Annotated in this window: 50 protein-coding genes (2 of these 50 cut by a window edge); 30 read left to right on the top strand and 20 right to left on the bottom strand. The window is 67.3% G+C overall.

Translation table 11 applies throughout. The features are described from left to right. The 4 genes from AC5Y4F_RS01840 to AC5Y4F_RS01825 form a co-directional block, all read left to right on the top strand. Nucleotides 1-772: the 3' portion of an aldehyde dehydrogenase family protein gene (locus AC5Y4F_RS01840; RefSeq protein ID WP_499994842.1), read on the top strand. Its footprint begins 689 nt before the window's first position; 772 of the gene's 1,461 nt are visible here — the last part of the coding sequence; its start codon lies beyond the left edge, outside the window; the stop codon is at nucleotides 770-772. Nucleotides 773-932: 160 nt separating this feature from the next. Then, the gene (locus tag AC5Y4F_RS01835) at nucleotides 933-1,841 is read left to right on the top strand and encodes an alpha/beta fold hydrolase (protein WP_499994841.1); all 909 of its coding nucleotides are present in this window, start codon (nucleotides 933-935) and stop codon (nucleotides 1,839-1,841) included. A gap of 29 nt (nucleotides 1,842-1,870) precedes the next feature. Further along, nucleotides 1,871-3,286 carry an acyl-CoA synthetase gene (locus AC5Y4F_RS01830; protein ID WP_067935307.1) on the top strand — a complete coding sequence of 472 codons (1,416 nt, stop codon included), beginning with the start codon at nucleotides 1,871-1,873 and terminating at the stop codon, nucleotides 3,284-3,286. Nucleotides 3,287-3,481: 195 nt separating this feature from the next. Next, on the top strand, nucleotides 3,482-4,777 hold the full coding sequence (locus AC5Y4F_RS01825) for an MFS transporter (RefSeq protein WP_067935310.1): 1,296 nt from the start codon (nucleotides 3,482-3,484) through the stop codon (nucleotides 4,775-4,777). An 8-nt stretch (nucleotides 4,778-4,785) separates the two neighbouring features. Here the strand turns inward: AC5Y4F_RS01825 and dapD are convergent, their stop codons facing one another. Further along, on the bottom strand, nucleotides 4,786-5,739 hold the full coding sequence (gene dapD / locus AC5Y4F_RS01820) for a 2,3,4,5-tetrahydropyridine-2,6-dicarboxylate N-succinyltransferase (RefSeq protein WP_499995746.1): 954 nt from the start codon (nucleotides 5,737-5,739) through the stop codon (nucleotides 4,786-4,788). 280 nt (nucleotides 5,740-6,019) lie between these two features. Between dapD and AC5Y4F_RS01815 the strand changes: the two genes are divergently transcribed. The 3 genes from AC5Y4F_RS01815 to dapE all read left to right on the top strand — a co-directional run bounded on the left by AC5Y4F_RS01815 (nucleotide 6,020) and on the right by dapE (nucleotide 9,179). Beyond that, nucleotides 6,020-6,835 (top strand): PPE family protein, SVP subgroup, encoded by an 816-nt coding sequence (locus AC5Y4F_RS01815; protein ID WP_067935315.1) that lies wholly within the window; start codon nucleotides 6,020-6,022, stop codon nucleotides 6,833-6,835. Nucleotides 6,836-6,870: 35 nt separating this feature from the next. Beyond that, nucleotides 6,871-8,016, top strand: a complete 1,146-nt coding sequence (locus tag AC5Y4F_RS01810; protein WP_499994839.1) for a PPE family protein — start codon at nucleotides 6,871-6,873, stop codon at nucleotides 8,014-8,016. Nucleotides 8,017-8,114: 98 nt separating this feature from the next. After that, a complete protein-coding gene (gene dapE / locus AC5Y4F_RS01805; protein WP_067935419.1) occupies nucleotides 8,115-9,179 on the top strand; it encodes a succinyl-diaminopimelate desuccinylase in 1,065 nt (354 codons plus the stop codon). Here the strand turns inward: dapE and AC5Y4F_RS01800 are convergent. Then, a complete protein-coding gene (locus AC5Y4F_RS01800) occupies nucleotides 9,176-11,302 on the bottom strand; it encodes an AAA family ATPase (protein ID WP_499994837.1) in 2,127 nt (708 codons plus the stop codon). The genes dapE and AC5Y4F_RS01800 overlap by 4 nt on opposite strands. An 86-nt stretch (nucleotides 11,303-11,388) precedes the next feature. Here AC5Y4F_RS01800 and log point away from each other — a divergent pair, with 86 nt between their 5' ends. The 7 genes from log to AC5Y4F_RS01765 all read left to right on the top strand — a co-directional run bounded on the left by log (nucleotide 11,389) and on the right by AC5Y4F_RS01765 (nucleotide 17,152). Then, a complete protein-coding gene (log, locus tag AC5Y4F_RS01795; protein WP_067935323.1) occupies nucleotides 11,389-11,952 on the top strand; it encodes a cytokinin riboside 5'-monophosphate phosphoribohydrolase in 564 nt (187 codons plus the stop codon). A gap of 73 nt (nucleotides 11,953-12,025) precedes the next feature. Then, nucleotides 12,026-13,810 (top strand): long-chain-acyl-CoA synthetase FadD6, encoded by a 1,785-nt coding sequence (gene fadD6 / locus AC5Y4F_RS01790; protein ID WP_067935326.1) that lies wholly within the window; start codon nucleotides 12,026-12,028, stop codon nucleotides 13,808-13,810. Between the two features lie 170 nt (nucleotides 13,811-13,980). Then, the gene (folP, locus tag AC5Y4F_RS01785; protein ID WP_067935421.1) at nucleotides 13,981-14,805 is read left to right on the top strand and encodes a dihydropteroate synthase; all 825 of its coding nucleotides are present in this window, start codon (nucleotides 13,981-13,983) and stop codon (nucleotides 14,803-14,805) included. After that, a complete protein-coding gene (locus tag AC5Y4F_RS01780; RefSeq protein ID WP_499994836.1) occupies nucleotides 14,802-15,818 on the top strand; it encodes a glucosyl-3-phosphoglycerate synthase in 1,017 nt (338 codons plus the stop codon). The genes folP and AC5Y4F_RS01780 overlap by 4 nt, the downstream gene beginning before the upstream one ends. A gap of 59 nt (nucleotides 15,819-15,877) precedes the next feature. Then, nucleotides 15,878-16,234 (top strand): DivIVA domain-containing protein, encoded by a 357-nt coding sequence (locus AC5Y4F_RS01775; protein WP_067935330.1) that lies wholly within the window; start codon nucleotides 15,878-15,880, stop codon nucleotides 16,232-16,234. Continuing rightward, on the top strand, nucleotides 16,231-16,812 hold the full coding sequence (locus tag AC5Y4F_RS01770; RefSeq protein ID WP_499994833.1) for a DNA-3-methyladenine glycosylase I: 582 nt from the start codon (nucleotides 16,231-16,233) through the stop codon (nucleotides 16,810-16,812). The genes AC5Y4F_RS01775 and AC5Y4F_RS01770 overlap by 4 nt, the downstream gene beginning before the upstream one ends. 166 nt (nucleotides 16,813-16,978) lie before the next feature. Further along, a complete protein-coding gene (locus AC5Y4F_RS01765; protein WP_066995255.1) occupies nucleotides 16,979-17,152 on the top strand; it encodes a DUF3117 domain-containing protein in 174 nt (57 codons plus the stop codon). 29 nt (nucleotides 17,153-17,181) lie between these two features. Here the strand turns inward: AC5Y4F_RS01765 and glgA are convergent, their stop codons facing one another. Then, nucleotides 17,182-18,354, bottom strand: coding sequence for a glycogen synthase (gene glgA / locus AC5Y4F_RS01760; RefSeq protein ID WP_067935336.1), 1,173 nt, complete (start codon nucleotides 18,352-18,354; stop codon nucleotides 17,182-17,184). A 169-nt stretch (nucleotides 18,355-18,523) separates the two neighbouring features. On the opposite strand from glgA, the gene glgC reads away from it, so the two are divergent. Next, complete coding sequence (gene glgC, locus AC5Y4F_RS01755; protein ID WP_499994829.1) at nucleotides 18,524-19,738, top strand: glucose-1-phosphate adenylyltransferase; 1,215 nt, start codon at nucleotides 18,524-18,526, stop codon at nucleotides 19,736-19,738. Between the two features lie 44 nt (nucleotides 19,739-19,782). Here glgC and AC5Y4F_RS01750 read toward each other — a convergent pair whose 3' ends face one another. The 6 genes from AC5Y4F_RS01750 to AC5Y4F_RS01725 all read right to left on the bottom strand — a co-directional run bounded on the left by AC5Y4F_RS01750 (nucleotide 19,783) and on the right by AC5Y4F_RS01725 (nucleotide 26,216). Next, nucleotides 19,783-21,474: a CocE/NonD family hydrolase gene (locus AC5Y4F_RS01750; protein ID WP_067935343.1), complete on the bottom strand. Its 1,692-nt coding sequence runs from the start codon at nucleotides 21,472-21,474 to the stop codon at nucleotides 19,783-19,785. 29 nt (nucleotides 21,475-21,503) lie between these two features. Then, the gene (locus tag AC5Y4F_RS01745; protein ID WP_067935346.1) at nucleotides 21,504-22,178 is read right to left on the bottom strand and encodes a methyltransferase family protein; all 675 of its coding nucleotides are present in this window, start codon (nucleotides 22,176-22,178) and stop codon (nucleotides 21,504-21,506) included. A gap of 8 nt (nucleotides 22,179-22,186) precedes the next feature. Further along, on the bottom strand, nucleotides 22,187-23,830 hold the full coding sequence (locus tag AC5Y4F_RS01740) for an ABC transporter permease (protein WP_197520580.1): 1,644 nt from the start codon (nucleotides 23,828-23,830) through the stop codon (nucleotides 22,187-22,189). Continuing rightward, the gene (locus AC5Y4F_RS01735) at nucleotides 23,830-24,780 is read right to left on the bottom strand and encodes an ABC transporter ATP-binding protein (RefSeq protein WP_067935348.1); all 951 of its coding nucleotides are present in this window, start codon (nucleotides 24,778-24,780) and stop codon (nucleotides 23,830-23,832) included. Before AC5Y4F_RS01735 ends, AC5Y4F_RS01740 begins: the two co-directional genes overlap by 1 nt. Next, on the bottom strand, nucleotides 24,770-25,408 hold the full coding sequence (locus tag AC5Y4F_RS01730) for a TetR/AcrR family transcriptional regulator (RefSeq protein WP_067935351.1): 639 nt from the start codon (nucleotides 25,406-25,408) through the stop codon (nucleotides 24,770-24,772). Before AC5Y4F_RS01730 ends, AC5Y4F_RS01735 begins: the two co-directional genes overlap by 11 nt. Nucleotides 25,409-25,547: 139 nt before the next feature. Next, nucleotides 25,548-26,216, bottom strand: a complete 669-nt coding sequence (locus AC5Y4F_RS01725; protein ID WP_067935353.1) for an O-methyltransferase — start codon at nucleotides 26,214-26,216, stop codon at nucleotides 25,548-25,550. 201 nt (nucleotides 26,217-26,417) lie between these two features. On the opposite strand from AC5Y4F_RS01725, the gene sigE reads away from it, so the two are divergent. The 4 genes from sigE (at nucleotide 26,418) to tatB (ending at nucleotide 29,807) form a co-directional block, all read left to right on the top strand. After that, nucleotides 26,418-27,173, top strand: a complete 756-nt coding sequence (gene sigE / locus AC5Y4F_RS01720) for an RNA polymerase sigma factor SigE (protein WP_067935355.1) — start codon at nucleotides 26,418-26,420, stop codon at nucleotides 27,171-27,173. A 131-nt stretch (nucleotides 27,174-27,304) separates the two neighbouring features. Further along, the gene (gene rseA, locus AC5Y4F_RS01715; protein ID WP_499994824.1) at nucleotides 27,305-27,700 is read left to right on the top strand and encodes an anti-sigma E factor RseA; all 396 of its coding nucleotides are present in this window, start codon (nucleotides 27,305-27,307) and stop codon (nucleotides 27,698-27,700) included. A gap of 188 nt (nucleotides 27,701-27,888) precedes the next feature. Further along, entirely contained in the window at nucleotides 27,889-29,391 is a 1,503-nt protein-coding gene (htrA, locus tag AC5Y4F_RS01710; RefSeq protein WP_499994822.1) for a serine protease HtrA, read from the top strand. Continuing rightward, nucleotides 29,391-29,807, top strand: a complete 417-nt coding sequence (gene tatB / locus AC5Y4F_RS01705) for a Sec-independent protein translocase protein TatB (protein WP_067935361.1) — start codon at nucleotides 29,391-29,393, stop codon at nucleotides 29,805-29,807. Before htrA ends, tatB begins: the two co-directional genes overlap by 1 nt. 37 nt (nucleotides 29,808-29,844) lie before the next feature. Here tatB and AC5Y4F_RS01700 read toward each other — a convergent pair whose 3' ends face one another. The 5 genes from AC5Y4F_RS01700 to AC5Y4F_RS01680 form a co-directional block, all read right to left on the bottom strand. Further along, nucleotides 29,845-31,002 carry an Mrp/NBP35 family ATP-binding protein gene (locus AC5Y4F_RS01700; RefSeq protein ID WP_499994817.1) on the bottom strand — a complete coding sequence of 386 codons (1,158 nt, stop codon included), beginning with the start codon at nucleotides 31,000-31,002 and terminating at the stop codon, nucleotides 29,845-29,847. A gap of 58 nt (nucleotides 31,003-31,060) precedes the next feature. Next, on the bottom strand, nucleotides 31,061-32,428 hold the full coding sequence (locus tag AC5Y4F_RS01695; protein WP_499994815.1) for a lytic transglycosylase domain-containing protein: 1,368 nt from the start codon (nucleotides 32,426-32,428) through the stop codon (nucleotides 31,061-31,063). Between the two features lie 107 nt (nucleotides 32,429-32,535). Beyond that, entirely contained in the window at nucleotides 32,536-33,078 is a 543-nt protein-coding gene (locus AC5Y4F_RS01690) for a DUF1003 domain-containing protein (protein WP_499994812.1), read from the bottom strand. Beyond that, a complete protein-coding gene (locus tag AC5Y4F_RS01685; RefSeq protein ID WP_499994809.1) occupies nucleotides 33,075-34,382 on the bottom strand; it encodes a magnesium transporter MgtE N-terminal domain-containing protein in 1,308 nt (435 codons plus the stop codon). Before AC5Y4F_RS01685 ends, AC5Y4F_RS01690 begins: the two co-directional genes overlap by 4 nt. Nucleotides 34,383-34,508: 126 nt before the next feature. Continuing rightward, nucleotides 34,509-35,120, bottom strand: a complete 612-nt coding sequence (locus AC5Y4F_RS01680; RefSeq protein WP_499994806.1) for a DUF4190 domain-containing protein — start codon at nucleotides 35,118-35,120, stop codon at nucleotides 34,509-34,511. A 236-nt stretch (nucleotides 35,121-35,356) separates the two neighbouring features. Here AC5Y4F_RS01680 and AC5Y4F_RS01675 point away from each other — a divergent pair, with 236 nt between their 5' ends. Genes AC5Y4F_RS01675 through AC5Y4F_RS01650 form a run of 6 tightly spaced genes read left to right on the top strand, consistent with a single transcriptional unit; the run spans nucleotide 35,357 to nucleotide 40,893 of the window. Continuing rightward, the gene (locus AC5Y4F_RS01675; RefSeq protein WP_067939071.1) at nucleotides 35,357-35,881 is read left to right on the top strand and encodes a YflT domain-containing protein; all 525 of its coding nucleotides are present in this window, start codon (nucleotides 35,357-35,359) and stop codon (nucleotides 35,879-35,881) included. Between the two features lie 24 nt (nucleotides 35,882-35,905). Further along, on the top strand, nucleotides 35,906-37,318 hold the full coding sequence (locus tag AC5Y4F_RS01670) for an extracellular solute-binding protein (RefSeq protein WP_067939073.1): 1,413 nt from the start codon (nucleotides 35,906-35,908) through the stop codon (nucleotides 37,316-37,318). A 46-nt stretch (nucleotides 37,319-37,364) separates the two neighbouring features. Next, nucleotides 37,365-38,297: a carbohydrate ABC transporter permease gene (locus AC5Y4F_RS01665; RefSeq protein ID WP_499994804.1), complete on the top strand. Its 933-nt coding sequence runs from the start codon at nucleotides 37,365-37,367 to the stop codon at nucleotides 38,295-38,297. Next, on the top strand, nucleotides 38,287-39,126 hold the full coding sequence (locus AC5Y4F_RS01660; protein WP_499994803.1) for a carbohydrate ABC transporter permease: 840 nt from the start codon (nucleotides 38,287-38,289) through the stop codon (nucleotides 39,124-39,126). Before AC5Y4F_RS01665 ends, AC5Y4F_RS01660 begins: the two co-directional genes overlap by 11 nt. 4 nt (nucleotides 39,127-39,130) lie before the next feature. Beyond that, complete coding sequence (locus AC5Y4F_RS01655) at nucleotides 39,131-40,309, top strand: ABC transporter ATP-binding protein (protein ID WP_499994800.1); 1,179 nt, start codon at nucleotides 39,131-39,133, stop codon at nucleotides 40,307-40,309. A gap of 2 nt (nucleotides 40,310-40,311) precedes the next feature. Next, on the top strand, nucleotides 40,312-40,893 hold the full coding sequence (locus tag AC5Y4F_RS01650; RefSeq protein WP_067939558.1) for a suppressor of fused domain protein: 582 nt from the start codon (nucleotides 40,312-40,314) through the stop codon (nucleotides 40,891-40,893). A gap of 19 nt (nucleotides 40,894-40,912) precedes the next feature. Here the strand turns inward: AC5Y4F_RS01650 and corA are convergent, their stop codons facing one another. Continuing rightward, on the bottom strand, nucleotides 40,913-42,013 hold the full coding sequence (gene corA / locus AC5Y4F_RS01645; RefSeq protein ID WP_499995744.1) for a magnesium/cobalt transporter CorA: 1,101 nt from the start codon (nucleotides 42,011-42,013) through the stop codon (nucleotides 40,913-40,915). Nucleotides 42,014-42,202: 189 nt separating this feature from the next. Between corA and AC5Y4F_RS01640 the strand changes: the two genes are divergently transcribed. The 3 genes from AC5Y4F_RS01640 to AC5Y4F_RS01630 all read left to right on the top strand — a co-directional run bounded on the left by AC5Y4F_RS01640 (nucleotide 42,203) and on the right by AC5Y4F_RS01630 (nucleotide 45,346). Continuing rightward, on the top strand, nucleotides 42,203-43,192 hold the full coding sequence (locus AC5Y4F_RS01640; protein WP_499994799.1) for a malate dehydrogenase: 990 nt from the start codon (nucleotides 42,203-42,205) through the stop codon (nucleotides 43,190-43,192). A gap of 73 nt (nucleotides 43,193-43,265) precedes the next feature. Further along, nucleotides 43,266-44,474, top strand: coding sequence for an NAD(P)-dependent malic enzyme (locus tag AC5Y4F_RS01635; RefSeq protein WP_067939097.1), 1,209 nt, complete (start codon nucleotides 43,266-43,268; stop codon nucleotides 44,472-44,474). Continuing rightward, nucleotides 44,471-45,346: a glycine betaine ABC transporter substrate-binding protein gene (locus AC5Y4F_RS01630; RefSeq protein WP_499994797.1), complete on the top strand. Its 876-nt coding sequence runs from the start codon at nucleotides 44,471-44,473 to the stop codon at nucleotides 45,344-45,346. The genes AC5Y4F_RS01635 and AC5Y4F_RS01630 overlap by 4 nt, the downstream gene beginning before the upstream one ends. A gap of 3 nt (nucleotides 45,347-45,349) precedes the next feature. Here AC5Y4F_RS01630 and AC5Y4F_RS01625 read toward each other — a convergent pair whose 3' ends face one another. The 3 genes from AC5Y4F_RS01625 to AC5Y4F_RS01615 all read right to left on the bottom strand — a co-directional run bounded on the left by AC5Y4F_RS01625 (nucleotide 45,350) and on the right by AC5Y4F_RS01615 (nucleotide 50,940). Next, nucleotides 45,350-46,177, bottom strand: a complete 828-nt coding sequence (locus AC5Y4F_RS01625) for an SDR family NAD(P)-dependent oxidoreductase (RefSeq protein WP_067939103.1) — start codon at nucleotides 46,175-46,177, stop codon at nucleotides 45,350-45,352. A 93-nt stretch (nucleotides 46,178-46,270) separates the two neighbouring features. Beyond that, entirely contained in the window at nucleotides 46,271-49,978 is a 3,708-nt protein-coding gene (locus tag AC5Y4F_RS01620; RefSeq protein WP_067939106.1) for a multifunctional oxoglutarate decarboxylase/oxoglutarate dehydrogenase thiamine pyrophosphate-binding subunit/dihydrolipoyllysine-residue succinyltransferase subunit, read from the bottom strand. 182 nt (nucleotides 49,979-50,160) lie between these two features. Continuing rightward, a complete protein-coding gene (locus AC5Y4F_RS01615; RefSeq protein WP_499994793.1) occupies nucleotides 50,161-50,940 on the bottom strand; it encodes a hypothetical protein in 780 nt (259 codons plus the stop codon). Nucleotides 50,941-51,218: 278 nt separating this feature from the next. On the opposite strand from AC5Y4F_RS01615, the gene AC5Y4F_RS01610 reads away from it, so the two are divergent. Continuing rightward, a complete protein-coding gene (locus AC5Y4F_RS01610; RefSeq protein WP_499994791.1) occupies nucleotides 51,219-53,237 on the top strand; it encodes an MFS transporter in 2,019 nt (672 codons plus the stop codon). Nucleotides 53,238-53,241: 4 nt separating this feature from the next. Here the strand turns inward: AC5Y4F_RS01610 and AC5Y4F_RS01605 are convergent, their stop codons facing one another. After that, nucleotides 53,242-56,658 carry a TM0106 family RecB-like putative nuclease gene (locus AC5Y4F_RS01605; RefSeq protein ID WP_499994790.1) on the bottom strand — a complete coding sequence of 1,139 codons (3,417 nt, stop codon included), beginning with the start codon at nucleotides 56,656-56,658 and terminating at the stop codon, nucleotides 53,242-53,244. Between the two features lie 60 nt (nucleotides 56,659-56,718). Further along, complete coding sequence (locus AC5Y4F_RS01600) at nucleotides 56,719-57,309, bottom strand: LppP/LprE family lipoprotein (RefSeq protein ID WP_499994788.1); 591 nt, start codon at nucleotides 57,307-57,309, stop codon at nucleotides 56,719-56,721. A gap of 277 nt (nucleotides 57,310-57,586) precedes the next feature. Between AC5Y4F_RS01600 and AC5Y4F_RS01595 the strand changes: the two genes are divergently transcribed. Beyond that, a protein-coding gene (locus AC5Y4F_RS01595; RefSeq protein ID WP_067939116.1) for a DEAD/DEAH box helicase crosses the window boundary here: on the top strand, nucleotides 57,587-57,671 show its start. Its footprint extends 1,619 nt past the window's final position; the window shows 85 of its 1,704 coding nt (coding positions 1-85); its start codon is at nucleotides 57,587-57,589; its stop codon lies off the right edge, out of view.

The raw sequence follows: 57,671 nt of genomic DNA, 5'->3' as shown, positions 1-57,671 counted from the left end.
GAGCTTCACCGGCAGCTCGGTCGTCGGCCGCCAAGTCATGTCCGCCGCCGGCGACACGATGAAACGAATCCTGCTGGAGCTCGGCGGCAAGTCGGCCAGCATTGTCCTCGACGACGCGCAGATCACCGACGAAATGCTGCGGCAGATGCTGTTCGAATCCTGTTCGCTGCACGCCGGACAGGCCTGCATCCTGCACAGCCGGCTGCTGTTGCCTGATTCGCTGCACGACGACGTCGTCGATCGGCTCGCCGCATTGGCCGGCGAGGTCAAGGTGGGCGATCCCACCGACCCGGACGTGCAGATGGGGCCGCTGATCAGTGCGGCGCAACGCGACAGGGTCGAGGCGCACATCGCCGGCGCACGTCGCGATGGGGCGAAGCTGGTGACCGGCGGCGGGCGGCCGGCGGGTTTGGACGTCGGCTACTACGTCGAACCCACGATTCTGTCCGGCGTGGAGCCGAATTCGACCATCGCGCAGGAGGAGGTGTTCGGTCCGGTGTTGAGCGTGCTGCGCTACCGAGACGACGAGGAGGCCGTGGCGATCGCGAACAACTCGCAATACGGGCTCTCCGGTGCGGTGTGGGGTGAGGATATGGACCGCGCCGTCGGCGTGGCGCGCCGCATCCGCACCGGCCAGGTCGCGGTCAACGGCGTCAGTCCCGGTGGCGCGCCGTTCGGGGGCTTCAGGCTCAGCGGCCTGGGCCGCGAAGGCGGCGGCATCGGTGGACTCCATCAGTACATGGAACAGATGGCGATCGGGGTTCCCGCCTAAGGCAACCCGCGGCGAGCCCGATGTGCCCGCAAATCCCACTGCTGTTTGACGGATCTCCGACGTAGATAGGTCCGCGCGGCGCCCGCGGTCCATCGCTGAGCAGCCCGCGACACCTGACCGCCCTTTGGTGAACCGAACACGACATGCCAAGCTGCTCGACATGGTCATCGAGATCGCCCGCCCCAAGCTAGAAGGAAACGTCGCTGTCGGCGAGGACCGCCAAATCGGGTTCGCCGAATTCGGTGACCCGCAAGGCCGGGCGTTCTTCTGGCTGCATGGCACCCCCGGCGCCCGCCGTCAGATTCCCACCGAAGCCCGCCTGTACGCCGAAAAGCACAAGATCCGGCTGATCGGCCTGGACCGGCCCGGGATCGGCTCGTCGACGCCGCATCGTTACGAGAACATCCGGGCGTTCGGGGACGATCTGCAGACCATTGCGGACATCCTGGGCATCGACGATATGGCCGTTATCGGCCTGTCCGGCGGCGGCCCCTACGCACTCGCGTCCGCCGCGGTGCTGCCCGATCGGGTGGTAGCGGTCGGTGTGCTGGGCGGCGTCGCGCCGTTTCTCGGCGAGGAGGGGATCACCAGCGGCCTGATGAATTTGGGCAAGCGGGTGGCACCCCTGCTGCGGCTGGGCGGTGACCCGCTGCGCATCGGCGCGAGCCTGGTAGTGCGGGCGATTCGTCCCGTCGCGAATCCGGCGCTGTTCTTGTATGCCGCGATATCGCCGGAGGGCGACCGGCGCCTGCTGACCCGGCCGGAGTTCGGGGCCATGTTCCTCGACGACCTGCTCAACGGCAGCCGCAAGCAATTGGCGGCCCCGTTCAACGACATCATCCTGTTCACCCGGGACTGGGGATTCCGACTCGACGAGGTCAAGGTCCCGGTGCGCTGGTGGCACGGCGACAGCGACCACATCGTGCCATTCGCCCACGGCAAGCACGTCGTGTCCTTATTGCCCGACTGCGAGCTGATCGTGCTCCCCGGCGAAAGCCACCTCGGCGGGCTGGGCCGCGGCGAGGAGATCCTGTCCACCCTGACGAAGATCTGGGACGAGCGAGGCTGACCGCCTCCGCGGCCGGGTAGCCTGCTCACGTGCTGCTGGCCTCCCTGAATCCCGTGGCGCTGAGCGCCACCGATATCGCCGATGCGGTGCGCATCGACGGCACCGTGTTCAGCCGCAGCGACCTCGTCGGTGCCGGCACCTCGGTGGCCGAGCGGGTGGGCGGCGCAGGCCGGGTTGCCATCCTGGCCGCACCGACTGCCCCGACGGTGCTGGCAGTCGCCGGGTGCCTGATCGCCGGGGTGCCGTTTGTCCCAGTGCCCGCCGATGTCGGCGCAGCCGAACGGCGTCACATGCTCACCGACTCCGGTGTGCGGGCTTGGCTCGGAACGGCGCCCGACGAGCCGGAAGGCCTGCCGCACATCCCGGTGCGGCTGCACGCCCGCTCCTGGCACCGCTATGCCGAACCGTCGCCGGACGCCACCGCGATGATCATCTACACCTCGGGTACCACGGGGCCGCCCAAAGGCGTGGTGTTGAGCCGACGAGCGATCGCGGCCGACCTCGACGCCCTGGCGGAAGCCTGGCAATGGACGGCCGACGACGTCTTGGTGCACGGCTTGCCGCTCTTTCACGTGCACGGTCTGGTGCTGGGCCTGCTCGGCTCGCTGCGGATCGGAAATCGCTTCATTCACACCGGCAAGCCGACACCGGCGGGCTACGCGCAGGCCGCGGCCGAGCACGGCGGCACGCTGTTTTTCGGGGTGCCCACGGTGTGGTCGCGGGTGGGGGCCGACGAACAAGCCGCCCGAGCGCTGCGCCCCGCGCGGTTACTGGTCTCCGGCAGCGCGCCGCTGCCGGTTCCGGTGTTCGAGCGGCTGGCCGGACTCACCGGACATCAGCCCATCGAACGCTACGGCGCCTCGGAATCGCTGATCACGTTGTCCACGCGCGCCGACGGCGAGCGACGCCCCGGGTGGGTGGGCCTGCCGCTCACCGGTGTGCGGACGCGGGTGGTGGACGACGACGGCGCGGTGGTGCCACACGACGGCGAGACCGTCGGGAAGCTGCACGTGCGCGGCCCGATGATGTTCGACGGCTACCTGAACCGGCCGGAAGCGACCGCCGAGGCATTCGACACCGACGGCTGGTACCGCACCGGCGACGTAGCGGTGATCGACGCCGACGGGATGCACCGCATCGTCGGACGCGAGTCGGTCGACCTGATCAAATCCGGCGGCTACCGCATCGGGGCCGGTGAGATCGAAACGGTGCTGCTCGGGCATCCCGGCGTCCAAGAGGCGGCGGTCATCGGGCTGCCCGATGCGGACCTGGGTCAGCGCATCGTCGCGTACGTCGTCGGATCGGCCGACGGCGATGAGCTGATCGACTATGTCGCCCAAGAGCTTTCGGTGCACAAGCGGCCACGCGAGGTGCGTATCGTCGACGCGCTGCCGCGCAACGCCTTGGGCAAGGTCCTCAAGAAGCAACTGCTGACCGACGGCTGAGCGGACGCTCAACGGGTGACGCCCGTTCGGCCGGGCGCCCAGACACGCAGCAATTTGTCAGGCTTGGGGCCGAGCGTGCCCGCGGCGCTTCACCTACCGTCGGAACCGTGCATCGATCTCACTGGACGGCGAGCGGCCAGAATGGGTGACCCGACTCGATTCGTGGGCACCGCCGCCCCTGCCCGGCGTAGCCCTATGCGACGGATCGCGGCAGCCTGCCTCGTGGGCTCGGCCATCGAGTTCTACGACTTCCTGATCTATGGAACCGCGGCCGCACTGGTGTTTCCCACGGTGTTCTTCCCCCACCTGGGCCCGACGGTGGCCACTATCGCCTCGATGGCAACGTTCGCGACGGCGTTCCTGTCGCGCCCGTTGGGCGCCGCCGTCTTCGGATACTTCGGCGACCGGCTGGGTCGCAAGAAGACGTTGGTCGCCACGCTGCTGATCATGGGCGCATCGACCGTCAGCGTGGGCCTCGTCCCCAACACGGCGTCGATCGGGGTCGCCGCACCGTTGATCCTTGTGGTCCTGCGGTTGCTGCAAGGCTTCGCCGTCGGCGGCGAATGGGCCGGGTCGGTGTTGCTGAGCGCCGAATACGCGCCTCCGGGCAAACGCGGCTGGTACGGCATGTTCACCTCGCTGGGCGGCGGTACGGCGGGGGTACTGGCCAGCCTGACGTTCCTCGCGGTCAGTCTCACCATGGGGGAAAGCAGCCCCGCGTTCATGGAATGGGGCTGGCGGGTGCCCTTCCTCATCAGCAGCGGGCTGATCGCCATCGCTCTCTACGTGCGGCTCAACATCGACGAGACGCCGCTGTTCGTGGAGGAGAAGGCCCGCAACCTAGTGCCCAAAGCGCCCCTGGCGGAGCTGGTGCGGCTGCAGCGTCGCGAAATCGTGCTCGTCGCGGGCTGCTTTTTGGGCGGCATGGGCTTTGTCTACCTGGGCAACACCTTCCTCGTCATGTACGCCCACTCCCACCTGGGCTATTCGCGCAGCTTCGTCTGGGGCGTCGGTGCGCTGGCTGGGCTGACGAGCATCGTGTTCGTCTCGTTCGGGGCCTGGCTGTCGGATCGAGTCGGGCGTCGCCGGGTGATGCTGAGCGGGCTGGCGGCGTGTCTGCCATGGTCGTTTGTGGTCATCCCGCTGATGGATACCGGCAGCCCCGCCATGTACGCGGTAGCCGTCCTGGGCATGTTCGCCTGCGCGGCGACAGCCAACGGCCCCACGGGGGCTTTCGTTCCCGAGCTGTTCGCCACCCGTTACCGCTACAGCGGCGCAGCGGTGGCGATGAACCTGGCCGGCATCCTCGGCGCCGCCGTGCCGCCGCTGTTGGCGGGCACCTTGTTGGCGACCTACGGCAGCTGGGCCATCGGGCTCATGATGGCGACCCTGGTGACCGCCAGCTTGGTGTGCGTCTCGCGGCTGCCGGAAACCAAGGGAACCGCGCTGGGCGGCGCGCCGGCCGCCGAGCGGGTGCCTGCCGACTTATAGGTGCGTCCTTAGTTGGCGTGCAGATCTTCGTTGAGGGCAATGCCCTGACCGCCGCGGGCCGCCACTTCCACCGCGCCGCTCACCGAGTTGCGGCGGAACAACAGGTTGTTGCCTCCGGACAGCTCGAGCGCCTTGATCGTTTTGCCTTCGGGCGTAATGACTTTGGTGCCCGCGGTGAGGTACAGGCCGGCTTCGACGACGCAGTCGTCGCCCAATGAGATACCCAGGCCGGCGTTGGCGCCGAGCAGGCAGCGCTTGCCGATCGAAATCACCTCGGTGCCACCCCCGGACAGCGTCCCCATGATCGAGGCTCCGCCTCCGATGTCGGAACCGTCGTCCACCACCACGCCGGCGGAGATGCGTCCCTCCACCATCGACGCTCCCAGGGTGCCGGCGTTGTAGTTGACGAAGCCCTCGTGCATCACCGTCGTGCCTGGCGCCAGGTGGGCACCGAGCCGCACCCGGTCGGCGTCGGCGATGCGCACTCCGGTCGGCAGGACGTAATCGACCATCCGCGGGAACTTGTCGACGCCGTAGATCGTCACCGATCCGTGGCGCCGCAGCCGGGCTCGCACTGCCTCGAAACCCTCGACGGCGCACGGTCCGCGGTTAGTCCAGACCACATTGGTTAATACCCCGAACAAGCCGCCGGCGTTCAGCCCGTGCGGCGCCACCAACCGGTGCGAGAGCAGATGCAATCGCAGGTAGGCGTCGTAGGCGTCGGCGGCCACGTCATCCAGCGAGCCGATGACCGTGCGCACGGCGACGGTCTCGGTGCCGCGGTCGTCGTCGCGACCGATCAGCGCGGTCAGCTCCGGGGGAACATCGGACAGCGCCAGCCGCGACGTCGCGCTGGTGCCCGGTGCGGTCAGTTCCGGCGCGGGAAACCACGTGTCGAGGACCGATCCGTCGGCGGCCAGCGTTGCCAGCCCGATTCCTGCAGCTCCAGTCACGGCGGACAGGTTACTTCGTGGGCTGCGCGCAGCTCCCGCCCGCCCTGTGGAGGTGCGGAATCGACATCCGCAAAGCCGGGCCCGGTCCGCACTCAAAGACCGACGCGGGCAAGGTAACTCGTCATCGCCGGGTGGTTCCACGGCCGTGAGCGTTCGGCTTCCCCAGTCCTAGCAGGTCAGGCGTGAATTTTGCCGATTTGGGTACGCAGCTTCCGGGATCCTTCCGGGCCTGCCGCAGGTCCCTATGTCGCCGGCCGTCGTGGCCGCCTGATTGCCCGAGGAGAAGAACATGTCCTTTGTCACCACCCGGCCCGAGGCGCTGCTGGCCGCGGCGAGCACACTCGAAGGCCTCGGCGCCTCGATGGCCGCCCAGGATGCCGCCGCCGCGGCGCCCACCACGAGCATCGCTCCGGCGGCCGCCGACGAGGTGTCCGCACTGCAGGCCGCGCAGTTCTCCGCCTACGGCGCCTGGTACCAGCAGGTCAGCGCGCAGGCAAAAGCGATTCACCAAACTTTGGTGAACAACCTGGACAGCAACGCCGACTCCTATGGCACGACGGAAGCCGTGAACCAGGTCACCACGAGGGCCGCGGCGTTGCCCGCCGCCGCCCCGGCCGCCGCTGCCGCCGACCCGCCGGCCGGGGACGCGGCCCTGGGCACCTCCATCGAGTGGGGTCAGAACGTCGGCGCCGCGGCCTCGGACTTCATCACCTTGGGCGAGGGGCAATTCGCTCCGGTCCCCGGCGCGGCCGGCATCCCTAATTTCACCGGTGGTCTCACGTCGGCAACCCCGGCGAGCGCCCCCGCCCCGGCGGCGCCCGCAGCCGCGGCCGGGGCGCCGTTGCTGGCGAGCATGGGTCGGGGACCCTCGATCGGCGCGTTGTCGGTACCACCAAGCTGGGCGGCAACCGAAGTCTCGGCGGTGACCCCGGCCCCGGCGACGCTGACTGGTGCGGGGTTCGCCAGCGCCGCGCCCCAGACCGCGACGGTGGGCACCATTCCGGCTGGCGTGCCGTCGATGGCGACCACCGGACGTGGCGGCTACGGCCTCGGCGCACCCCGCTACGGCGTCAAACCCACCGTAATGCCCAAGCCGGGCGTCTAGCACCCCCGACCCACAGCGAGAACAGGAGCAAGACAATGACTTTCGACTTTGGAGCACTGCCCCCAGAGGTCAATTCCCTGCGCATGTACACCGGTGCGGGGGCGGGCCCGATGATGGCCGCGGCGGCGGCGTTCAGCAGCTTGGCCGACGAACTGAGTACCACCGCCGCAGCCAGCGAGGCGGCGATCGCGAATTTGACCGGCGAGGACTGGATGGGGCCGTCGTCGGTGGCGATGGCCACCGCCATCGCGCCGTATGTGATGTGGATGCACACCACCGCCGCACAACTGCAACAGGCGGCCGCTCAAGCCATGGCCTCCGCGGCGGCCTACGAGGCTGCCTTTGCGATGACTGTGCCGCCGCCGCTGGTCGCGGCCAACCGGGCCCAGCTCGCGGCTTTGGTCGCGACCAACGTCCTGGGACAGAACACCCCGGCCATCGCGGCCACGGAGGCGCAATACGGCGAGATGTGGTCGCAAGACGCCGCCGCCATGTACGGCTACGCGGCGTCGTCGGCGGCCGCGGCAAGGCTGAGTCCATTGACATCTCCGGCGCCCACCAATAACCCGGGTGGACTGGGCGCGCAGACTGCGGCCACGGCCGCACAGACCAGTGGGCTCCGCGGGGTCGTCTCCAACGTGCCCAACGCTGTGCAGACGTTGGCCGCACCCGCCGCACTGGCGGACCCGCCGGGCGCGAGCGCCCTGGACAGCATCCTTGGCGACCCTCTGGTGTCCAACATCGGCAACGCCGGAACCGACGTCGTGTCGTGGAACGTGTTCAACACCATCGTGTCCAACATCTTGTACAACCACACCGTCGACACGGCCGCTTCGGCCGGCCTGTCCACGGACCTGGGAAGCGCGGTCAGCTCCGGCGCCCTGGTGAGTGCAGCGGCACCGGTCAGCACTGCGGGCGTCGGGGCCGGACCGGTACTGGCGAGCATGGGCTCGGCGTCCCCAATCGGCGGATTGTCGACGCCCGCAACGTGGTCGGCGGCCACGCCGCGGGTCCCCGCCGCGACCATCGCGGGTGCGGGGTGGACCGCGCCCACCGAGGACGTGCAAACCACCTGGGCGTCCGGCATGCCGGCGGTCGCCTCGGCGGGCCGGGGCGGCTACGGCATGGGGCCGCGTTATGGCGTCAAGCCCAAGGTGATGCCCACCCAGGTCCTCGTCTGAGCCGCGCCGGGGCCGCGCTTGCGATCGCCTCGGGGTTGATGGTGGCGACCCGCTGCGCCCGGCGGGGCCGCGCTTGCGATCGCCACTACCCTGAGACCGTGTTGGACTTACGCGGGGATCCGATCGCGCTGACCGCGGCGCTGGTGGACATCCCCAGCGAATCGCGGGACGAGGCGCGGCTGGCCGACGAGGTCGAGGCCGCGCTGCGGTCACAAACCTTCGGGTTCGAGATCATCCGCAACGGCAACGCCGTGCTGGCGCGCACGCACCACCGGCGGCCGTCGCGCGTGCTGCTGGCGGGCCACCTGGACACCGTCCCCGTGGCCGGAAACCTGCCCAGCCGCCGCGAGGGCGGCGACCTGTACGGCTGCGGCACGGCGGATATGAAATCCGGGGACGCGGTCTTCCTCCATCTCGCCGCCACGGTGGCCGACCCGGTGCACGATCTGACACTGGTGATGTACGACTGTGAGGAAATCGAGGCCGCGGCAAACGGATTGGGCCGCATCGAACGCGAGTTGCCGGACTGGCTGTCCGCCGACGTGGCGATCTTGGGCGAGCCCACCGGCGGCTACATCGAAGCAGGCTGCCAAGGCACCCTGCGCGTAGTGGTCAGCGCCAGCGGAACCCGTGCGCATTCGGCGCGAGCCTGGTTGGGAGACAACGCGATTCACAAGCTCGGCGCCGTGCTGGAGCGGCTGGCCGTCTACGAGCCACGCAGCGTCGACATCGACGGCTGCGTCTATCGTGAAGGCCTGTCGGCCGTGCGCATCGACGGCGGCGTGGCGGGCAACGTCATTCCCGACGCGGCCGCGGTGACGATCAACTTCCGTTTCGCCCCCGACCGGTCGCTCCCCGACGCGCTGCAACACGTGCACGACGTGCTCGCCGGGCTCGACGTGCACATCGAGCAGACCGATGCGGCGGCCGGCGCGCTGCCCGGCCTGTCCCAACCCGCCGCCAAAGCGCTGATCGAAGCGGCGGGCGGAAACGTCCGGGCCAAGTACGGCTGGACCGACGTGGCGCGCTTCGCCGCACTGGGCATACCGGCGGTCAACTTCGGGCCCGGTGATCCCAACCTGGCGCACAAGCGTGACGAGCGGGTCGCGGTCGCCAACGTCACCGCCGCGGTGGACGTGCTGCGCGGCTACCTGAGCGGCTAAGCCTTTCCGGCCCCGCACCGCTGCGCCTGCGCGGCGGCGTCGGCGGCGGCCGCGTGCATGCCGATCGACGTTAACTCGTCCGACACCGCCCGCAAACCGGCGTCATCGCCCGCAGCCAGCGCGCGGGCATGGGCTAGTGCGATTCTGCCTACAACACAATCGATCTCGTCACAGAGCCGAGCCAGAGGATCTACCGCCCGGCCGTCCCCCAGCCGCACGGCTTCGTGCCAGACGCGCACCGCCACGCCCCGCTGCCCACCGCGTTCGGCCGTCCGGGCGGCGTCACGCGCGGCGGCGACCGCGCCATGCGCGTCCCGCACCAGGGCCAGCCGCCATGCCCGCGCCACACCGAGCTCCGGTGTGAACAGGGCCGACTTGGTGCCGTGCCGGGATTCGGCCCTGCTCAATGCCTTTGCTGCGGCGGCGGTGTCACCCTGCTTGGCCAGCGCGGTGGCCAGCAGTGTCAGTGACAGCGGCCCCCATGAATAACCGGTGCGCTCCAGGGTGGCGGACGCCGGGGCCAATATTGCTGCGGCAGCGGCAAATTCGCCGCCAGCGATCAGCACGTGAGCCAACAATACCTCACCGATTGCGCGACCCGGTTGTTGCAATTCGGCGAAGTCGGTGAACTGCTGAGCGAGCTGGCGGGCTTGGTCAGGGTGGCCGGCCATCAACAGCGCGGTGGTCTGACCCAGCCCGATGGTGAAGCGCAACAGCCCGGGATGTTCGGCGGCCAGGGCGCGCTGTGCCAGCGGCTCGACGTCCTCGAATCGACCCTCGCGCGCCGCGCACAATGCGGCCGCGCTGGCCGCCCATGCCACCGCCTGGTCATCGGCCGCCGGCGACGCGAGGACGTCGGAGGAGACCTTAACGGCGTGCCTGACGTTGCCGGCGTTCATCGCGAAGGTCGCGCTGAGCGCGTCGAGGGTGGTCCGCGGTCCGGCGTCGGTGACCCGGTTGCGCACGGTCCGCAGGAACGCGGTGGCGCGCTCCGGTTCGCTCAGCATCCAGAACTGGTTCGCCGCCCGCAGCAGGGCCCAGTCCATCAGCGCCGCCTCGGTCAACGCGGTGGAGTCGACGTCGGCCAGCACCGAATCGGCCTCGCGGCCACGGCCCTGCCACGCCAGGGCATGCGCCAGCGCGAGCCGCGCAACCAACCCGCCGGAACGCTGCAGCGCCGATCGGGCCAGCCGTTCGCCCAGCGCCAAATCGCCCAGCCGCAGCGCCTCTCGGGCGGCGGCGACGACGTCGGCCACCCGCGGGGAAGTGTCACTGTCCAGCGCCAGCAAAACCAGTCGCAACCGGTCACTGAGGTGCTCGGACCGACGCTGCGACAGCAGCTCGATGAGCTCGCTGCGTCGCTGCCGGGCCTCGTCGAGGTCGAGCGCGGCCCGCATCCGCTCGGCGAACAGCGGGTGGGCTGTATAGACGACCGGGTCGTCGGAGGACCCGCCGCGCGCCCGGGTCTCCGCAGCTCCCCACGTCACCGCCTCGGCCACCGCGCCGTCGCCGGCGAGCGCGGTCAACTCGGCGGCCGAAAGCGGCTCCGCGACGGCCAGATACTTCAGGACCAAGCGAGCCGTCTCAGGGAGCTCGGCGAGGAACGTGTCAATCTCCGCCGGCACGGTCGCCCCGCCCGGCGGCTCGATGTCGATCCGGGTGAGCAGGCCGTCGTTCCACAGCGCCGCGATCGCTTCGGGAGCGGCCTCGGCGCGGGCGGTGACGATGAGCCGTCCCGCACCATCGCGCGCCAACTGGTAGACGAGCGTCGCCGACAACACGTCCAAGTGTTGGGCGTCGTCGACGATCAGCAGCAGGTCGTCACCGCCCAGCGACGCCCGGGCGGCGCGCAATAGCGCGGCCGGCTTGCCGATGTCGGCGATCTGCACCAGATGACTGAAGGCCCCGAACGGGACCGTGCGTTCGGTCGGGGTGCCGGTGACCCAGCGGACGAGCGTGTTCGGGTGCTGATCGGTGAAACGCTCGGCGGCGAGCCGGGCCAGGGTGGATTTGCCGACGCCGTCGGGACCCAGCACCACCGCGCCCCGGCCCCCGTCGGCCAGTGCCGCATCCAACCGTTCTGAGGCCGTCGCATGTTGGGGGACGTTCCATCGAATCGGCACCGCCGAATTTTATGGTGCGTAGTCGGCCGGACGGCGAAAGCCCCAGATATGACGGCTGGTGTGCGGTTGGTCTACCTTTGGCGGATATGTCCGGCCAGCGCGATTCTCCAAGCGAATGGTCGGTGTGTGTGTATTGCGCGTCCGGCCCGCAGCACCCCGAATTGCTCGGAGTCGCTGCGGAACTCGGTGAGGCGATCGCCGAGCGCGGCTGGACGTTGGTGTGGGGTGGGGGCCGGGTATCGGCGATGGGCGCGGTGGCGAGCGCGGCGCGCGCCCGCGGCGGCCGGACCGTCGGCGTCATCCCCAAGATCTTGATGCGCCGTGAGGTTGCCGACGCGGACGCCGACGAGCTGATCGTCAGCGACACCGTGCACGAGCGCAAGCAGCTCATGGAGGAGCGCTCCGACGCGTTCGTCGTGCTGCCGGGTGGCCTTGGCACCCTCGACGAGCTGCTTGACGCATGGACGACGGCCTTCCTGGGTCTGCACGGCAAACCCATCGTGCTGCTGGATCCGTTCGGTCACTACGAAGGGCTGTGGACCTGGTTGTGCGGATTGCTGGATAACGGTTACATCTCCCAACTGGCGATGGACCGGTTGGTGCTGGTCGACAAGGTGGGTGCGGCGCTGGAAGCGTGCGCACCCGGCTGAGGCCGCCGACGGGTTTGCCTCCCTACTAGGCTGTCCGCCGAGCTTGACTTTGGAAACGAATCGAGGGGATCACGTGTCCGATCGTGATGGAGGAGCGCGCACGCCGGTCAAACTGACCGACATCGCAGTTCGGGCGCCGGCCGTGCTGGCCGACCTGCCGGTGATCGTGCGGGGCGCGATGACCGGGCTGCTGGCCCAGCCGGGCTCCAAGAAATCGATCGGCACGGTGTTCCAGGAGCGGGCCGCCCGCTACGGCGACCGGATCTTCCTGCGCATGGGCGATCAGAAACTGACGTACCGCGACGCCAACGCGGCCGCCAATCGGTACGCCGCCGTGCTGGCCGCGCGCGGTGTCGGGCAGGGCGATGTCGTGGCCATCATGCTGCGCAACTCGCCCAACACCGTGTTGGCCATGCTGGCGGCGGTCAAGTGCGGCGCCGTCGCCGGCATGCTCAACTACCACCAGCGCGGCGAGGTGCTCGCGCACAGCCTCGGCCTGCTGGACGCCAAGGTGCTCATCGCCGAGACCGATCTGGTCAGCGCAGTGGCCGAGTGCGGTGGCTCGGGCAGCACCGAGACGTTGACCGTCGAGGATCTCGAGCGGTTCGCGGTGAGCGCGTCGGCCACCAACCCCGCCTCGGCGGCGGCCGTGCACGCCAGGGACACCGCGTTCTACATTTTCACCTCGGGCACAACGGGATTCCCCAAGGCCAGCGTGATGACACATTTGCGATGGCTCAAGGCGCTGGCGGCGTTCGGCGGCATCGGGTTGCGGCTGAAGAGCTCCGACACCCTCTACTGTTGCCTGCCGCTGTACCACAACAACGCGCTGACGGTGGCGTTGTCGTCGGTGATCAACTCGGGGGCGACGCTGGCGCTGGGCAAGTCGTTCTCGGCGTCGAGGTTCTGGGACGAGGTGATCGCCAACGACGGCACCGCGTTCATCTACATCGGCGAGGTGTGCCGATACCTGCTCAACCAGCCGGCCAAGCCGACCGACCGTGCACACCAGGTGCGGGTGATCGCCGGAAACGGGCTGCGCCCGGAAATCTGGGACGAATTCACACAGCGATTCGGCATCGTCCGTGTCTGCGAGTTCTACGCCTCGAGCGAAGGCAACGCGGCGTTCATCAACGTCTTCAATGTGCCCCGTTCCACCGGTGTGTTCCCGATGCCGCTGGCCTACGTCGAGTACGACCCCGACACCGGCGCCCCCCTGCGCGGCGACGACGGGCGGGTCCGTCGCGTGCCGGCCGGTGAGCCCGGTTTGTTGCTCAGCCCGGTCAACCGGTTGCAGCCCTTCGACGGCTACACCGATAAGGAGTCCAGCGAGAAGAAGTTGGTGCGCAACGCCTTTCGTGAGGGTGACTGCTGGTTCAACACCGGCGATGTGATGAGCCCGCAGGGCATGGGCCACGCCGCGTTCGTCGACCGACTCGGCGACACTTTCCGGTGGAAGGGCGAGAACGTCGCCACCACGCAGGTCGAGGCGGCGCTGGCGTCCGACGACTCCGTCGAGGACTGCACCGTCTTCGGGGTCGAGGTTCCGCGCACGGGCGGCCGCGCCGGGATGGCCGCGGTCAAATTGCGCGGGGGCGCCGAGTTCGACGGGCAGTCGCTGGCCCGTGCCGTGTATGACCAGCTGCCCGCCTATGCGCTGCCGCTGTTCGTGCGGCTGGTGGATTCCATCGAGCAGACCACGACCTTCAAGAGCCGCAAGGTGGAGTTGCGCGAGCAGGGCTACGGTTCCGACGTCGAGGACCCGCTGTATGTGCTGGCCGGACGCGATGAGGGCTACGTGCCCTACTACGACGAGTACCCGGGCGAGATAGGCGAAGGCAAGCGGCCCAAGGGGTGAGTGCGCGCTGAGCTCATGGCGACCGCACGCCGCGACATCGCGCACTCGATCCCCGGGCCGCGCGGGCGGCGGCGACCGGGCACCATATACGTGTGCACTCGACATCGCCGGCGTCGGCCGGCCGTTCCACGCTGTGTGGCCGCCCGGTCGCAGGCGATCGTGCGCTGATCATGGCCATCATCAACCGCACCCCGGACTCGTTCTACGACAAGGGCGCGACCTTCAGCGACGACGCTGCCAGGGCGGCCGTGCACCAGGCCGTCGCCGACGGTGCCGATGTCATCGACGTCGGCGGTGTCAAGGCGGGCCCCGGTCAAGAGGTCGATGCCGACACCGAAATCGCCCGGCTGGTGCCCTTCATCGAATGGCTGCGCGACGCCTATCCGGATCAGCTGATCAGCGCCGATACCTGGCGTTCCGAGGTCGCCAAGGTGGCCTGCGCGGCCGGCGCGGATTTGATCAACGACACCTGGGGCGGCATCGACCCGGCGCTGCCGGAGGTGGCCGCCGAGTTCGGGGCCGGCCTGGTGTGTTCGCACACCGGCAACGCGCTGCCGCGCACGCGTCCCTTCCGCGTGAATTACGGAATCACCGTCCGCGGCGTGGTCGGCGACGTCATCGCCCAGGTCACCGCGGCTGCCGAGCGGGCGGTGGCGTGCGGAGTGGCCCGCGACCGGGTGCTGATCGACCCCACCCACGACTTCGGCAAGAACACCTTCCACGGGCTGCTGCTGTTGCGCCACGTGAGCGATCTTGTCGATACCGGGTGGCCGGTCCTCATGGCTTTGAGTAACAAGGACTTCGTCGGGGAGACTCTGGGTGTGGAATTGACCGAGCGGCTCGAGGGAACGTTGGCGGCCACCGCGCTGGCAGCCGCCGCCGGCGCGCGGATGTTTCGCGTACACCAGGTCGCGGCCACCCGCCGGGTGCTGGAAATGGTGGCCTCCATTCAGGGAACGCGCCCCCCGACGCGCTCGGTCAGGGGACTGGCATGACGACATCTGACCTGGTCACCGGCGATCTCGCCAACAACGGCATGCGCACCGCCCGGCCCGGTGACATCTGGCTGGCCAACCGCAGCTGGAGCCGGCCGAGCTGGACCATCGGCGAGCTGGAGGCCGCGAAGGCCGGGCGAACCATCTCGGTGGTGCTGCCCGCCCTCGACGAGGAAGAAACCATCGAGGCGGTGATCGAGAGCATCTCACCGCTGGTCGATGGACTGGTCGACGAGCTGATCGTGCTGGACTCCGGTTCGACCGACGAGACCGAGATCCGCGCCGTCGCTGCGGGCGCCCGCGTCGTCAGCCGCGAACAGGCGCTGCCCGAGGTGCCCATACGACCCGGCAAGGGCGAAGCATTGTGGCGGTCGCTGGCCGCCACCCGGGGCGACATCGTGGTGTTCGTCGACTCCGACCTGATCGATCCGCATCCGATGTTCGTGCCGTGGCTGGTCGCTCCGCTGCTCACCGATGACCGCATTCACCTGGTCAAAAGCTTCTATCGGAGGCCTTTTCGGGGCAGCGAGCTCGCCGACGTCGGCGACGTGGCCGCCGACACGAGTGCCACCGGCGGTGGGCGGGTGACCGAGTTGGTGGCCCGGCCGCTGCTTGCGGCTCTGCGGCCGGAACTGGGCTGTATGGTGCAGCCGCTCGGCGGCGAATACGCGGCGACCCGAGAGCTGCTGACGTCGGTTCCGTTCGCCCCGGGCTACGGCGTGGAGATCGGCCTGCTGGTGGACACCTTCGACCGGCTGGGGTTGGACGCGATCGCCCAGGCCAACCTGGGTGTCCGCGCGCACCGCAACCGGCCGCTGGCCGAGCTGGGCGTGATGAGCCGGCAGGTCATCGCGACGCTGCTGTCGCGCTGTGGGATCCCCGACTCCGGCGTCGGGCTGACGCAGTTCGTGGCCGACGGTCCCGGGGGCTCCGACTTCCAGGGCTACACCCAGCGCACCTCGGCGGTGTCGCTGGCGGACCGGCCGCCGATGCAGGCCATCAGGCCCCGGTAGGCCCGGCCGAGGTCACGCTGACCGCCGCGGTGTCGGTGGCATAGGGCAATATCGATCACGTGGCGTTGGTGTTGCTGTACCTGGTGGTCCTGGTGCTGGTGGCGATCGTCCTGTTCGGCGCGGCCAGCCTGTTGTTCGGTCGCGGCGAGCAACTGCCGCCCCTGCCGCGCGGGACGACGGCCACCATGCTTCCCGCGTTCGGGGTGACCGGGTCCGACGTCGACGCCGTCAAATTCACCCAAACCTTCCGCGGTTACAAGACCAGTGAGGTGGACTGGGTGTTGGATCGGCTCGCGCGTGAGCTCGAGGCGCTGCGCGGTCAGCTAGCCGCTGTGCCCGCGTCGCCAGCCGGGCCGGCGACCGAGGGCCAATCCGAGGAACCAGACGACGGCGAGGATCGTCAGGACTCAGTGTGAACAAGGACGAACTGGTTCGCTGCAGTTGGGCGACCGGGCGACCCGGCCCCGATTTCGAGCTCTATCGCGACTACCACGACCGCGAATGGGGCCAGCCGGTGCGCAACGGGGTTGCGTTGTTCGAGCGGATGAGTCTGGAGGCCTTTCAAAGTGGCCTGTCGTGGCTGATCATCCTGCGCAAAAGGGAGAACTTTCGGCGCGCGTTCGCCCGCTTCGACATCACCACGGTCGCTGAATACACCGACGCCGACGTGCGGCGGCTGATGGTGGACCAGGGAATTGTCCGCAACCGCGCCAAGATCGAGTCGACGATCGCCAACGCGCGCGCCGCCGCTGAACTGGGGACTCCGGAAGACCTGGCCGACCTGCTGTGGTCCTTTGCGCCGTCGCCGCGGTCACGGCCGGCCGACCCATCCGAAATCCCCTCGGCCACTGACGAATCGAAGGCCATGGCCCGTGAACTCAAGCGGCGCGGGTTCCGTTTCGTCGGCCCGACCACCGCCTATGCACTGATGCAGGCGACCGGGATGGTCGACGACCACATTCGCGATTGCTGGGTGCCGGCAACGGCCCGCTGAGCGCACAGATGTGGGTCTTTGTTCAAGTGGCGACCTGGATAGGGAACAATGGAGGGGTGATTAGGCAGTTCGATGTCGGGCATGGCTTGAAGTTCGCTGGCGGGGCATGCTCGGCGCCGACCAGGTCCGCACGGGCGGGCCAGCTCGAACCCGGAGGGAGCACTCGATGGCGGCGATGAAGCCCCGGACCGGAGACGGTCCTCTGGAAGCAACCAAGGAGGGGCGCGGCATCGTGATGCGAGTACCACTTGAGGGGGGCGGTCGACTTGTCGTCGAGCTGACGCCCGACGAAGCCGCCGCCCTCGGTGACGAACTCAAGGGCGTCACGAGCTCCACCTAGGGCCTGCCGCCGGACGGATAGCGGCGGCGCTACGCACACACCTTCCGATAGATCTCCAGGGTCTGCTCGGCGACGTGGGCCCAGGAGAACTCTTCGACGCAGCGCTGGCGTCCTGCCTTGCCGTAGCGCTGCGCTTTGTCGGGGTCGGCGATCAACTCATTGACCGCGTCGGCCAATCCGGCCTGGTAGCCCTGCGCGTCGTCGGGGTCGTAATGCACCAGCGTGCCGGTGACCCCGTCGGCGACCACCTCCGGGATCCCGCCGACATCGGATGCCACCACCGCCGTCGCGCAAGCCATCGCCTCCAAATTTACGATGCCTAACGGTTCGTAAACCGACGGGCATACGAAAACCGATGCCGCCGAGAGGATTTCGCGCAGATCCGCGATGGGCAGCATCTCCTGGATCCAGAAGACCCCGGTGCGGCTGCCGGCGAGAGCGGTCACGGCGTCGCGAATCTCGTCGGCGATCTCCGGGGTATCGGGAGCTCCGGCGCACAACACCACCTGCGCCTCCGGGCTGAACCGGTGGGCGGCCGCCACCAGGTGCGCCAGTCCCTTCTGCCGCGTGATCCTGCCCACGAACACCACTGTGGGCCGGACCGGATCGACGCCGAGTTCAGCCAGCATCGATCCGGTTTGCACCGGCCCGGCCGGGTACCAGACCTCGGTGTCGACACCGTTGCGGATGACGTGCACGGCGCTGGGATCCAGTGCGGGATAGACGCGCAGGACGTCCTCGCGCATCGCGGTGCTGACCGCGATGACGGCGTCCGCGGACAGCACCGCGGTCTGCTCGACCCAACTCGAGATCCGGTAACCCCCACCGAGTTGCTCGGCCTTCCATGGGCGCAGCGGCTCGAGCGAATGCGCAGTCAAGACGTGCGGGATGCCGTAGAGCAGCGCCGCCAGATGCCCGGCCATACCGGTGTACCAGGTGTGTGAATGCACCACGCTGGCCCCTGACGCGGCATCGGCCATCATCAAGTCGGCCGACAGGGTCGACACCGCCTGGTTGGCGCCCTGCAGCCGCGGGTCGGGCTCGTGCACGTGCACTCCACGGGCACCCGGGCGGGGTGCGCCCATGCAATGCACGTCAACCGCACACAGCCGGCGCAGCTGGGCGACGAGTTCGGTGACATGGACTCCCGCTCCGCCGTAGACCTCCGGTGGGTATTCGCGCGTCATCATCGCCACCCGCATACCCGAACGGTAGTTCGGCGACGGAGCCCACCGCGAGCCGGGTGCGGCACGCCGGGGGTGGTCTGCGCGGGCGTGCGCAGCCAAATACCTTGACGGACAGCCCCACAGAACCTCGCCAATCACCCCTTGCCCCTGGCAGCCCTTCGCCACGGCCGATAGGTTTGGAACCATGAGGGAAGCGCCACACGTGCTGGGCATCGTCCTGGCCGGCGGTGAGGGCAAGCGGCTGTACCCGCTGACGGCGGACCGCGCCAAGCCCGCAGTTCCCTTTGGTGGCGCCTACCGACTGATCGACTTCGTCCTGTCCAACCTCGTCAATGCTCGGTATCTGCGCATCTGTGTTCTCACTCAGTACAAGTCGCATTCACTCGACCGTCACATCTCGCAGAACTGGCGGTTGTCCGGCCTGGCCGGCGAGTACATCACCCCGGTGCCCGCGCAACAGCGACTGGGCCCCCGCTGGTACACCGGCTCGGCCGATGCGATCTACCAATCGCTCAATCTGATCTACGACGAAGACCCCGACTACATCGTTGTTTTCGGTGCCGACCACGTGTACCGGATGGACCCCGAGCAAATGGTCCGGTTCCACATCGACAGCGGCGCCGGCGCGACGGTGGCCGGCATCCGGGTACCGCGCAGCGAAGCCACCGCGTTCGGCTGCATCGACTCCGACGAGTCGGGCCGGATCCGCGAGTTCGTCGAGAAGCCACTGGATCCCCCGGGGACCCCGGACGACCCCGAGCAGACTTTCGTGTCGATGGGCAATTACATCTTCACCACCAAGGTGCTCATCGACGCGATCCGCGCGGACGCCGACGACGACCATTCCGATCACGACATGGGCGGTGACATCATCCCGCGCCTGGTCGACGACGGGATGGCCGCGGTGTACGACTTCAGCGACAACGAGGTGCCCGGCGCCACGGATCGTGACCGGGCCTACTGGCGGGACGTGGGAACGCTGGACGCGTTCTACGACGCGCACATGGACCTGGTGTCAGTGCATCCGGTGTTCAACCTGTACAACAAACGCTGGCCGATCCGCGGCGAGTCGGAGAACCTGGCACCGGCCAAATTCGTCAACGGTGGTTCCGCGCAGGAGTCGGTCGTGGGTGCGGGCAGCATCATCTCGGCGGCCTCGGTGCGCAATTCGGTGCTGTCGTCGAACGTGGTGGTCGACGACGGCGCGATCGTGGAGGGCAGCGTGATCATGCCCGGCGCCCGGGTCGGCCGCGGTGCGGTGGTTCGCCACGCGATCCTGGACAAGAACGTCGTTGTCGGGCCCGGCGAGATGGTGGGCGTGGATCTGGAAAGGGACCGGGAGCGCTTCGCGATCAGCGCAGGCGGTGTGGTTGCCGTGGGTAAGGGCGTCTGGATCTAGCGCAACGGTCGACGACGCGGCCGCTGAGACGTTGCGCCATCGGTCTACTCCGGAATCTCGGGGATCAGCAGGTGGGCTTCGCGCTCCGGACCCCAAAGCAAGGTGACGCGACCACGAGACGAGCCTTCGTACCACGCCGGAAACTGGCCCGTAAGTGGGTTTCTCGGAGACAACCATCGCCCGGCGACCACCAGCCGCAACTGTTCGCCGGCGCGGAACAGCGTCGCCGACGGGCCCAGCTCCACCTGCAGCGCGGCCGACTCGCCGGGCGAAAGTGGCCGTGGATCGGTGCCCTTGATGACGGGTTCGGCCGGCCGGGACAGCTCGGGGTCCAGGGCGCGCAGCGAAATTCGCTGCCAACCGGTGGTCACCCGGTCGCGGCCGTAACCATAGGACCCCTCGAAGCCGACGAACCGCCCATCACGCCACTTCTCCACACCGACGAACAAGTTCGCGTCGTCGCAGCCGCTCAGCTTGACCCACAGCCGGGCCACCATCGGCCCGGTCAGCTCGATGTCTTCGGGAACGGTCCAGGTGAAAGAGGCTGCATCGCAACGTGTTTTGAATGAGATGTGCCCGGGGGCCGCGGGCCGCTCGGGCGTCAGGGTGCCGTCTTCGCCTAGATACAGTGGGCGCCAATGCGTGCGGGCCAGCGGCCAGTCCGCCTCTTCGCGCACCGCGGCGACGGTGACGCGGTCCTCGCGTACTTCCAGGCGCACGCTGCGCGACGCCGTTGCGCCGTCCAACACCTCGCGAAAGAACTTCAGCTGCTCCGCAAGCGCGGCTTCGGAATAGAAGGTGCTCCACTTGCCATCGCGATGGGTGTAAAGCCGGGCGTGGGCAGAGCCGCCATGCACGAATGCCCGCATCGAACCGCGGCTGTGCAGGTTGTTGTCCGAGAAGCTGCCGCAGACCAGCATGGGTACCTTGATCGCCGACAGGTCGGGTGCCAGGGAGCGCCAGAACTCGTCGCGCTGCGGGTGGTCTTCCTGCATTTGGGCGATGTCGTAGCTCTGCCGCGTGTCGCGAGTGAGGTGGCGCGACCACAATCGGCTGAAGCCGATCTCGTGAACGCCGCCCGGAAACATCAGGTCGCGGTACGCATCGGTAAAGCCTTCCCACGGACAGATCGCCCGCAGCGCCGGCGGCTGCAGGGCGGCCACGGCGTACTGGCTGATGGCCAGGTAGGACACCCCGAGCATCACGACGTTGCCGTCGCTCCACGGCTGTTCGGCGATCCACTGAACCAGGTCGTAGGTGTCCTCGGCTTCTTGGCGGGACAGCAGATTGCCGGTGCCGTCGGAATGGCCGCAGCCGCGAGAGTCGGCGTTGACCACGACGAAGCCGTGCGCGGTCCACCATGCCGGATCCGGTGCCTCCCAACCGGTCAGGGCGGAGAAGGTCACGCGGTGTGGCTGACGGATCATGCGGTACTGCGCCGAGAATGTCGACTTGTTGCCGCGCCGGGTCGGCAAGTTGTCCTTGCCGTACGGGTGAATGCTCAAGATGACCGGACGGGGTGCGCCCATCGCGTCCTCGGGGCGAAAAACGTTGAGCCGCAGGACCGTTCCATCGCGCGTGGCAAAGGCCACGTCACGCTCGAACTGCAGGTCGGCGGGGGGATCGGTGACGGTGACCGGGGGTTTGACGACGCCGCGAATCCTGTTCAGCGCGTAGCGCAGCGCGCCGGGGCGACGCCACGGGCGATCCTGGGCCGGTGGCCGGTTGTGCCGCACGCCAATACCTTAAGCGGCTGATCCGGTGGCTACCAGATGTAGGGCACCAGCCGATAGCGCACGCGTTGGGTGTATTCCCGGTACCCGGATAGGTCTCGGGCGAGCAGCTTTTCTTCATCGACGATGCGTAGCGCGAGCGCCAGGGTGCCCGGGACGACGAAGAGCAAACCCCAGTAGGAGCCAAGCGCCAAGGGGATACCGGTCATCATGATCACATTTCCGACGTACATCGGGTGGCGCACGAACTTATAGAGTCCGTCTGAGGCGACTGTCTGGCCCGTTTCCACCGTGACCGTCGCGGCGGCATAGCCGTTTTGCACGATCACCAACATGGCGATGCCCAGACCCGTCGCCACGAGCACTTCGCCGAGCACTGACATCAGCGCAGGCACCGACGACCAGCCGAACCGATGATCGAGCGCGCTGAAGACCATCGTCGCGAAAAAACTCAGAAACGAGCCGGTGATGATGAACTTCTGTGCCTTGCGGGGTTCGGCCCGCGGGCCCGCACGCATGCGGCGTTGTAGGGCCGCGGGATTGGTCCGGGCCAGGTAGGCGGCGGGCACGATGGTGACCGCCGTGAACACGGCGACGAAGAGCCACGCCTGCCAGTAGTGCAGCGTGCCGGCCGGCACGAGGAGGATCAAGAGCAACGAGAGAATGCCCCACACGGAGGTCGCCGTTAGCCGTATCCCGGTCTTCATTCATCCTCCTAGCAACGCAGATCGCGACGACGAAAAGCCATGGCCCCCAGTACCATCAGCCCCACATCGATAGCTGACAAACACAACAGTGGTACGACGGTGAAATCGGCGCCGACCCGCGGGATGTGTGCGAAGGGCTCCGCGTCGAGCAACCACTGCGAGAGCCCGGCCAACGACCCGATCAGGTATAGCGAGACGAAGCCGATCAGCACACCCCAGGCCACCGGTGTCAGGCGCGGCGCAATGCCGAAGACGCACACGGTCACGGCCGACAGGAGCCACACGGCGGGCACCTGGACGGCAGCGCTAGCAACGACCATGGGCAGTTTGGCGCCGACATCACCCGCCGCGATCCCGTAAACGACACCGGCCGTCACTCCGCTGGCCAGCATCGCCACCGCGGATCCGGCCAACGCCGTCACCAAATGGCTTGCCAGCCAGCGGGTTCGCGACACCGCACCGGCCAGCACCGTCTCGGCTCGCTGGCTCGACTCTTCCTGGTATAACCGCAGCGTCAGCGAGACGGCGAACGCGGCGCCCACCATTCCCATCATGGCGAACGCGACAGCGATGAAGGCTTCCTCGAGTGCGCTGGTGCCGCCCATCCGTGCCACGATGTCCCGCGCGCCGCCGCTGTCGCCCAATTCGTCGCTGATGCCGTGCACCACGCTGCCGATGAGCAGGCCATAAAGGCACAGGCCCACGGTCCACAGCAGCAACGCGGCACGGTCCAGCCGCCATGTCAGTCCAAAGGCGTTGCCCAATGCCGGTGCGGCCTCAGCGGGGCCGGGGCGTTCCGCGATGAGCCCGGCACCGACGTCGCGGCCGGCCAACAGCCGATACGCCAGGGCGGTCAATGCGACCGTCGTCGCCAGATGCAGCAGCAGCACCCACCAGCGATCGCCCGCATACGGTTTGACCTGCAGCGACCACCCGAGCGGAGACAGCCACGACAGCGTGCCGTCGCCCGCGTCCCCCACGGCGCGCAGGGTGAACGCGGCGCCCAGGACGGTGAAGGCGGCACCGCGAGCGAACCGGGCACTCGGCGACAGTTGGGCGGTAACCCCGGCGACGGCGGTGAACACCAGGCCAGAGCAGGCCAGCGCGGCCCCGAACGCCAGCGACCCGGCGGCCGGGACGTCGGTGCTCAACAAGCCGGCAGCACCGATCGCGCCGGTGGTGATCGACGCTGCGAACGACAGCAGCAGCGCCGCGGTCAGGGCGGCGTAGCGGCCGATAGCGGTCGAGTCCACCAACTCGGTCCGCCCGTTCTCCTCGTCGGCGCGAGTGTGCCGGATCACCGTGAGAATGACGGCCACCGCGATGAGCGTGTGAAACATCCCGGCCTTCCAAATACCCACGGCGCCAAGGCTGTCGTCGTACACCTGGCCGTAGAGGGCGCGTTGTGCCGGGCTGGCCATGATGGAGGCCTGGAAACCGGCGCGGGCGGAAGCGGTGGGGTAGATCTTCTCGATGCTGCCGACGTACACCGTGGCCAATGGCACCGACAGCAACAGCACCCATAGCGGCATCGAGACCCGGTCGCGCCGTATGTAGAGCCGCAACATGGAAAGCGTTCCGGAGAAGCTCGAATTAGCGAGCGGCGCGGGCGATGCCGATGCGAATCGCCGGTCCAGTGTGGCGGTGCTCATCACAGTGAGACCTTTGCTTCATCACGCCCGTGCTGACCGTCACCGTCCGATGTGTCGTAGTGGCGCAGAAACAGCTCTTCGAGAGTCGGCGGCTGGCTGACCAGACTGCGCACTCCGGCATCGCCGAGCACGCGGATAAGCTCGCCCAGGCTCTCGCTGTCGACCTGGGCACGCAGCGTGTTGCCCTCGACGCTGACGTCCTCAACCCCTCTTATCCGTCTGAGATCACCTGGGTCACCGGTCATTTCGGCCTTGATCGAGGTACGGCTCAGGTGCCGCATGGAGTTCAGCGAACCGCTTTCGATGGTCTTGCCGGCTCGGATGATCGTCACCCGTTCGCACAAAGCTTCCGTTTCGGCCAGGATGTGGCTGGACAACAACACCGTCGCGCCCCGGTCCCGGGCCTGCGCCACACACTGCTGAAACACGTTCTCCATCAGTGGATCCAGTCCGCTGCTCGGCTCATCTAGGAGCAGCAGCCTGGCGTGCGACGAGAATGCCGAAATCAGCGAAACCTTCTGACGGTTGCCCTTGGAATACGTGCGGGCCTTCTTGTGCGGGTCCAGGTCGAAGAGCTCGATCAGCTCGGCGCGGCGCTTCTTGTCGATGCCACCCCGCATGCGGGCCAGCAGGTCGATGATCTCGCCCCCGGTCAGCGACGGCCACAGCGTCACGTCGCCCGGCACGTAGGCGATTTGGCGATGCAGCGCGACGGCCTGAGTCCATGGGTCACCACCGAGCAGCCGCACGCTGCCACCGTCGGCCCTCGCCAAGCCCAGCAGGATGCGGATGGTCGTCGACTTCCCGGCGCCGTTGGGTCCGAGGAACCCGTGGACCTCGCCTTCCTGCACCGTGAGGTCCAGGCCGTCCAACGCCCGCACCGCACCGAAATTCTTGGTCAGACCGCGGATCTCGATTGGCGCTGAGCGGGTGGATTTGTCAGTTTGCATCAGATTCTCCTTGATCTTCAGCGGCCAGGAACGCGTCGTACATGGTCCGGTTGGTCAGCAGGCCCTCGGTGTAGATCTCGAGCGCGGGCAAAATCATGTCGCGCGAGTAGTCGCGCAGCACCGCACGCAGATCCGTCGGCGTTTCATGCATTTGGAGGTAGAGAAGGAAGCCGCCCCCGCCGGTGATGGCCAGGTATTTGGCCCGCGCCTCGGGGTCGCGGCTGGGCTTGATCGTCCCGGCGCGCACGCCCTCTTCCATGTATTCCTCGGCGTTGTCGATCATCCTGCGCCACAGCATGTTTGCCAGATCACCTCCGGCCTGCATGCTGCGCACCAGGTAGGCCATCGAAGGCGCGTACTCCTCGATCTCGGCCATCTGGGCGAACCAAGTGGCCGGGTCGTTGGATTGCAGCGCTTCAGACTTGGTGCCGCGGATCGTCTCGGCGATGTAGTCCTCACAGGCCTTGCGCAGGCCCTCCTTGGAACCGAAGTGGTGGATGACCAGCGCGGCGCTGACGCCGGCCGCTTCGGCGATGGCGCGAAGCCCGACACCGAACCCGTGCTCGCCGAATTGTTCGATGGCCGCATCCCGGATCCGGGCGGCTGCCGTCAAGTCGGCTGAACGCATGTTCAGTACACTAAACACACGTTCAGCCCGCGGTCAAGCATGACGCGCGTCACGAATTCATCAACGTTTGGTTCGCCCGTCGAAAGGCGGGGTCAACGGGGCAACGGGTGGGACGTAACAGAGTGGGGTCGGCCGCGATTCAGTCGCGGACGGCAGCCAGAATGCCGTCGCCGAGCGGCACCAGCGCGGGGGTGAGGCGCTCATCCTCGGCGATCAACCGTGCGGCTTCCCGCACCGCGACCACCTCGGGGTCGCGCGCGGCGGGATCCCCGGCCCGTCCGCCCAGCGCGGCGCGATGCACCACGATCACGCCACCCGGCCGCAGCAGTCGCACGCCCTGAACGACGTAATCCGGCTGGTCGATCGGGTCGGCGTCGATGAACACGAGGTCGTAGGACTCGTCGGCCAGCCGGGTGAGCACCTCTTGGGCGCGACCACCGATCAGCCGGGTGCGCGACGGTCCGATGCCGGCTTCGGTGAATGCCTGCTTGGCCAGGCGCAGGTATTCGGGCTCGATGTCGATCGTCGTCAGCACGCCGTCGTCGCTCATGCCGGACAACAGCCACAGCCCGCTGACGCCCGCGCCGGTGCCCACCTCGGCGATGGCCTTACCGCCGCTGAGCTTGGTGAGCAGACTCAGCAACGCGCCGACCGCCGGTGTCACCGCACCGGCGCCGATATCGACGGCCCGTTCGCGGGCGGCGGCCAACAGCGCGTCCTCCGATATCGAGCTTTCGGCGTGTGCGAAGAGCGATTCGGCCCGGCTGGGCGCTGCCTGGCCGGGGGCTTCTGCGTCGGTGCCGTCCATGCCCGCAGCGTATTCCACTTCGCCGCGCCGTTCGGCAGGCGCGCCTGAATCCGCTTGCGGTGACACGCCCAACGGTCTCGGAGCGTTTAAGGTCACGGCCCGATGGATATTTCCTGCACAGCGCAGGTAACGATACGGTTTCTCAGGTTCAGCTCAGATTGTTCATATATCGCACATACTCCGGTACGCGACGGTAGCCCTATGCATCGCGGAGGGCGTTCGACCGGGAATACCGAATGGGAACTACCTGTTGCCGCAAATGACGAAGTGCCACTGATTGGCGCGCCCGACTCGGAGGACTTGATCATCACCACATTTCTGAGCCCGTCCAGCATGTCCCACGCCCAGGAGCTCCCCGCCAACGAGTGGGTGGAGCCGTCCGGTGAGCTGCAGGGGACCGCGGTTTTCGACGCGACTGGAGACAAGGCGGCCATGCCGTCGTGGGACGAGTTAGTGCGCCAGCATGCCGACCGGGTGTACCGGCTGGCGTACCGGCTCTCCGGCAATCAGCACGATGCCGAGGACCTCACCCAGGAGACGTTCATCCGGGTTTTCCGGTCGGTGCAGAACTATCAGCCGGGAACGTTCGAGGGGTGGTTGCACCGCATCACCACGAATTTGTTCCTCGACATGGTGCGCCGGCGCTCACGCATCCGGATGGAGGCGCTGCCCGAGGACTACGAGCGCGTGCCCGCCGACGAACCCGACCCCGAGCAGATCTACCACGATTCCCGTCTAGGGCCTGACCTGCAGGCGGCGTTGGATTCGTTGCCACCGGAGTTTCGTGCCGCCGTCGTGCTCTGCGACATCGAGGGTCTGTCCTACGAGGAAATCGGCGCCACGTTGGGCGTCAAGCTGGGCACCGTGCGCAGCCGGATCCACCGCGGACGCCAGGCCTTGCGGGACTACCTGGCCGCGCACCCGGACCACGACTTGCTGCGTGTCAAATCGGCGTAATAATCGACCAGCCACCTAACATTCGGGCAGCTATTCAGCGGTTTTGCGGCCTTGGCCTCGGTATCGGGTGCCCTCTCGCGCTACATTCGACATAAGGCGGCAATAAGAATTTGAATGGCGAGGAGTTGGTGATGGCCGATCGAGCACATGTGTTCCGTCGCGCGTTCTCGTGGCTTCCCGCTCAGTTCGCCTCCCAAAGCGACGCGCCGGTCGGCGCACCGCGCCAGTTCGGTTCCACCGAACACCTGTCCGTCGAAGCGATCGCGGCTTTCGTCGACGGCGAGCTGCGGATGAACGCGCATTTGCGGGCCGCACATCACCTTTCGTTGTGCTCCCAGTGTGCGGCCGAGGTCGACGATCAGAGCCGGACGCGTGCGGCGCTACGCGATTCGCGCCCTATCCGCATCCCCAGCACGCTGCTGGGCATGTTGGCTGACATTCCCTATGAGTCGCCCGACGACTCCTCCGCCCAGGTATCGGACGGTTTCGCGGACCGCGACGGCCGTCCTCGGCGCAAGCGCCGGTAGGGTGCCGCTTTCGACCGATACCCACCGATCGATCGGCGGCCAACGCATCGGTCACCTCACACGCGCGTTCATGCCGACCGACGGCGCGCCGTGGATACTAGGGTGGACACGGACAACGCCGGTGCCGCGTATTTCGCCCGGTGAAGGCCTGTCTCGAGCGTTCAATTACAGGACCCAAAAGGGATGACGTGACCTCCGACCAAGCAAAAGACAGCGGCAACCGCTTGGCGCCGCGCCCCATCTCGCGTCCGCCGGTCGACCCCGCATCGAGTCGGGAGTTCGGTCGTCCGGCGGGCCTGCGTGGGTCGTTCGTGGCCGAACGGGTCCGTCCGCAGAAGTATCGGGACCAGGCTGAATTCCGGCCCAGTGACCGAGTGGCCGACCCCGTCCTGCAGGAGGCATTCCACCGTCCCGACGGCAGCCCCGAGTCGTTACAGCGGCACCCGGTGGACGCTAACGCTCTGGCCGCCGAAAAAGACGGTGTCGAGCCCGACGAGTTCGACGATCCCTGGCGAGACCCGGGCGCCGCTGCGGCGCTGGGCACCCCGGCGGTCGCACCGTCGCGGCCGGGGACCGCGCTGGGCTACGGCGGCAAACTGGGCGTGCGCGACGTCTTATTCGGTGGCAAGGTGTCCTACCTCGCGCTGCTGGTCTTGCTGTTGATCGCGTTGGTCATCGGCATGCTCGGCGGTGTGATCGGCCGCAAGACCGCCGAGGTCGCCGAGGCTTTCACCACCTCCAAGGTGACGCTGTCGACCAACGGCAACGGCGAAGCCCCGGCCGGTCGCTTCGCAAAGGTGGCGGCCGCGACGGCCGGAGCCGTCGTGACCATCGAGTCCAAGAGCGACCAAGAGGGCATGCAGGGCTCCGGTGTGGTCATCGACGGCCGCGGCTACATCGTCACCAATAACCACGTCATCTCCGAGGCGGCGAACAACCCGAGCCAGTTCAAGACGACGGTGGTGTTCAACGACGGCAAAGAGGTGCCGGCAAACCTGGTGGGCCGCGACCCCAAGACCGACCTGGCCGTGCTGAAGGTCGACAACGTCGACAATCTGTCGGTCGCGCGCCTCGGCGATTCCGACAAGGTGCGGGTGGGTGACGAAGTTCTGGCCGCGGGTGCGCCGCTGGGCCTGCGCAGCACCGTGACGCACGGCATCATCAGTGCGCTGCACCGACCGGTGCCGCTGTCGGGGGAGGGCTCGGACACCGATACGGTGATCGACGCGCTGCAGACCGACGCGTCGATCAACCATGGAAACTCCGGTGGTCCGCTGATCAACATGGAGTCCCAGGTGATCGGCATCGACACCGCGGGTAAGTCGTTGTCCGACAGCGCAAGTGGGCTGGGCTTTGCCATCCCGATCAACGAGGCCAAGCAGGTCGCCGAGACGCTGATCAAGGATGGCAAGATCGTGCACCCCACGCTGGGGGTCAGCACCCGGTCCGTGAGCAACGCGATCGCGTCCGGTGCCCAGGTGGCCAACGTGAAGGCCGGTAGCCCCGCGCAAAAGGGCGGAATCCTGGAGAACGACGTCGTCGTCAAGGTCGGTAACCGCAAGGTGGCCGACGCCGACGAGTTCGTCGTCGCCGTCCGGCAATTGACCATCGGCCAGGATTCGCCGGTCGAGGTCGTCCGCGACGGCCGGCACGTCACGCTGACCGTGAAACCAGACCCTGACGGCAGCTGATGTTCGGCAGCCTGAGCTGGGAGCACATGCTCGTCCTCGTCGTGGTCGGGCTGGTGGTCCTCGGGCCGGAGCGGCTGCCGGGTGCCATCCGGTGGACGTCGAATGCCTTGCGTCAGGCGCGTGACTACCTCAGCGGTGTGACCAATCAGCTGCGCGAGGACCTCGGACCGGAGTTCGACGATCTGCGCGTCCCGCTCAGCGAACTGCAGAAGCTACGCGGGATGACTCCGCGCGCGGCGTTGACTAAGCACCTGCTCGACGGCGACGACTCCTTCCTGACCCACGCCTTTGACAAGCCGGTCAACGGGGCGCTGTCGCAGACTCCGCTGGCGGACCCGGCCGGGGCGAACGGGCAGCCGCCGGCGGCAGAACAGCGGCCCGGCGGTCACACGCCATTCGACGCCGACGCGACCTGAACGCAATCGAGCCCCCCAGCTGTGGGATCGCGCCTCCTCAGCGCCGGGTCGGATCGAGCCCGAGCGATACGCCGGCGAGCCCGCGCTTTCGCGCCGACAAACTATCGGCCACCGCGCGCAGCGCCTTGCCGACGGACGAATCGGGTGCGCTGAGCACCAGTGGCGTGCCGGAATCGCCCGCGGCCACCAGCGCGGGATCCAGCGGGATCTGCCCCAGCAGAGGCACGTCGGCTCCGACCGCGCGGGAGAGCCGCTCGGCCACCTGCTGGCCACCGCCCTCACCGAACACCTGCAGCGTGGAGCCGTCGGGCAGGGTGAGTCCGGACATGTTCTCCACGACGCCGACGACACGTTGGCGGGTCTGCAGGGCGATGCTGCCGGCCCGCTCGGCAACCTCGGCCGCGGCCAGCTGCGGCGTCGTCACCACCAGGATCTCCGCGTTGGGGATCAACTGCGCCACCGAGATGGCGATGTCGCCGGTTCCCGGCGGCAGGTCGAGCAGCAGCACGTCCAGATCACCCCAGTAGACGTCGGCCAAGAACTGCTGCAGCGCGCGATGCAGCATCGGTCCGCGCCACACCACGGGGGTATTGCCCTCGGTGAACTGGGCGATGGAGATGACCCGCACGTCGTGGGCGATGGGCGGCAGGATCATCGACTCGACCTGGGTGGGCCGGTCGGTGGTGCCCATCATCCGGGGGATCGAATGGCCATGGATGTCGGCGTCCAGCACACCGACCGACAAGCCGCGGGTCGCCATCGCCGCCGCCAGATTGACCGTGACTGTGGACTTCCCGACACCGCCCTTTCCGGACGCGACGGCGTAGACGCGGGTTAGCGAATTCGGTTGCGCGAACGGGATAATCGGCTCGCGGGCGTCGCCGCGCAACTGCTTGCGCAACTCGGTACGCTGCTCGTCGTTCATCACGTCCAGGGTGACCTTGACCGCGCCGGTGCCCGGGACGTCGGCGACCGCCTGGCTTACGCGGTCGCTGATCTCGGTCTTCTTCGGGCAGCTGGCGGTGGTCAGGTAGATCGTGACATGGACCGCGCCATCGGACTCGGTGTCGATGCTCTTGACCATCCCGAGTTCTGTGATCGGACGCCGCAGTTCGGGGTCAATCACCTTGCCCAGGGCGGTGCGGATAGCCGCGCTCAGGTCGGCTGCCGAATCAGGAGAGTCATGGCGGGACATCACCGCCGAGTGTAGGCGTGCGCGAGGATGCGGTTTGGCGGCGACCCGCTGCGCGGGGCTAGCTGGCCGGACCGGGCCCCGGATGTTTTGGCTTGGGTGCGCCGAGCGCCGCGCCCGACGGTCCGGGGGACCTGGGCGCCGGAGCCGCCTGCGTGGGTCCGGCGGCCGGAGGCGTTGCCGCCGCGGCCGGGGGTGTCGGCGGCGGCTCGGCGTCCGGAGCGGGCGCTCCGAACGGCGCCGGCGCGGGGGGCGCGAACGGCGCCGGCGCGGGGGGCGCGAACGGCGGTGGAGGCGCGAACGGCTGCGACGGACCCGCGGGCGGCGTGTTCTGCGAACCGATGCAGATCACCGTGCAACCGGGAACCCGGGCCGGCGCCTGCTGAGGTGTTGGTGTCATCCACGGGAACATCGGCTGGGAACCGGGGAGCCCCGGGCTGCTCAAGTCGATCAGCGGAACACGAGCCAGCGGGTCGTCGAGCGGCAGGCCGTTGATGTTCATCGGCAGGTTGGGGCCGAGCCCTTCGGCGTGCTCGAGGTGCGCGTCACCCAGCGGCGGCGGTGGTCCGGTCATCGGCGGTAGGTCGACCGGCACGACGCCTGTGGCGTAGGCCGCCGCCCAGCCCAACACGTTCTGCGCGTAGGGCATCGAGTTGTTGTAGCGCAGGATCGCGGTCAAGACTTGTGACTGCTCGCGCAGGTTGAGCCCGCCGCTGCACAAGTACCGGGCGGCCGCCAGGGTGGAGTCGAAAATGTTCTGCGGATCCGCCACGCCGTCGCCCTTGCCATCGGAGGCGTAACGCGCCCACGTCCCTGGCAGGAACTGCATCGGCCCCATCGCGCGGGCGTAGGTGACGCGGTTGCCCGCGCTGCTCTGAATGATGGTCTCGTTGCCGGGCAGCGAACCGTCCAGGGACGGGCCGTAAATCGGGCTGATTGCGGTGCCGCGTGAGTCGACCGCACCGCCGCCCGCGTGGCCCGATTCGATGCGCCCGATCCCGGCCAACAGGTTCCAGCTGACGCCGCAGCCCGGCGCCGCGACGGCCATCTTCTGTTCTGCATTGCGGTACGCGGCCAGCGCGATGCTTGGAATGCCCAGTGCGCCACGCGCGTTCACGATCATCGCCGGCGGCGGGGCGGACAACGCGGGCTCGGCGACGTGAAATGCGCTGGGACCGCGGTCCATCGCGACCACGGCGGGGCCGGTGAGGTCGGGGAAGCTCGGTGAGACCGCGGCCACCGGGGTGACGGCGGCATGCCTCGAGGGCATTCGCACCGGAAGCGAAGGGGACGCTGCGCTGACCGCCCCCGCGAAGACCAAAGGAGTGATCATTGCCACGCCGAAAATCGGCTTGCGCGTGTTCCGAAGTGCTCGCTGCCGTACAGACGCGGCGGCGGGGCTTTCACCCCGGCTTCCCCCTATGCGCACTCGACCGTCCTAGATATGTGAGCTGGGTCCACTTTCTGTTGGCTCGGTGAACCAGATCACCATACATAACTCTTGTGACACGAGTGGCGCAATGGTCGAAATGGTTCTCACCTGGATTTCTTAGCCGTGCGCTCAAGGGAGTCGCCGCCATGAATCGGGTCGGCACCTGCGGTTTCCGCCTGCAATTTAGCCAAAAATTCGCGCAAGTCATCGAACTCGTGGCGCAGGTACTCACGCGTCACCATCTCGCCGACGGCCAGCCGCACGGCGGCTAGTTCGCGGGCCAAGTACTCGGTGTCGGCCTTGGTCTGGGCCGCGCGGCGACGGTCGTCTTCAAGTGCGACGCGGTCTCGATTCTCCTGACGGTTCTGGGCCAGCAGGATCAGCGGCGCCGCGTAGGCCGCCTGCGTGGAGAAGGCCAGATTCAGCAAGATGAACGGATAGGGGTCCCAGCGCAGCCCGACCGCGAACAGGTTCAGCGCGATCCACACTATGACCACGATCGTCTGTAGCAGTAGGTACCGGCCGGTGCCGAAGAAGCGTGCGATCGACTCTGTGAACTGTCCGACGGTTTCGGGATCCAGCCGCGGGGAGTACCTGCGGGATGTTCGCGGCGTGTAGAGCCCCCGCGGAGCCGTGGACTTGCTCACGAGGGCCCTCCCAGTCCTTCGAGCCGGCCGGCGGTGTCGAGTTCCTGCATGTCCACCCGCCAATCGTGCGGCAGCAGGTGATCGAGCAGGTCGTCGACGGTGACCGCCCCCAACAGATGGTTTTCGTCATCGACCACGGGCCCGCACACCAGGTTGTACGCGGCGAGGTAGCGGGTCACCGAGACCAGCGGTGTCTCCGGCGTCAACGTCAGCAGGTCGCTGTCCACGATCCCGCCGACCAGTTCCCCGGGTGCCTCGCGCAGGAGTCGCTGCAGTGTCACACAACCCAGGTAACGCCCGGTGGGGGTGGCCGTGGGCGGACGCACCACGAACACCATGGACGACAGCGCGGTGCTGAGGTCGGGATCGCGGACGCGGGCCAGCGCCTCGGCGACAGCCGTGTCGGCGGTCAGCACCACCGGGTCCGAAGTCATCAAGCCGCCCGCGGTGTCGGGTGAGTGGGTGAGCAGCCGGCGCACCGAGGCCGAATCCCCGGGATCCATGCGGGTCAGCAGCATCTCGGCGTCGGTTGGATTCAGCACGCCGAGCAGGTCGGCGGCGTCGTCGGGATCCATCTCCTCGAGCACGTCGGCGGATCGCTCGGTACCCAGCTGCGACAGCACGTCGGCCTGATCCAGCTCGGGCAGTTCCTGCAGGATGTCGGCCAGCCGGTCATCGTTGAGCGCCTTGAGCACCTCGTAGCGCCGTTTCGGCGGCAACCCCCGGATTGCGTCGGCCACGTCGACAGGTTTGCGGCCCTCGAACTGGTCGAGCAGTTGCGCCACACCTTGGCCCGGCAGCGCCAGGGCCGAAGGTGTCAAGCCTTGCACGTTGTGCCAGTCGACGACGTGAACCGGGCCCCGCCGTCCCAGCCGGCGTTGGCTGCGCACGGCGACCCGGCTCACCATCCAGTCCCGCGTTCGGGTCTGCTCGATGCCCAGGTCGGTGACCACGACGTCCAGGCCGGCCAACTCGGGCAGTTCGGGGTCGTTGACCTTGACGACGGTGTCGAGTACCTGGCCGATCGCCAGCACCTCCCCGGGCCGCTGGACGAAATGACGCAAGGACACGTTGCCCGTGCTCAACGTCACGGCGTTGGGCTCGATGGAGGCGACGCGCAAGATCGGGATGAAGATGCTGCGGCGCGTCGCGAGGTCGACTACCAAGCCGAGTACGCGCGGTTGTTGGCGAACGATGCTGATGCTGATCACGACATCGCGCACTCGCCCGACGGATTCGCCTAGCGGACCCAGCACCAACATCCGCGACAGCCGCGCGACGTACACCCTGTTGACCGATCCCATGGGAGTAGAGCCTAGGCAGCCGTCGGTCCGATGGCAGACAACCCGGGCCGGCCGGGGCCTGATGCGTGGCGACCCGCTGCGCGCCGGGCTGCGCCCTGCTTGCGATCGCCTGGGGGGCCTGATGCGCTAACGCGTGTGCATCGCGAAGAGCAGGAACACCAAAGATACGCCCAGCGTGGCGATTCCGATGACGATGCCCGCGACCGCTAGACCAAAGCCGTCCTGCCCCGTCCGCTTGACCTGTCTTATGGCGATCGCGCCCAGGACGATCGCCACGATCGATCCAATGCAGCACAGCAGGCCGGTGAACGACGAGATGAGCGAGGCGATCGCCAGCGCGTTCGTCCCGGCTTTCTGTGGCGGCGCAGATCCATAGCCGCCGTAATCGGGCGTCGAATAGTAAGCGCCCTGGTAATCCGGCGTTGGGTAGTAGCCGCCCGGATGAGCGGGAGGCCCATAGATGGGTGGGCCGCCATAGGGCGGGGGCGGATAGGCGGGAGCGCCATAGCCGGGCGGCTGCTCGTATCCGGGCGGGGGAGCTACGGGCGGCGGGTAGCCGGATGCGTAGTCGGGGCTTGGCGGGGGGTACGGCGGCGGCGTCGACTCGGCTGGCGGCGGCGCGGCGGGTGGTGGCCAGGGCGCGGTCGCATCCGGCTGCTCGCCGGCTCCGCTGCCGGCGGACGAGTCAGCCTTTTCGTCATGGCCACCCTCGCCGAAGCCGCCGCCGGGAGCTGTCATGGTGTTCAACCTAGCCCATCCGCAGGTGGCCGGCGCCGCCGCGAATCGCCGACGGGACACACGAAGATGCCGTGACGTGTCAGCGTCGGCCGGACGGAAACTCGGCTCGTCGTGGCAGCGGCGTCCGACAAACGCACCGCACGGCGCGTCGCGTTTGCGCAGGTGGTGAAAGGTCGGTGGATAGGTTGGCAGGCCTGAGATGAAATGACGCCCGAGGCGGAGGACAATGAGCGGCGATGACTAATTCTTTCCAGCCTGGGCAGGTTCCCGGCGCAACGCCACCGGGTGCGCCGGGGCGCCGTGGGACGCCCGGACTGCCGACGCCGCCGCGGGGTTGGCCGGTCGGGTCGTATCCCACCTACGCCGAGGCGCAGCGCGCCGTCGACTACTTGTCCGACCAGCAATTCCCGGTGCAGCAGGTGACCATCGTCGGTGTCGACCTGATGCAGGTGGAGCGAGTCACCGGCAGGCTGACGTGGCCGAAGGTGCTCGGCGGCGGCGTGCTGAGCGGGGCGTGGCTGGGGTTGTTCATCGGGCTCGTGCTGGGCTTCTTCAGCCCGAACCCGTGGGGGGCGCTGGCCACGGGTCTGGTCGCCGGTATCTTCTTCGGACTGATCACTTCGGCCGTTCCTTACTCGATGGCGCGCGGCACACGGGATTTCAGCTCGACCATGCAGTTGGTGGCCGGACGCTATGACGTGCTCTGTGATCCGCAAAACGCAGAGAAGGCGCGGGACCTGTTGGCGCGCTTGGCGATTTGAGTCGCGCGCGAGAGGTGTGAATTAGTGGTGAGTCGGCGCGGGCGCGTGCGCCGGATGGGCGCTATCGCGCTGGCGACGGCGATCATCGCCGCGGCGGTATCGGCGTGCGGATCGGAAAGTCGCGGGCTGGTCATCAGCTTCTACACAACGGCCGCCGACGGTGCGACGTTCACCGCGGTGGCCCAGGACTGCACCAGGCAATTCAACGGCCGCTTCGCCATTCGGCAGATCAGTCTGCCGCGGGCTCCCGGCGAACAGCGCTTGCAGCTGGCCCGGAGGCTGACCGGACGCGACCGCACACTGGACGTGATGTCGCTGGACGTGGTGTGGACGGCCGAGTTCGCCGAGGCCGGTTGGGCGTTGCCGTTGTCCGCCGATCCCGAAGGGCGAGCCGAGGCCGACGCCACGGTCGACACGCTGCCGGGCCCCTTGTCGACGGCGCGCTGGCAAGGCAAGCTGTTCGGAGCACCCGTCACCACGAACACCGAATTGCTTTGGTATCGGCCTGATTTGGTGACTCAGCCGCCGCGAACCTGGGACGGCATGGTATCTGAGGCCGCCAGATTGCACGATGCGGGGCAGCCCAGCTGGATCGGCGTGCAGGCCAACGAGGGCGAAGGTCTGGTGGTCTGGTTCAACACGCTGCTGGTGAGCGGTGGCGGTCAGGTCCTCTCCGAGGATGGTCGCCGCGTCACGCTCACCGATACGCCGTTGCATCGCGCGGCCACCATCAACGCGCTGCGCATCCTCAAGTCGGTGGCCATCGCGCCCGGAGCCGATCCGTCGATCAGCCGAACCGACGAGAGCACTGCTCGGTTGGCGCTGGAACAAGGTCGGGCCGCGCTCGCGGTCAACTGGCCGTACGCGCTGGCGTCCATGCTGGAGAATGCGGTGAAGGGCGGGGTGCCCTTCCTGCCGCTCAACCGGGATCCGAAGCTGGCCGGCACCATCAACGACGCCGGGACATTCGTGCCGAACGACCAGCAGTTCCGTATCGCATATGAAGCCAGCCAGAAAGTCTTCGGCTTCGCGCCGTATCCCGGTGTGGCACCGGGCCGTCCGGCAAAGGTGACGATCGGCGGCGCAAACCTGGCGGTGGCCAGCACCACCCGTCACCGCGCCGAAGCATTCGAAGCCATCCGCTGCCTGCGAAGTCTGCAACATCAGAAGTACGTTTCGATCGAGGGCGGCCTGCCGCCGGTGCGCAGCTCGTTGTATTCCGATCCGCAATTCCAGAGCAAATATCCGATGTACACCATCATCCGCCGCCAGCTCACTGATGCCGCGGTGCGCCCGGCAACGCCGGTCTACCAGGGTGTGGCCATCCGGCTCGCGGCGACGCTGAGCCCGATCACAAGGATCGACCCCGAGCGGACCGCCGACGAGCTCAGCACCGAGGTGCAGAAGGCGATCGACGGAAGAGGGCTGCTGCCGTGACATGCGCCGGCGACGATGCAGAGCGACGCGACGAGAAGCGGCGGCTATGACAGTAGTCGATGCCGAAACCGACACCGCGCGAACGTCTTCCGTGCCACCGCGGTGTCCCGGCCGGCGGGCCGAACAGCGGCTGGCGTTTATTCTGATCGCGCCGGCGTCAGTCTTGATGCTGGCGGTGACGGCGTATCCGATCGGCTACGCGGTGTGGTTGAGCCTGCAGCGCAATAACCTTGCCGTCCCCGACGACACCGCGTACGTCGGGCTGAACAACTACGTCACGATACTGACCGACCGCTATTGGTGGACCGCGTTGGCGGTGACGTTGGCCATCACGGTGGTTTCGGTATCCCTGGAATTCGTGCTGGGTTTGGCGCTGGCACTGGTCATGCACCGCACCGTGGTCGGTAAGGGCCTGGTCCGCACCGCGGTCCTGATCCCGTACGGCATCGTCACGGTCGTCGCGTCGTACAGCTGGTATTACGCGTGGACGCCAGAAACAGGTTATCTGGCCAACCTGCTGCCGCGGGGCAGCGCACCACTGACCGATCAGATCCCGTCGTTGGCGATCGTCGTCCTCGCCGAGGTCTGGAAAACAACGCCGTTCATGGCGCTGCTGTTGCTGGCCGGCTTGGCGTTGGTCCCGGAAGATCTGCTGAATGCGGCCCAAGTCGACGGGGCCGGCGCGTGGCGGCGGCTGACCGCGGTCACGCTGCCGATCATCAAGCCGGCGGTGGTGGTTGCCTTGCTATTCCGGACACTGGACGCGTTTCGCATCTTCGACAACATCTACGTCATCACCAACGGCGCCAACAACACCGGATCGGTGTCGATGCTGGGATACGACAACCTGTTCAAGGGATTCAACGTCGGGCTTGGCTCTGCCATCAGCGTGCTGATCTTCGTCTGTGCCGGTCTGATCGCGTGGGTGTTCATCAAGGTGTTCGGCGCGGCCCCCGGAGGTGACAACGATGGCCGCTGACGGAGGGGGCGCGCGGCGCACCGCGATCTGGGCCGTTGTCGACACCGTGGTGGCGGTCTATGCGCTACTTCCGGTGCTGTGGATCTTCAGTCTGTCGCTGAAGCCGAGCTCAACTGTCAAAGACGGCAACCTGATTCCGTCATCGGCATCCTTGGATAACTATCGCGGCATCTTTCGCGGCGACTTTTTCAGCTCGGCGCTGCTCAACTCCCTCGGGATCGGGTTGATCACCACCGTGATCGCGGTGGTGCTCGGTGCGATGGCGGCGTACGCCATTGCCCGGCTGGCCTTTCCAGGCAAGCGATTGCTCGTCGGGGCCACCCTGTTGATCACCATGTTTCCCGCGATCTCACTCGTGACGCCGTTGTTCAACATCGAACGATTCATCGGCTTGTTCGATACCTGGCCGGGCCTGATTCTGCCGTACATCACCTTCGCACTGCCGTTGGCGATCTACACGCTGTCGGCCTTTTTCCGCGAGATCCCTTGGGATCTGGAGAAGGCGGCGAAAATGGACGGCGCCACACCGGCTCAGGCGTTCCGCAAGGTGATCGTGCCACTGGCGGCCCCCGGCGTGGTGACGGCGGCGATCCTGGTATTCATCTTCGCCTGGAACGATCTGCTGCTGGCGTTGACGCTGACAGCCACCAAAGCGGCCATCACCGCGCCGGTGGCAATCGTGAACTTCAGCGGCAGTTCGCAGTTCGAGGAGCCGACGGGATCGATCGCAGCCGGCGCCGTCGTGATTACGGTCCCCATCATCGTTTTTGTTTTAATCTTCCAACGACGAATCGTCGCCGGGTTGACCTCTGGCGCCGTGAAGGGATAACTCGATGGCCGAGATCGTGCTGGACCATGTCAGCAAGAGTTACCCCGGTGGCGCCACGGCGGTGCATGACCTCAACCTCACCATCGCCGACGGCGAATTTTTGATCCTGGTGGGCCCTTCGGGCTGCGGGAAGACCACCACGCTTAACATGATTGCGGGGCTGGAGCACATCTCGTCCGGCGAGCTGCGCATCGGCGGCGAACGGGTGAACGAGAAGGCCCCCAAAGACCGCGACATTGCGATGGTGTTCCAGTCCTATGCGCTATACCCACACATGACGGTGCGACAGAACATCGCGTTTCCCTTGACGCTGGCCAAGATGAAGAAGTCTGAGATCGCGCAGAAGGTCGAGGAAACAGCGAAAACCCTTGACCTGACGGAACTTTTGGATCGTAAGCCGTCGCAATTGTCGGGCGGGCAGCGGCAGCGGGTGGCGATGGGTCGGGCCATCGTACGGCATCCCAAAGCGTTTCTGATGGACGAGCCGCTGTCCAACCTGGACGCGAAGTTGCGGGTCCAGATGCGCGGCGAGATCGCCAGGCTGCAAAAGAGGCTGGGCACCACAACGGTCTACGTCACGCATGACCAGACCGAGGCCATGACACTAGGCGATCGCGTGGTGGTGATGCATTCCGGTGTTGCGCAACAGATCGGCGCGCCGGACGAGCTGTACGAGCATCCGGCCAACCTGTTCGTCGCCGGGTTCATCGGTTCGCCGGCGATGAATTTCTTCCCGGCCTCACTGACGCCCGTCGGGCTCAAGCTGCCATTTGGCGAGGTGGTGCTGGCGCCGGAAATCCAAGAGGTGGTCGCCCGGCATCCGGAACCCGCTAACGTCATCGTCGGCGTGCGGCCCGAGCATCTGTCCGACGCTGGATTGATCGATGGTTACCAGCGCATCAGGGCGCTGACCTTTCAGGTGAAGATCGACTTGGTCGAGTCGCTGGGCGCGGACAAGTACATTTACTTCTCCACCGCGGCGTGGGCGGCACACTCTGCCCAGTTGGACGAGCTGGCGGCCGAGTCGGAAGGCCATAAAGACCAGTTCGTGGCAAGGGTTCCCGCCGAATCGAAGGCGGCCATCGGGCAATCGATCGAATTGGCCTTAGACACGACCAAGCTGGTGGTCTTCGATGCGGATTCCGGGGCTAACTTGACCATCGCGCCGTCGGGGACACCGTGACGCTGGGTCGAGTGCGCGCGCATCTGCAGGCTCACTTCACCGACGCCGACCCCGAAGCGGCGAGTGTGACATTTCTGGGCACCGAGACCATCGAGGTGTTGCGTTTCCGGGAGCCGGACACGACGGTGCACTACGTCACGCTGGGCTGCTCGCGCCACCCGATGACCGAACCGACGCTTGACATCAGCGATCCGTTGCGCGGTCCGCGCGCCGAAATCGTGCTTCAGTTGCGCGATCCCGGTCCGGTCTCCGGCATCGCCCGCAGCCTGGCGATCCTGGCGGCGACGCCGACGGTCGAAGGTGTGGTGCTGTGCGCCGACGCGCTGGTCGATCTCGGCTCGCCGCTGTGGGCATCCCCGTCGTCGCGGGTGCCCTTCACCGCTGTCTTGTTGGGCCGCAGTGGGATTCGCGATCTGCCGCTGGACCCGCCCCGGGACCCGGTGCAGTTTCTGTCGGCCACCCCCATCACTGCCACCGAAGCGGCGTGGGTGCGGCTCAAGGGTGCCGATGCGATGCGTCAAGCGTGGGACAACGACGGCGTCGACGTGCTGAATCCGAATCGTCCGGCCGCACAGCCCGATTGACTCCGCTCCAGCGCGCGGCCTAGAGCCAGTTGTTGCGCCGGAACTGGAAGTACAGGCCCACACAAGCGGCCGTCATCAAGGCGATGATCCCCGGGTACCCCCACGTCCAGTTGAGCTCGGGCATGAAACGGAAGTTCATCCCGTAAATGGCGGCGACCATGGTGGGCACCGCCAAAATACCGGCCCAGGCCGCCATCTTGCGCATGTCGTTGTTCTGCTGCATCCCGACCCGGGCCAATGCCGCCTGAATCAGCGAGTTGAGCATGTCGTCGTAGCTTGCGATCTGGTCGGCGGCCTCGGAGTGGTGGTCGACCACGTCGCGCAGATAGCGTCGCACCTCTTTGGAGATCACATCTTTGTTGTCCGTCTGGATGCGGTGGAAGGCGGCCGACAGCGGATTGACGCAGCGGCGCAGTTCGACGACCTCGCGCTTGAGCAGGTAGATCGGCTCGACGTCGATCTTGCTGCCCGGCGCGAACGCGATCGCCTCGATGCTGTCGATGTCGGACAACATCAGACTGCTCACCTCGAGGTAGTGGTCTACCACGTGGTCGGCGATCGCGTGCAACACCGCGTAGGGGCCCAACTGCATCTGAGCGGGGTCGTCGTCCATCCGCTTGCGCACCTCGGACAGTCCGCCATGCTCGCCGTGTCGCACGGTGACCACGAAATCCTTGCCGACGAAGACCATGATCTCGCCGGTCTCGACGATCTCGCGGGCCAGCACCACCGATTCGTGGGGGACGTAGTTGACGGTCTTGAGGACCAGGAACAAGGTGTCGTCGTAGCGTTCCACTTTCGGCCGCTGATGGGCGCACACGGCGTCTTCCACGGCCAGCGGATGCAGCCCGAACACATCGGCCACTTCCTGCATCTCGGACTGGTTGGGTTCGCGCAATCCGACCCAGACGAATCCGTCGTGCCCCAGCGCTTCGATTTCGCGCACCTTATCCAGCGCGGCCGCGTAACCGAGTTTGCCGGGCAACCGGTGGCCGTCTTCGTAGACGGCGCAGTCAACCAGCGTCTCGTTGGGCGGTTTTGGGGCCGGGACCGGCTTGGCGTGCGGCTGGTGCGCGACGGGTCGAAGCGCTTCGGGCAAGGCGTCGAATCCCTGGAACACATCCACCTCCCAGCATTGCGCAGGTCCGACCAAGCGGTGGTCCATGGTACGCGTTCCGGCTTTTCAAAGCGCGACCATCAGGTCCCAGAAAGCCCTGGTAGCGGACCGGAGATTGTCCGTCGAGCGCAGTGCGCTAGTTTCGAGCCCAAACCCAAACCTGCACGAACTTCTCCACAAGGAGTAATCGACGTGAGCGCAAGTCCTCTCAAGGTCGCTGTCACCGGCGCCGCCGGCCAGATCGGCTACAGCCTGTTGTTCCGCCTGGCAAGCGGCTCGTTGCTGGGCGCCGATCGCCCGATCGAGCTGCGTCTCCTTGAGATCGAGCCCGCCCTCAAGGCGCTGGAGGGCGTCGTGATGGAGCTCGATGACTGCGCGTTCCCATTGCTGTCTGGCGTGGAGATCGGCGCGGACGCGAACAAGGTCTTCGATGGTGTGAACCTCGCGTTGCTCGTCGGCGCGCGGCCACGCGGCCCGGGCATGGAGCGCAGCGACCTGCTGGAGGCCAACGGCGCGATCTTCACCGCGCAGGGCAAGGCGCTCAATTCCGTCGCCGCAGACGACGTCCGCATCGGCGTGACGGGCAACCCCGCCAACACCAACGCGCTGATCGCGCTGAGCAACGCTCCCGACATCCCGAAGGAGCGGTTCTCCGCGCTGACCCGCCTGGATCACAACCGGGCGATCTCGCAGCTGGCCAAGAAGACCGGCGCCCCGGTCACCGACATCAAGAAGATGACCATCTGGGGCAACCACTCGGCCACCCAATACCCCGACATCTTCCACGCCGAGGTCGGCGGCAAGAACGCCGCTGAGGTGGTCAACGACCAGAACTGGATCGAGAACGACTTCATCCCGACGGTCGCCAAGCGCGGCGCGGCGATCATCGACGCGCGCGGCGCCTCCTCGGCCGCCTCGGCCGCCTCGGCCACCGTCGACGCCGCCCGGTCCTGGTTGCTGGGCAGCCCGGACGGCGACTGGGTGTCGATGGCGGTCTTCTCCGACGGCTCGTACGGCGTGCCCGAGGGGATCGTCTCGTCGTTCCCGGTGACCACCAAGGACGGCAACTGGTCGATCGTGCAGGGGCTGGAGATCGACGAGTTCTCCCGCGGCCGCATCGACAAGACCACCGCCGAGCTGGTCGACGAGCGCAACGCGGTTACTGAGCTGAAGCTGATCTGATCACCGCGGGTCGGCTGGTATGACCCACATCACCAATTAGGGCTACTAATGGGTAGTCAGTACGCTGAAGCGCGTGTCCGAATTGCTTGAATCGATACCGGCGCAAGCCGTGAACGGCGTGATCACCGACGCGGAGATCTTCGAGGCACACGTAGGCGGCAAGCTTTCCGTAGGCATGACGTCCCCGCTGGACACCCAGCGCGCTCTGTCGATCGCCTACACCCCCGGCGTGGCACAGGTCAGCCGTGCGATCGCCGCCGACCACGCGCAGGCCGCCCGGTACACCTGGGCGAACCGGCTGGTGGCCGTCGTCAGCGACGGCAGCGCAGTGCTTGGCCTGGGGGATATCGGGCCGTCGGCGTCGCTGCCGGTCATGGAGGGCAAGTGCGCGCTGTTTCAGGCGTACGGCGGGCTGAACGCCATCCCGATCGTGCTGGACACCAAGAATCCCGACGAGATCGTGCAAACCCTGGTGCGCTTGCGCCCGACGTTCGGCGCCGTCAACCTCGAGGACATCTCCGCGCCGCGTTGTTTTGAAATCGAGCGGCGCCTCATCGAAGCGCTGGACTGCCCGGTGATGCACGACGACCAGCACGGCACGGCGATCGTGGTGCTGGCCGCGCTGATGGGTGCCAGCAAGGTACTCGGTCGCGACATGGCCTCGCTGAAGGTGGCGGTGTCGGGAGCCGGCGCGGCCGGTGTCGCGTGCACCAATCTTCTTATGGCGATGGGTGTTTCGGATATCACCGTGCTCGACTCGCGTGGGGTTCTGCACACCGGTCGCGACGACATGAACCACGTCAAGGCGGCTCTGGCGCGGCGCACCAACCCCACCGGCCTGACCGGCAGCCTGGCCGAAGCCGTCCGGGGCGCCGACGTTTTCCTGGGGTTGTCGGGCGGCGTGGTCCCCGAAGAGATGATCGCCACCATGGCACCCGACGGGATCGTGTTCGCGCTGTCCAACCCCGATCCGGAGATCCACCCGCAGATCGCGGCCAAACACGCCGCGGTGGTGGCCACGGGCCGTAGCGATTTCCCGAATCAGATCAACAACGTGCTTGCCTTCCCGGGGGTGTTCCGCGGTGCCCTGGACGCCGGCGCGCGCCGGATCACCGAGAAGATGATGGTCGCTGCGGCCGAGGCGATCTTCTCCGTCGTCAGCGACGACCTCGCGCTCGACCGGATCGTCCCCAGCGCACTGGACACCCGGGTCGGGGACGCGGTCGCCAAGGCGGTGGCGCTCGCCACGGAAGCCTCAGACACTTCCGTCGCTCGGGGTTGAGAATCGGCAGGCTGGCGGCACCGCTGCTCGCCGCCGTACTCGCGGTGGCGGGTTGCGCAGCCGGCGCTGACCCCGGCGACCGTCGGGCCAGTGTCGAAACTGTGGTCGGATCCCGGGCTGACGCCGATGCGGCGCTGCTGGCCGGCATCTACGTCGCCGCCCTGCGGTCTTATGGCTTCGGTGCGCGGGCCGCGACGGCGGCCGACCCAATGCCGCAGCTGGATTCCGGTGCGTTCACCGTCGTACCCGCCTTCACCGGCCGCACGTTGCTAGTTCTGCAGCCCGGCGCGACGGCGATGTCGGACAAAGACGTCTACCGCGCAATGATCGCTGCGCTGCCCGAAGGAGTCGTGGCGGGCGACTACACGACGGCTGCCGAAGACAAGCCCGTGTTGCTGGTCAGTCGGCCGACCGCCAAGGCGTGGGGCGGTAGTGACGTCAGCGCGGACTTGAGCACCCTGCCCCGCCACTGCGACGGCCTCGTTGTCGGGAGTGTCGTCGGGCGGCAGGAACCGTCGTCGGTCGGCCCCTGCCGCCTGCCCAAGCCACGTGAATTCCCGGACGGCGCAACAATGTTCGCCGCAATTCGGACCGGGCAGCTGACGGCGGGGTGGACCACCTCGGCCGACCCCGGCATCCCCGGCGACCTGGTCGCGCTGTCCGACGGCAAACCCGCACTGATCCGTGCGGAGAATGTGGTGCCGCTTTATCGCCGTAATGCGCTGAGCGATCGGCAGTTGCTGGCGATCAACGAAGTGGCAGGTGTGCTGGATACCGCGGCCTTGGTCGAGATGCGCCGGCAAGTGCGCAACGGTGCCGATCCGCAGGCGGTGGCGGGCGGCTGGCTGGCCGAGCATCCGCTCGGGCGCTGAGGGTCAGACCCTTGGCATCAACCGGCCCATGACTGGGCCGAAGAGCTGTTGGTAGTACGGGCCCGCCACCCGCACCATCACGTCCAGGAGTTTGGCGTCCGTGCCGACCAGGACCCGGGCCTTCTTCTTGCGGACCGCGTCCAGGATGACCTTCGCGGCGCGTTCCGGGCTGGTCCGGGCGAGCCGCTTGTCGAACAGCTTGGCCAGTTGTTCGGGGTCGAGCCCCTCGGCGGCCGTCGCGTTGCGAGCGATCGCAGTCTTGATGCCTCCCGGGTGCACCGTGGTCACCGCCACCGGGTGGCCGGCCGCCCCCATCTCCTGGCGCAGCGCCTCGGTGAACCCGCGCACGGCGAACTTGGCCGAGTTGTATGCGGCCTGCCCGGGTACCGAGAAGAGCCCGAACACGCTGGATACGTTGATGACGTGCCCGTCACCGGAGGCGATCAGGTGCGGCAAAAACGCCTTGGTGCCGTTGACGACACCCCAGAAGTCGACGTCCATCACCCGTTCAATGTCCTTGAACTGGCTGACTTCGACGTCGCCGGTGAAGGCGATGCCGGCATTGTTGTAGATCTGGTTGACCTTGCCGAAGTGCTCCTTGACGCCGTCGGCGTAGGCCAAGAAAGCTTCCCGCTCGGTCACGTCGAGCCGATCGGATTTGAACGAGGCATTGATTGCCTTGAGCTGTTCCTCGGTGTGGGCCAGGCCTTCCAGGTCGACGTCGCTGATCGCCACTTTGGCGCCCGAGCGGGCCAGCTCGACGGCCAGCGCCTGCCCGATACCTGAACCCGCGCCCGTCACCACCGCGACCTTTCCGGCGAACCCTTGCATGAGCACCCTTCCTTATCGGCACGTTTGCGTTGAGGCTAGCCGGTAGGAGCGGTCCCCGATTCCCGCGGGTCGCGGATCCAGTGGTCGTCCCGATCAGCCGAAGGCCGTGTCGATGATCTCCTGCTGCTCGACCGCGTGCACCTTTGACGAGCCCGACGACGGAGCCGACATCGCCCGGCGCGAGATCCGCTTGATCCCGGTCAGCTTGTCGGGCAACAGCTCTGGCAGCTCCAGTCCGAATCGCGGCCAGGCACCCTGGTTGGCCGGCTCCTCCTGCACCCAGAAGTACTGGTTGACGTTCGGGTAGCGGTCCAGCGTTTCGCCCAGCCGGCGCTTGGGCAGTGGGGCGAGTTGCTCGATGCGCACGATCGCTACGTCTTCGCGGTTGTCCTTGGCCTTGCGTGCCACCAACTCGTAGTAGAGCTTCCCGCTGGTCAGCAGGACCCGCGTGACCTTGCTGCGATCACCGATGCCCTCCTCGTACGTCGGCTCTTCGAGCACCGAGCGGAACTTGATTTCGGTGAAGTCCCGCACATCGCTCACCGCAGCCTTGTTGCGCAGCATCGACTTCGGTGTGAACACGATCAGCGGCCGCTGCACGCCGTCAAGGGCGTGGCGCCGCAACAAGTGGAAGTAGTTGGACGGTGTCGACGGCACGGCGATCGTCATCGACCCCTCGGCCCACAGCTGCAGGAAGCGCTCGATGCGGCCCGAGGTGTGGTCGGGCCCCTGCCCCTCGTGGCCGTGTGGCAGGAGCAGTACGACGTTGGACAGCTGGCCCCACTTCGCCTCACCCGAGCTGATGAACTCGTCGATGATCGACTGCGCGCCGTTGACGAAATCGCCGAACTGCGCTTCCCACAACACCAGAGCGTCCGGGTTGCCCACCGTGTAGCCGTACTCGAAGCCGACGGCGGCGTACTCCGATAGCGGTGAGTCGTAGACCAGGAACTTCCCCCCGGTAGGAGTGCCGTCGGCGTTCGTCGCGAGCAGTTGCAGTGGCGTGAACTCTTGGCCGGTGTTGCGGTCGATGATCACCGAGTGCCGCTGGGAGAAGGTGCCGCGCCTGGTGTCTTGACCCGATAGCCGCACCAGCTTGCCCTCGGCCACCAGCGAGCCGAGCGCCAATAGTTCGCCGAAGGCCCAGTCGATCTTGCCCTCGTAGGCCATCTCGCGCCGCTTTTCGAGCACCGGCTGCACGCGTGGGTGGGGGGTGAAGCCCTCGGGCAGGGACAGAAACGCGTCGCCGATGCGCGAGAGCAGCGCCTTATCCACCGCGGTGGCCAGGCCCGCCGGCAGCATCTGGTCGGCCTCTACCGATTCGCTCGGTAGCGCGCCGTGCTTCTCGAGCTCGCGGACCTCGTTGAACACCCGCTCCAGTTGGCCCTGGTAGTCGCGCAGGGCGTCCTCGGCTTCCTTCATCGAGATGTCGCCGCGGCCGATCAGGGCTTCGGTGTAGCTCTTGCGGACGCCACGCTTGATGTCGACGACGTCGTACATCGCGGGGTTGGTCATCGACGGGTCGTCGCCCTCGTTGTGGCCGCGCTTGCGGTAGCACAGCATGTCGATGACGACGTCCTTCTTGAACTCCTGTCGGAAGTCGACGGCCAGCTTGGCCACCCACGCGCACGCTTCCGGGTCGTCGCCGTTGACATGAAAGATCGGCGCTCCGATCATCTTTGCGACGTCGGTGCAGTACTCACTGGACCGTGAGTACTCCGGCGCGGTGGTGAAGCCGATCTGGTTGTTGGCGATGATGTGGATAGTGCCGCCGACGCGGTAACCGGGCAGGTTAGTCAGGTTCAGCGTCTCGGCGACCACGCCCTGCCCGGCGAACGCGGCGTCGCCGTGCAGCATCATCGGCACCACCGAGAAGGCTTTTTCGTCGCCGTGGTCGTCGGCCCCGCGGTCCAGCAGGTCCTGCTTAGCGCGTACCAGACCCTCCAGCACCGGGTCAACGGCTTCCAGGTGCGACGGGTTGGCGGTCAGCGACACCTGAATGTCGTTGTCGCCGAACATCTGTAGGTACACGCCGGTGGCGCCCAGGTGATACTTGACGTCCCCGGAGCCGTGCGCCTGGGCTGGGTTGAGGTTGCCCTCGAACTCGCTGAAGATCTGCGAGTACGGCTTGCCGACGATGTTGGCCAATACGTTGAGCCGGCCGCGGTGCGGCATGCCGATGACCACCTCGTCGAGTCCATGCTCGGCGCACTGGTCGATCGCCGCGTCCATCATCGGAATGATGCTTTCCGCGCCTTCCAGTGAAAACCGCTTCTGGCCAACGTATTTGGTTTGCAGGAAGGTCTCGAAGGCCTCGGCCGCATTCAGCTTGCTCAGGATGAACTTCTGCTCGGCCACCGTCGGTTTGACGTGCTTGGTCTCGACGCGCTGCTGCAGCCATTCCTGTTGCGAGGGTTCGAGAATGTGGGTGTACTCCACGCCGATGTGGCGGCAGTAGGCGTCGCGCAGCAAGCCCAGCACGTCGCGCAGCTTCTTGTATTCGCTACCGGCGAAGCCGTTGACTTTGAACACCCGGTCGAGATCCCACAGCGTCAGGCCGTGGTTGAGGATCTCGAGATCGGGGTGGCTGCGGAACCGGCTGCCGTCCAATCGCAGCGGGTCGACGTCCGCCATCAGGTGACCGCGATTGCGATAGGCCGCAATCAGCTCCATCACCCGGGCATTCTTGTCGACGATCGAGTCGGGGTTGTCGGTGCTCCAGCGCACCGGCAGGTACGGGTTGCCCAGCTCGCGGAAGATCTCGTCCCAGAATTCGTCCGACAGCAGCATCTCGTGGATGGTGCGTAAGAAGTCGCCGGACTCCGCACCCTGGATGATGCGGTGGTCATAGGTGGAGGTCAGCGTGATCAGCTTGCCGATGCCCAGCTCGGCGATGCGTTCCTCGCTGGCGCCCTGGAATTCCGCGGGGTACTCCATGGCGCCGACACCGATGATGGCCCCTTGGCCGTTCATCAGCCGCGGCACCGAGTGCACCGTGCCGATGGTCCCCGGGTTGGTCAGCGAAATGGTAACGCCGGCAAAGTCTTCGGCGGTCAGCTTGCCGTCGCGGGCGCGTCGCACGATGTCCTCGTAGGCGGTGACGAACTGTGCGAACCGCATGGTCTCGCAGCCCTTGATGCCGGCGACCACCAGGGAACGCTTGCCGTCTTTGCCCTGCAGGTCGATGGCCAAGCCGAGGTTGGTGTGCGCCGGCGTCACCGCGGTGGGCTTGCCGTCGACTTCGGCGTAGTGCCGATTCATGTTCGGGAACTTCTTGATCGCCTGCACCAGCGCATAACCCAGCAGGTGAGTGAACGAGATCTTGCCACCGCGGGTGCGCTTGAGTTGGTTGTTGATGACGATGCGGTTGTCGATCATCAGCTTGGCCGGTATGGCCCGGACGCTGGTCGCCGTCGGCACGTCGAGGGACGCGGACATGTTCTTGACGACGGCCGCCGCGGCGCCGCGCAGCGTCTGCAGCTCGTCGCCTTCCGCCGGCGCAGGAGTAGCGGCTTTCGCCGGTCGCGGCGCGACCCCATTGCCGGGAGGGGCTACGGGCTTGGCGGTCTCGGTGGTCTGCGGGGACGCCGGAGCCGGCTTCGGCGGGGCCGCCGCGGCGGCCTGCGTTCCATCACCGCTGGTCGGAGCAGCCTGCGTGGATTCGCCCGCGGGCTCCGGGTTGTAGTCGACCAGGAACTCGTGCCAGCTCGGATCGACCGACGAGGGGTCGTCGCGGAACTTGCGGTACATCTCCTCGACCAACCATTCGTTTTGCCCGAATGGTGAACTTATGTTGCTCACGACCGCAGTTCGCCTCAATCCTTCTGTTCCGCAAGCGCATTCCCGCGGCGCTTGCACCCTTGTCGGCCCCGGACGACCGAACGCCTCACACCCATGGCGGTACCCATTGTTTCCGCCCTATAAAGGCTAACCTTTCGCCGCCGATCCGCCAGGTTGACCGAGGGAACAGGCGGACGGCCGCGCTAGCCGGCTTCGTGAATCGGAGGCACCAAGTGCAGCGCGCGGGGCCAGCGCGCGGGCGGAGCGCCGAACGCCCGGTTGGTGTTACGGGTCATCTTCTTGCCGGCCAGATAGTTGCCGATGGCGCCCACCACGATGCCGATGCCGACCGGCAACAGTTTGCCGAACAACAGGGCGCCGCGCCGCAAGGTGTACTTCCGGACCCACGACTTGAGCAGCCGTGAGTTCAGCTTCGACATCGACGACAGCGGCAGGGCGGCCAGGCTCTCGGAGACCCAACCGCCGCTGGTGCGGCGCGGACCGATCAGCTGGGCGACGGCGCGCTCGCTGTTGTCGCCTACGAGGACCGCCAGCACCAGCGCGCGGCGGCGTTCCCGGTGATCGGCCGGGATGTCGTAAACCACCGCCACCGCCAATACGAAGAACGCAGTGGCCTCCAGGAACGTCACCGTTTCCGCGGCTGCCGCGGACAGGGCGCTGATTGTGCCGATGCCGGGGACGGTTGCGGCGGCACCCACGGCAACGCCGCCGGCGGTCACAATGGCCAGGTATCTCTTCTGCAGCTTGGCCAGGATCTCCGCCGGGCTGGCGTTCGGATTCGCGTTGCGCAGCCGGGTCACATAGGCCTCGGCGGCCGGGCCCTGCAGCCACGAGCTCCGCTCGATGACCTGCGCCAATGCCCGCGCCGACATTTTCGGTCGACCGTTTCCGGCGGTCGGCTGCTGTCTCGCGTCGGACATGGTGAAGAACCGGTTCGGCGACCTTTTCCGTCGACCCCGCATATTGTCTCTCCTGCAAACGGCGTTCCCCCAGGCTAACGTGCCCGCGGCAAATCCTGACGCGTTATGCACCCTGACCGGGTCCTTGGCTGCCTGCCCTATTGCCTCACCGGGAATAATGCAGGCTGGATGTCTGCGACGGTCCGGGCCGTCGGCCGGTCCTCATCCTGTTTACCGCGCAGCGCGCGTGGTGTATCTGCGTGGGTGGGACCAGTCGACGAGCCGCGCCGATACGGCTGAACAGCAGCGGGTGGGCGCGAAACCGAAACGAGGTGGGGTGGATGACGACGGCTACGCCCCGCACGCCCGGGAGGCGCGCGGCATCGGGGCCGGCCCGGGCCGCCAACCGCTGGGACTTTTTCACCCGAAGCTCGCAGCAGTCGCAGAATCCTTGGAACCCGCTGTGGGCCATGATGATCGGCTTTTTCATGATCATGGTCGACTCGACCATCGTCGCCATCGCGAACCCGACCATCATGGCCAGCTTGCGCATCGGCTACGACACCGTCGTCTGGGTGACCAGCGCCTACCTGCTGGGCTACGCGGTCGTGTTGCTGGTAGCCGGGCGCCTCGGTGACCGGTTCGGTCCCAAGAACCTCTACCTGATCGGGCTGGTCGTATTCACCGTTTCCTCGGTGTGGTGCGGGTTGGCCAGCAGTGCCGCGGTCCTGATCGCGGCACGCGTCGTACAGGGCGTCGGCGCGGGGCTGCTCACGCCGCAGACCCTGTCGACCATCACCCGGATTTTCCCGTCGGAGCGCCGCGGTGTCGCGGTGAGCCTGTGGGGCGCCACTGCCGGTGTCGCCAGCCTGGTGGGCCCGCTGGCCGGCGGTGTCCTGGTCGACGGGCTGGGCTGGAAGTGGATCTTCTTCGTCAACGTCCCCATCGGTGTCATCGGCCTGGTGTTGGCGTATTGGCTGATTCCGGTGCTGCCCACCCAGTCGCATCGTTTCGACCTGATCGGGGTCGCGCTGTCTGGTGCCGGCATCTTCCTGATCGTATTCGGGTTGCAGCAGGGGCAGGCCGCGCACTGGCAACCCTGGATCTGGGCGTTGATAGTCGCTGGCGTCGGGTTGATGACGGCCTTCGCGTTCTGGCAGTCGCTGAACGCCGACGAGCCGCTGATTCCCTTGGCGATCTTCGGTGACCGAGATTTCACCCTGTGCAACGTCGGGGTCGCCATCATCTCGTTCACCGCGACGGCCATGATGCTGCCGCTGACTTTCTACGCCCAGGCCGTGTGCGGGCTCTCACCGACGCGCTCGGCGCTGCTGATCGCACCGATGGCGATTGCGAATGGCGTTTTCGCGCCGTTCGTCGGCAGGCTCGTCGACAAGTACCATCCGCAGCCCGTGCTCGGCTTCGGCTTCTCGATGCTGGCCATCGCGCTGACCTGGATCACCTTCGAGATGTCACCGACGACACCGATCTGGCGGCTGGTGTTGCCGTTCTTCGCGATGGGGGTCGGGATGGCGTTCGTGTGGTCGCCGCTGACCGCCACCGCGACGCGTAACCTGCCGGCGCATTTGGCCGGCGCGGGCTCGGCGGTATACAACTCCGTGCGCCAGCTCGGTGCTGTGCTCGGCAGCGCCGGTATGGCCGCGTTCATGACGTGGCGGATAAGCGATGAGATGCCGCGGCAGCCGTCCGGCGGGGCCACCGGCGAGGACACGCTCACCTTGCAGTTGCCCGGGTTCCTTCGCGAACCGTTCGCGGCCGCGATGTCGCAATCGGTGCTGCTGCCGGCGTTCATCGCGCTGTTCGGGATCATCACCGCACTGTTCCTGGTGGGCTTCGCGCCGTGGGCGGGCAAGGGCGATAACGGGGGTGGCGACGATCCCCTCGGGCCCGACGACGGCGTGATCGACGACGACTACGACGACGACCAGTACGTAGAGTTGGTCCTGGTGCGCGAGCCCGACGCACGGTGGGGAAGCCATCCGCAGCCGCCCCGGCAGCGAATTGATCGTCCGCAACCGGCGCCCACCGGAGTGCCGCGCCGTGACCCCGCCGATTCGTGGCGCACGTCGCTCGGCGATTCCGCTGCGGCGTTTGAACCAATCGGCTACGCCCACAACGGGTCTCACGTGGACAACGGCAAACGCCTTCGCCAGGTGGCGGTGCGGCGCCCGCCCAAATCCCTCCCGCCCGGTGATCGGCTCACTAGGCCGCCACGCCGCCAGGTCAACGGCTCGGGGGGCCGGTACTTCCCCGAAGGCGAATCGCTGCGAGGTCAGCATCACCGCTCCGATCCCGATGACGACCCCACCGGTTCGGGCCGGCACTCGTCGACCGGCTAGGCGGTCACCGCAGATCGCGCTGGGTGAGCGCCAGGAAGGCGCCCAAATCGATCAGGCCCGCGGGTGTGGCGGGCAGATACTCCGTCAGCGACGGGGAGCGCACGACCACGGCCGCGTACTGGGCGCGGCTTACCGCGACGTTGAGCCGGTTCCTGTTGAGCAGGAAGGACATTCCGCGGGGCACCGCGTCCACGGATGACACTGTCATCGAGATGTAGACCACCGGCGCCTGTGCGCCCTGGAACTTGTCGACCGTCCCCACCCGCACTCCGGCGAGCCCCGCGGCGGTCAACCGATGACGTAGCAGCGCGACCTGGGCGTTGTAGGGCGCCAGCACCAACACATCGGTGGCGGCCAACCCCCTTGTGCCGTGTTCGTCGGTCCACGCCGCGCCGAGCAGCTGGTTGATCTCGGCGGCGATCGCATCGGCCTCCTCGGGACTTTCGGTCGAATTGCCTTGATGCTCAACCGAAAGCAGTTTCACACCGGGTTGACATCCGTCGAGGCGGCGGGCGGCGGTGCACTCATGCGAATGCAGCCTGTCCTCGTAGGAGAGCGCCGAAACCGCTGCGCAGACGGCCGGGTGCATGCGGTAGGTGAGGTTTAGGAAGTAACCGCGTTCGTCGGACAGGGTGCGCTGGCCGTCGACCAGCCAGTCCAGCGCGGAAACGTCTACCGGCTCGGGATGAGTGCCCTGGCTGACCTGCGGCAACTGCTGAGGATCTCCGAGCAGCAACAGGTTTGCGGCGGATGGGGCCACGGCGATGGTGTTGGCCAGACAGAACTGGCCTGCTTCGTCGATTACCAGGAGATCTAGGCTTCCCGGCGGCACCCGATTGGCGTTGGCGAAATCCCATGCCGTTCCGCCGATCACGCATCCCGGGGTGTCAGCGAGGAACGCGGCGTAGGCGCCGCCGTCAATCTCCCGCCAGCGCGGGGCTCGGTGGTCGTTGCGCTTCTTCGCGATCCGTTGCGGATCCAGACCGGCATCGATTACACAGTCCAGCAGGTTTTCCACGGTGGCGTGCGACTGCGCGATCACACCCACCTGCCAGCCATGCTCGGTGACCAGGTCGTGGATTACCCGCGCCGCGGTGTGCGTCTTGCCGGTGCCCGGCGGACCGTGCACTGCCAGGTATGACGAATCCAGATCGAGTAGCGCGGCGGTGATATCGGCGACAATGTCGTCGCTACGGGGGAGGGGAGTGCCGCCCCGCGCGCGGGGCGCGCCCCGCAGCAGCACGTCGATGATCGCGCTGCGCGGCAGTTGCGGCAATCCGGCCGCCACCCCGGCCGCGGTTGCCTCGATTGACTCCCGTAGCGCCGTCGTCGGGATGGGCGGACCTGGAGTCAGCGCGAACGGCAACTGGTGAAAAGTCTTGCCATCGGCGCCAACTCGTTCGAGTACCACCACTTCGGTGGGGACCGCTGGATCGTCGGCCTCAATGACCGAGACCCGCCCGGCCGCCCGCCGGTCGGGGCTCTCGGTCATGCCGGGCGGGGCCGGAGGGTGGTAGAGGGCAAAGACATCGCTCTTCAAGTCGCCGCGCGCCAGTTCGCCGCGCAGTTGCAGCCGCCGCTGCGGTTTACGCGCGCGTGGTGGCGTGTGCCAGTCGACGCTGACCGACGCGTGCTCGACGACGAACACGTCGGTGTCATCCGCCCACTCGTCGATGGGAAAGTTCAACCGGTCGAAGTGCGCCCACCAGAAGGGCTTGTCCTCGCGCCGGTGGTAGCCGCGCGCCGCGGCCAGTAGCCCTACGGCCGTCTGCTGGGGGGTGCGGACGTCGACGCCGGCGGCTCCCGTAAACCTCGACAACGTCACCGCCAGTTGGTCGCGGTCGTCGACAGTGTTGCCGTCGGCCACGGGCTGAGCGCCCATCGGTACCACGCCGGATTCGTAGGCGCGCAACATCAACCAATTCCGCAATTCCTGGGTCGAGCGACAGTCGTAGTGGTTGTAGTCCTCGATCTCCTTGAGCACCGATGCGGCCTCGTCGCCGCGGCCGTCTGCCTGCAGTTCGCAGTATCGTGCGTAGGAGGTGATCGAACCGGTGGCCGTGGTCACGTCACCCACGCGCAGTTGAGCCCCCATGTAGAGAGGCTCTAGCGCCTTGAGACTGAATGACTCCGCACCCACCCGAATGCTCCTGCGCACCAACGGGTAAAGATCGACCAGCGTGCCGCTGCGCAGTAGTTCGTCGACTTCGTCCTCGCCCACTCCATAGCGACCGGCCAGTCGCAGCAGCGCGCTCTTCTCGTATGGCGCGTAGTGGTAGATGTGCATGTTGGGGCGGCGCTTGCGGCGCTTGGCCACCAGCGCCAAGAACTCGATCAGCGCCTTGCGTTCGTCGGCCCGGTTGTGCGCCCACAGCGGGCGAAACTTGCCCATCGGGCCTGCTTCCAAAACACCGAACAGATATTCCAGGCCCCATTCACGTCCATCGGTGGTCCACAGCGGGTCGCCCTCGAAGTCGAAGAACAGGTCCCCTGGGTCGGGCTCGGGTAGCAGGGCCAGCGGTTGCGGATCGATGACCTGGACCTGTGGGACGCCGGTTTCACGTTGGCGGACTTGTAGTTTGGCCTGGATAGCGAGTTTGTTCAGCACGCTGGTCGCCAGTCCAGGCACTGGTCCGCGAAGATCGGCCAGGTCGGCGACAGTGCTGATGCCGGCATCAAAGAGCTTGTCGCGCTGGCTTACTCGCAAACCGGCCACCAGCAGCACGTCGTCGGCCGCCCGCAGCTGCTCGAGGCACAGCGGGCAGTGAAAGCAGGCGGCCACGCCCTCGTCGTCCCAGCGAACCGCGGCGCCGCCCGCGTAGTGCTCATCGAGGAGGCGCTGCAGGCGGGCGCGCTGCGAGCGGTACACCGGGATCAGGTCGCGAACCCGGTGCCGCACCGTGGTTCCATCGCCAAGGCGCAGCTCGGCCTCCGCAGCGACCGGGATGCCCGCGGCGGCCAACGCGTCGGCGTAGGCGGCCAGTTGCAACAGCGCGGTTACCTTAGCTGAGCGGGCCAGTTTGGTGTCCACGACCCGGTACCGTTCGTTCTCGCGCACCAGGAAGTCTGCGAAGCCGACGAAGCGGCCGTCGAACATGGCGGCTTGATACACCACGGGAGCGTGGTTGGCGACGGCGCGCCGAGTGGCGTCGGCGGCCGCCGCTAGGCCCGCGGGCGTGTAGGCCGGGCGGCCGATGATCGCGACGGCCGGCCCGTACCGGTCGCGCAGCGACGCGAGTTCGCGTCGCTCGTGTTCGCTACCGAGGTCAGCCGTCCGCGTGAGCAGTTCGTCCTCGACGGTGACGGGAGCGGGACCGCGGCCCAGCTTCGCGTCGAACTCCCGTAGTAGTGCGAATTCGCAGCGGGCGGCGGCGGCCAGATCCGATGCGCTGTACACGATGCTGTCGCCGGAGACCAACACTGGAGCCACTGTAGGTCAGCGCTCCGACAACAGGGCCGTGCCGGGCGGGCGTGCCCCGGATCAGTGCGCGGGGGTGTTGCCGATCAGTTCGACCGCGTTGCCGTTCCAGTGGAATTTCACATCGGTGTTCAGGCCCTTGATCCCGCTGGGATAGGTCAGTGCCACGGTGTCGCCCGTCGTTTGCGCCGCGTCGACGCCGTTGAATCCATAGGTGTCGGGCACGCCCTGCGGGATGAATTGGCCGAGGTGGAACAGGACTGCGCGGGTGGTCGGACTCACTGCGTTGGTGTTGGCCTTGACGATGATCGCGGACAGCTGCGCGCACTGGTTGTAGTTGCCCGCCAGCGGTTCGGGGCTCCAGGGCTGCTGACTGCGCGGATCGCGAGGCAGCTCGGAGACCACCTTCGCGATGATGGGCGAGGCGAGGTTGACCGCGCAGGGATCAAGCGGAGGGGCGTTGCCGGGTGGCGCGGCCGCCGGGAGGGTGGCCGGAGCCGTGACGGACGCGGCAGAAGTGGTTCTGGCCTGGGGCGTCTTGGCGACGGTGGAGTCCCCCGAACCGCAGCCCGTCAGCGTGACGGCGAGTAGAACGACAGCGGCCGAGCCGGTCAGTGGCTCGGTACGACATGGCAACGACCACACATCGGGCACCGTACCTTCATGGGGTCCGCGGCTGCGGCAGGCACGGCCGGGTGTGCCGGCGATCACCCGCAGCGCTCAACTCCGTTGAGCTCGCGATCACCACGGGGCCGTCTGGTGGTGACCCGCAGCGCTCAACTCCGTTGAGCTCGCGATCACCACGGGGCCGTCTGGTGGTGACCCGCAGCGCTCAACTCCGTTGAGCTCGCGACCACCACTGGGCCGTCTGGTGGTGACCCGCAGCGCTCAACTCCGTTGAGCTCGCGATCACCACTAGACTCCTTGGACGATGACCCCCTCGGACAGCTCGACTGAAGCTGCCTTACCGACGTTTGCCGACCTGCAGATCAATCCCTCGGTCTTGCGGGCGATCG

The sequence above is a fragment of the Mycobacterium sp. NGS56 genome (genome assembly GCF_059812425.1).
Note: the sequence above shows the minus strand (reverse complement) of the source record. Positions and strands in the feature narration are given on the sequence as shown.

Bases quoted from the DNA above. Each gene is read 5' to 3' on its own strand.
- AC5Y4F_RS01835 (WP_499994841.1), top strand. From the start codon at position 933: ATGGTCATCGAGATCGCCCGCCCCAAGCTAGAAGGAAACGTCGCTGTC.
- AC5Y4F_RS01825 (WP_067935310.1), top strand. From the start codon at position 3,482: ATGCGACGGATCGCGGCAGCCTGCCTCGTGGGCTCGGCCATCGAGTTC.
- AC5Y4F_RS01815 (WP_067935315.1), top strand. From the start codon at position 6,020: ATGTCCTTTGTCACCACCCGGCCCGAGGCGCTGCTGGCCGCGGCGAGC.
- AC5Y4F_RS01810 (WP_499994839.1), top strand. From the start codon at position 6,871: ATGACTTTCGACTTTGGAGCACTGCCCCCAGAGGTCAATTCCCTGCGC.
- log (WP_067935323.1), top strand. From the start codon at position 11,389: ATGTCCGGCCAGCGCGATTCTCCAAGCGAATGGTCGGTGTGTGTGTAT.
- folP (WP_067935421.1), top strand. From the start codon at position 13,981: ATGGCCATCATCAACCGCACCCCGGACTCGTTCTACGACAAGGGCGCG.
- AC5Y4F_RS01780 (WP_499994836.1), top strand. From the start codon at position 14,802: ATGACGACATCTGACCTGGTCACCGGCGATCTCGCCAACAACGGCATG.
- AC5Y4F_RS01765 (WP_066995255.1), top strand. From the start codon at position 16,979: ATGGCGGCGATGAAGCCCCGGACCGGAGACGGTCCTCTGGAAGCAACC.
- glgA (WP_067935336.1), bottom strand. From the start codon at position 18,354: ATGCGGGTGGCGATGATGACGCGCGAATACCCACCGGAGGTCTACGGC.
- glgC (WP_499994829.1), top strand. From the start codon at position 18,524: ATGAGGGAAGCGCCACACGTGCTGGGCATCGTCCTGGCCGGCGGTGAG.
- AC5Y4F_RS01745 (WP_067935346.1), bottom strand. From the start codon at position 22,178: ATGAAGACCGGGATACGGCTAACGGCGACCTCCGTGTGGGGCATTCTC.
- AC5Y4F_RS01740 (WP_197520580.1), bottom strand. From the start codon at position 23,830: ATGAGCACCGCCACACTGGACCGGCGATTCGCATCGGCATCGCCCGCG.
- AC5Y4F_RS01735 (WP_067935348.1), bottom strand. From the start codon at position 24,780: ATGCAAACTGACAAATCCACCCGCTCAGCGCCAATCGAGATCCGCGGT.
- AC5Y4F_RS01730 (WP_067935351.1), bottom strand. From the start codon at position 25,408: ATGCGTTCAGCCGACTTGACGGCAGCCGCCCGGATCCGGGATGCGGCC.
- AC5Y4F_RS01725 (WP_067935353.1), bottom strand. From the start codon at position 26,216: ATGGACGGCACCGACGCAGAAGCCCCCGGCCAGGCAGCGCCCAGCCGG.
- sigE (WP_067935355.1), top strand. From the start codon at position 26,418: ATGCATCGCGGAGGGCGTTCGACCGGGAATACCGAATGGGAACTACCT.
- rseA (WP_499994824.1), top strand. From the start codon at position 27,305: ATGGCCGATCGAGCACATGTGTTCCGTCGCGCGTTCTCGTGGCTTCCC.
- tatB (WP_067935361.1), top strand. From the start codon at position 29,391: ATGTTCGGCAGCCTGAGCTGGGAGCACATGCTCGTCCTCGTCGTGGTC.
- AC5Y4F_RS01700 (WP_499994817.1), bottom strand. From the start codon at position 31,002: ATGTCCCGCCATGACTCTCCTGATTCGGCAGCCGACCTGAGCGCGGCT.
- AC5Y4F_RS01685 (WP_499994809.1), bottom strand. From the start codon at position 34,382: ATGGGATCGGTCAACAGGGTGTACGTCGCGCGGCTGTCGCGGATGTTG.
- AC5Y4F_RS01680 (WP_499994806.1), bottom strand. From the start codon at position 35,120: ATGACAGCTCCCGGCGGCGGCTTCGGCGAGGGTGGCCATGACGAAAAG.
- AC5Y4F_RS01675 (WP_067939071.1), top strand. From the start codon at position 35,357: ATGACTAATTCTTTCCAGCCTGGGCAGGTTCCCGGCGCAACGCCACCG.
- AC5Y4F_RS01665 (WP_499994804.1), top strand. From the start codon at position 37,365: ATGACAGTAGTCGATGCCGAAACCGACACCGCGCGAACGTCTTCCGTG.
- AC5Y4F_RS01660 (WP_499994803.1), top strand. From the start codon at position 38,287: ATGGCCGCTGACGGAGGGGGCGCGCGGCGCACCGCGATCTGGGCCGTT.
- AC5Y4F_RS01655 (WP_499994800.1), top strand. From the start codon at position 39,131: ATGGCCGAGATCGTGCTGGACCATGTCAGCAAGAGTTACCCCGGTGGC.
- AC5Y4F_RS01625 (WP_067939103.1), bottom strand. From the start codon at position 46,177: ATGCAAGGGTTCGCCGGAAAGGTCGCGGTGGTGACGGGCGCGGGTTCA.
- AC5Y4F_RS01615 (WP_499994793.1), bottom strand. From the start codon at position 50,940: ATGCGGGGTCGACGGAAAAGGTCGCCGAACCGGTTCTTCACCATGTCC.
- AC5Y4F_RS01610 (WP_499994791.1), top strand. From the start codon at position 51,219: ATGACGACGGCTACGCCCCGCACGCCCGGGAGGCGCGCGGCATCGGGG.